Consider the following 57671-nt stretch of genomic DNA (forward strand, 5'->3'; position numbering starts at 1 on the left):
GCCAGGGTTCGCCGTAGCGCCAGGAGCTTCCCGTTCGATCGTCAAGGAGACGACATGCATTCACCCGCACCGCGCCGCCGCTGGCTGGCCTGGGCCCTGCTGCTGGCCGCGCCGATGGCCGCCGCACAGTCACCACAATGCGGCCTGTTCAAGGCCGACGAAGGCAGCGGCACGCTGCGCATCAGCTCACCGAACCGCGGCGAGCAGAAGCACTTCGGCAGTGCGCCGTCTCCGGTCGCGTTCCAGCAGATCGACGGAAAGCTGCAGCTGGTGAACCTGGAGTACGGCCTGCCCAGTGCGCTGCAGGTGCGCGATCGTGGCCGCACGGTCGAGGTGGATGGCACGGTCTACCTCCTGCAGGCCCCCGCACAGTGCGCCGCAGCCGCCACGCCGGCTGATGGCAGCTGCCTGGCCGATGCGGCCGCGTGCCTGGACAACCGTCGCGAAGCGACCCCGGCCGCGCTGGAAGCAGGGTGCCGGGAAGGCGTGCCCGGCATGTGCCTGCAACTGGCCGATCGTTGGCACGAGGAAGCCAAACCCACGGTCGAGGCCGATCCCGCCCTGGCAAAGGCAGCGCTCGACGCCGCCTTGTCCGGCATCAAACTCCCCGCCGCCTGTGACAACGGTGGCTTCGAAGAGGGAACCCCGGCGTGTGCCGCCGCACTCGAGGCCGACCCGGCAGTGCAGGAGCAGCTGGTCAAGGCCGCGATGACGGCCGCCATGACCGAAGCCATGGTGACGATGACGGCGCCGACCGTGCCGGTGATCATTCCAGCTGAGCGGCGGCAACAGTTGTTGCGGTTGTGCCGCGAGGTAGCGCACGGCGGCTTCTGCACCCGCGTGGCTGAGCTGTCCTGGGACGCGGGAGATCCCCAGCAGGCGGTGCAGGCCCTGGCTGCAGCCTGCACCCCCGGCAATGACACCGCCACCTGCGAGCGCCTGCCGGCGTTGCAGGCGGTGGGCGCATCGCTGCGACCGCAGCCCGCAACTGCATTACCCTGCGGCAACTACCGGTCCGACGGCGGCCTGATGGACACGCTGGACTTCGGCGATGCCGGCCTGGTTGGCGTTGGCTGGAGCAGCCATCTTCGCGCACGCGTCGAAGCGGGCGACATCCGCATCCACCACGACCGGGACGGCGACTTCGTGCTGCGCCCGCTGCCGGGCGGGCAGTTGCTGGGGCTGGATAACTGGACCCGCTTCCAGGTGTTCGTCCCCACCGGCGAGGGCCCGACACGCTGCAGTGCACCGAAGCAGTTCAAGGTGCTGCCACTGCCACAGGATTGCCCGCTGGCACTGGCCAACGAGGGCGGCGCCGAAGCCTGCTGCGCGCAGGGCAAGCTGCAGGGCTGCAACATTCTCGGCAACCGCCTTGCGCTGTCCGGGAACTGGCTGCAGGCCGCCGAGCACTACACCACGGTCTGCCGCGCCGGCGTGCGCGAAGGGTGCGAGAACCTGGTCACCGCGCAGGGCAACGGCGCGGAACTGGACGCACGGGCAACCCTGGAGCAGCTGTGCAAGGCCGACCGCAGCGGCCTGCATGTGGCCTGCGACGTGCTCGGCACCCAGAACTGGGAGCTGATCACGCTGGGTGGTGCTCTGCAGAAGGCGGTTGACGAGGCGGCCGTGGACGACGCTCCGGCGCCGCGCAACTCCAACCGCAAGCGCTGAGCCGGCCAGGGCCTGCCCACAGCTTCGGGCGGGCCCTGCGGTAAAGTACGCGCCATGAACGAATTCGAGCGCGTGCGCGCCTATCTCACCGACCTGCAGGACCGCATCTGTGCGGCGATCGAGGCCGTCGATGGCCAGGCCCGCTTCCAGGAAGACCTGTGGCAGCGTGCCGAGGGCGGTGGCGGGCGTACCCGCGTGCTGCGCGACGGTGCGGTGTTCGAGCAGGCCGGCATCGGCTTCTCCGACGTGGCCGGCAGCCGCCTGCCGCCATCGGCCTCGGCCAACCGTCCGGAACTGGCTGGCGCCTCCTGGCGTGCCACTGGCGTGTCGCTGGTGTTCCACCCGCTCAACCCCTACGTGCCGACCACGCATGCCAACGTGCGCTTCTTCCAGGCGCAGCGCGACGGCGAAGTGGTGGCCAGCTGGTTCGGCGGCGGCTTCGACCTGACCCCGTTCTATCCGTTCGACGAGGACGTGCAGCACTGGCACCAGGTGGCACGCGATCTGTGTGCGCCGTTCGGCGACGAACGCTATGCCGCGCACAAGCGCTGGTGTGATGAGTACTTCTTCCTGCGCCACCGCAATGAAACGCGCGGCGTCGGCGGGCTGTTCTTCGACGACCTGCACGGCGACTTCGAGCGCGACTTCGCTTATCTGCGTGCGGTCGGCGATGGTTTCCTCGACGCCTACCTGCCGATCGTGCAGCAGCGCAAGGACACACCCCATGGCGAACGCGAACGCGAGTTCCAGCTGTACCGCCGCAGCCGCTACGTGGAATTCAACCTGGTCTACGACCGCGGCACCCTGTTCGGGCTGCAGAGCGGTGGCCGCAGCGAGAGCATCCTGATGAGCCTGCCGCCCCGGGTGCGCTGGGAGTACGGCTTCTCGCCTGAACCCGGCAGCGCAGAATCGCGACTGGCCGACTACCTGGTCCCGCGCGACTGGCTGTGAGGGGCAGCCTGGTCGCGCCGGGCCTGGGCTCGGTGCTACAAGTCAGGTGCCCTTCTGCGTGATGATCGTGATGTGTCCGGTCGTCTCCAGCAGCGCGATCTGCACGTCCTCGATCCGCAGGCCGCCCTGCTGGCGCAGCGCGGCATCGAAATCGGCCCGGCTGATCAGTTCGCGGCGGAGAACGCCCTCCAACAGCCGGCCATCACGCGCGATCACGGTGGGCTCTCCTTCGATCATCCGCTCCATGCGCCGATTCCGGGTGGTCAACCAGCCCACCCCATAGTTCAGCACGATCAGGGTGGCCGCCAGCAGCAGGCCACCGCCCAGCGAGGTGTCGGTGCCCAACAGCGCGTTCTGCACCGCGTTGCCCAGCAGCACGATCAGCAGCACGTCGAAGGGCGTGATCTGCCCCAGAGCCCGCTTGCCACCCAGCCGGACCATGCCCAGCACCACGACATACACCACCACCGCGCGCAGGATGAACTCCCACCACGGCATGGCCAGTGCGAACAGATCGGGCATTGTCTTCCCCTGCGGAGCGGTGGCCCAGCGTGGCGCAGGCCACGGCATCTGGCAACGGCACAAATAAAAAGCCCCGCTGACCAGGGGGAGGTCAACGGGGCCGGGGAACGGGCACTTGGGGAGGAGTCCCCGTTCCGAGATCTGCTCCAGGGGATGGGAGAGATCCACAACAGGCGTTGCGCCTGTCGAGAGTTATAGAAGCACTCCGAACACTAACGGTTCGTGAAGGGGCCCAATTTAATGAACCTCCATCAGGGCAACATTCATGATCGAGTCAGAAACCTCTGACGAATGAACGAATTCACGTCGTTTTCGGCCTGAAACACCCTCAGTGTGCTTCGTCCCAGTTGTTGCCGATGCCGGTATCGACCACCAGCGGCACCCGCAGTTTGGCCGCTTGCGACATGCGCTCGACCACCTGCAAACGCAACTCCTCGACGAAACTGCTTTCGGTTTCGAACACCAGTTCATCGTGCACCTGCAGGATCATCCGTGCCGGTGCGCCGCTGTCACGCAGCCACTGGTCCACGTCCACCATCGCGCGCTTGATGATGTCTGCGGCGGTGCCCTGCATCGGCGCGTTGATCGCGGCGCGCTCGGCACCGGCGCGCAGGCCCTGGTTACGTGCATGAATGTCGTTCAGGTACAGGCGGCGGCCGAACAGGGTTTCCACATAGCCCTGGTCGCGGGCCTGCTGGCGCATCCGCTCCATGAAATCACGTACGCCCGGGTAGCGGCTGAAGTACAGCGCCACGTAGTCCTGCGCCTGGCCACGGTCGATGCCCAGGTTGCGGGCCAAGCCGAAGGCGCTCATGCCGTACATCAGGCCGAAGTTGATCGCCTTGGCCGCGCGGCGCTCGTTCGGGGTCACTTCCTCCAGCGTGCGCCCGAACACCTCGGCGGCGGTGGCGCGGTGCACGTCGGCGCCCTGCTCGAAGGCACGCACCAGGCCCGGGTCCTCGGACAGATGGGCCATGATCCGCAGCTCGATCTGCGAATAGTCGGCCGCCAGCAGCTGGAAGCCCTCCGGCGCGATGAACGCGCGGCGGATACGGCGGCCATCCTCGGTGCGGATCGGGATGTTCTGCAGGTTCGGATCCGACGAGGACAGGCGGCCGGTGGCGGCACCGGACTGGTGGTAGCTGGTATGCACGCGGCCGGTGTCCGGGTTGACCATCTCCGGCAGCTTGTCGGTGTAGGTGCTGCGCAGCTTGGCCAGCCCGCGGTACTCCAGGATCACGCGCGGCAGCTCGTGCTGGTCGGCAATCGCCTCCAGCGCCTCTTCATTGGTGCTGGGCTGGCCCTTGGGGGTCTTCACCACCGCCGGCAGCTTCAACTCGTCGAACAGCACCGCCTGCAGCTGCTTGGGCGAATCCAGGTTGAAGCTGCGCCCGGCCAGCTCGGTGGCTTTCTGCTGCGCGGCCAGCATGCGCGAAGACAGGTCCTGGCTCTGCCGGCGCAGTTCGTCGGTGTCGACCCGCACGCCGTTGGCTTCGATGCTCGTCAGCACCGGCACCAGCGGCATCTCGATGCCGCGGTAAACGCTGTCCAGCGCCGGCTCGGCCAGCAGCTGCGGCTGCAGCGCGTGATGCAGGCGCAGGGTGATGTCGGCGTCCTCGGCGGCGTAGCGGCTGGCCTCGTCGATGCCCACCTGCGAGAACGGAATCTGCTTGGCGCCCTTGCCGGCCACGTCCTCGAACTTGATGGTGCTGTAGCCCAGGTAGCGCAGCGCCAGCGAATCCATGTCGTGGCGGGTGGCGGTGGAATTGAGCACGAAGCTCTCGAGCATGGTGTCGTCGTGGTAGCTCTGCACCTGCACGCCGTGGCGGCGCAGCACGTGCAGGTCGTACTTGCCGTGCTGGCCCAGCTTCTTCTTCGCCGGGTCCTGCAGCACCGGGCGCAGTGCGTCCAGCACCTGCTGCATCGGCAGCTGGGCCGGCGCACCCGGGTAATCGTGGCCGACCGGAATGTACGCCGCCCTGCCCGGCTCGACGGCCAGGCTGATGCCCACCAGCCGCGCACGCATCGCGTCCAGCGCATCGGTTTCGGTATCGAAGCTGATCAGGTCGGCCTGCTGCAGGCGTTCGACCCAGGCCTGCAGCTGCTCGGCGCTCAGCACGGTCTCGTATTCACCCGGCGCGGACAGTGCCGGATCCAGCGTGCCGGCGGCGGGCGCCTCGACGCTGCCACGCGCGAAGCCGGCCGCAGTGCCGCGCAGGCTCGGGGTCGCCTCGCTGGCGGCCACCGGTGCCGGCACCGGCGCACCCAGCTCCTTCAGCGCCTGGGTGAAGCCGTAGCGCGCATACAGCTCGGTCAGCTCCGGCACGTCCTGCTCGCGCAGGGCCAACGTGGTCGGGCTGGCGTCCAGCGCCAGGTCGGTGCGGATGGTCACCAGCTCGCGGTTCAGCGGCAGACGCTCCAGCGCCGCGCGCAGGTTTTCGCCGATCTTGCCCTTCATGGTGGGCGCGGCCGCCATCACCCCATCCAGGTGCTGGTACTCGGCCAGCCACTTGGCAGCGGTCTTCGGCCCGCACTTCTCGACGCCCGGCACGTTGTCGACCGCGTCGCCCATCAGCGCCAGCAGGTCGATGATCTGGTCGGCGCGCACGCCGAATTTCTCCATCACCGCCGCGTCCGAATCCATGCGGCTGCCGGTCATGGTGTTGACCAGCTCGATGCCCGGGCGCACCAGCTGGGCGAAGTCCTTGTCGCCGGTGGAAATGGTCACCTTCAGGTCCTGCGCCAGGCCCTGGAGGGCCAGCGTGCCGATCACATCGTCGGCTTCCACGCCGGGGACGCGCAGAATGCTGATGCCCAGCGCCTCGACGATGCGACACATCGGCTCGACCTGGCTGCGCAGCTCGTCGGGCATCGGCGGGCGGTTGGCCTTGTACTGGTCGTACAGGTCATCACGGAAGGTCTTGCCCGGCGCATCGACCACGAACGCCACGTAGGCCGGGCGCTCCTTCAGTGTCGAGCGCAGCATGTTGACCACGCCGAACAGCGCGCCGGTGGGTTCGCCCTGTGCATTGGACAGGGGCGGCAGCGCGTGGAACGCGCGGTACAGGTAACTGGACCCGTCGATCAGGACTAATCTGCTCATGGGTCGATTCTACGCGCCCGTGCCTGCACTGCGACGACACGGCACAGCCGCGGCGATGGGGCATAATCAAGGCTCTTTCCAGGCAAAGGCCCCCGCCGATGAAGACCCTGATGCTGGCTCCCCTGCTCCTGCTCGCTGGCTGCGCCAGCATGGGTGGCGCGGGCGCTCCCCCGGTGGACGTCAAGGGCGCGGATGTGTCCAAGCGCACCATGGACAACGGCGATGTCATCGAGGAATACCGCGTGTCCGGCCAGCTGCGCATGGTCAAGGTGACCCCGTCGCGCGGTGCCCCGTTCTACATGTACGACAAGAACGGCGATGGCCGTTTCGACAACGACAAGGACGGCGTGTCGCCGGTGTACTGGAAGCTGTACAGCTGGTGATGTGACCGGGGTCGGATCCCTGCGATTCAGTAGATCCACGCCATGCGTGGATGGGCCCCTGCCGGCCCTACAAAAGATGACGCCGGCGCGCATCCTGCGGCCGGCGTCGGGTCCCCTCCCCGGGAACGCTTGTATCAGCGGATGACCAGCACCGGCAGCGTGCTGCGTGCCAGCACTTCAGCGGTCTGGCTGCCCAGCAGCACACGGGTCACACCACGGCGGCCATGCGAGGTCATCACGATCAGGTCGCTGTTGCGCTCACCCGCCGTCTCAATGATGCCGTCGGCCGCGTAGCGGTCCAGTACGTGCACCGGGTTGGCGGTAATGCCCTGCTCGGCGGCCTTGGCCAGCGCCGGCTGCAGCACCTTCTGCGCGCCTTCCTCGCGGTCGGCCTTGTACTCAGGGCTGTTCATGTAGCCCACGCTCCAGCCCATGGCGTCGTACATGCCGACGGCCCACGGCTCGGAAACGGTCACGATATCGACCTCTGCATTGAGGTCCTTGGCCAGCTCCAAGCCCTTCGCCAGGCCCTTGTCGGCCAGCTCGGATCCGTCGGTGGCAATCAGGATGCGCTTGTACATGATGGGGCTCCGTGGCGGTCTGCCAGATGGGAACAACACCATTGCACACCGGATGTGCAGGGCGCGCCTTGAGCAGGATCAATCCGGCGCCGCGCAGCGGCGTGTGCGCACCGCCGGCTTGCGTACCCGGACACCGCAGCGCAAGCTGGGTGGGCGGCGCGCCGCCGCCTTGGGAGAACCCGCATGCAGGACCGCAAGCCGACATCACGAAGCCCCCTCAGGATCATCCTGTGGAGCCTCATTGCCGCCTTCGTGCTGTTCTGCGGCGGCTATTACCTGGGCAAGGATCTGGCCCAGCGCGACAACGCCAGGCAGTCAGCCGGCCGATAGCCTGCTGCCGTAGAGTCGAGCTTGCTCGACTGCGTCTGCTCACAAAAGGCAGTCGAGCAAGCTCGACTCTACAGCGCCCCCATCTTCAGGCGATCTGCACCACGCGCGCGTTCTGGCACAGCGGATAGCTGGCCACGAATTCAGCGATCGCATCACGCATCGCCTCGAACGATTCGCCATACATGTACAGCGCGGTCTCGGTCGGGCCCTGCCACCAGCTGCAGATCTCGCCCAGGCCATCGATGTTCTCCGACAGCTGCTCGAACACGTGGTTGGAATCGCACTGTTCGTAGACCTCGTCCGGCAGGTTCAGGCCATCCAGGTAGATGCCCAGGCCTTCGGTCACGCCGAAGCTGCGGTCGGCCTCGCCCGCACCCTGCAGCTGCGAACCCTTCGGCGCACCCAGCTGCTCCAGCAGATCGATCAGCTTCGGCACGCCGGCCGCATCGACCAGCGCCACTTCGATATCGCCGTATTCGACCTCGCCGAGGTCGGACATCGCGGTGCCGCCGCCAGTCAGCTCACCCACCTGCGCCGCCTGCAGCAGCGCATCGAGCGGATCCTCGAACAGTTCATGACGATGCTCGGGCTGCAGCTTGGCGTTCAACTTCACGGTGACGTGCAACGTGGGTTCGGTCATCGGGGCGTTCCTGGAAGATGTGGCTTCTATTGTAGAGCCGAGCCCATGCTCGGCTGTTCTTTCCCGACAGAAGCAGCCGAGCATGGGCTCGGCTCTACAACAGCCCGTCAACGCAGGAACGGCGCCACCTTGCGCTTGAGCAGCTCCACCAGCACCGGGTCCATGTAGTCGTAGTCGTCGGGGATTTCCAGGCAGATCACCCGCTTGCCATTCAACCAGGCCTTGTAACGGCTGGACAGACGGTTGCGGTGCGCCCTTTCCATCACGAAGACCAGGTCGGCCCACTGCAGCAACTCGGGGCTGAGTACTTCCTCGGCGTCGGCCAGCAACCCGGCTGAGGCGGTCTCGATGCCCGGCCAATCGGCAAATACCTGCTCGGCGGTGGGGCTGCGCAGGCGGTTCTGACTGCAGAGGAAGAGCACGTTGCGGGTCATGGATACTCGCTTTTGTAGAGTCGAGCCGTGCTCGACTGACTTTTCCCGCTGCAAGCAGCCGAGCATGGCTATGCCGGTCGTCCTGACCGGCACCCTTCGGGCCGTCGCAAGCGACGTTGGCAGCGGCTCCTGCCGCTACCTTCGGCTCTACAGGAATTCCCGCCCCCCCGACGGTGATCAGATCACCGTCAGGTTGGCGTAGGCCATCACCAGCCACTTGCTGCCGGCATCGGCAAACTCGACCTGCACGCGGGCGTGGGCACCGTTGCCTTCGTAGTCGGTCACCATGCCTTCGCCGAACTTGGGATGGGTGACCAGCGCGCCGAGCTTCAGCGGCGGCGCCTCGATCGAGGCGTGGCCCATCACCCGGCTGGCGCCCATCGAGGCCGGGCGCGAGACCTGCACCTTCGGGCGCACTTCGTGCAGCAGCTCGCGCGGAATCTCGCGCAGGAAGCGCGACGGCAGGCTGTAGTTGTCCTGGCCATGGATGCGGCGCGATTCGGCGTAGCTCAGCACCAGTTTCTGGCGTGCGCGGGTGATGCCCACGTAGGCCAGGCGGCGCTCTTCTTCCAGCCGCCCGCTTTCCTCCAGCGAACGTGCGCTGGGGAACAGGCCTTCTTCCAGGCCGGCCAGGAACACCAGCGGAAACTCCAGGCCCTTGGCCGAGTGCAGGGTCATCAGCTGCACGCCGTCCTCGCCCGCCTGCGCCTGGCCCTCACCGGCCTCCAGCGCGGCATAGGCCAGGAACGCGACCAGCTCGTCCATGTTCTCGCCCACTTCCTCGATGTCGTCGGCGCGGCGCACGAAGCGCGAGGCCACCGAGACCAGTTCGTCGAGGTTGTCGGTACGCGATTCCGAGTCCAGCGCGTTGCGGCTTTCCTTGCTCCAGTGCTCGCGCAGCTGCGAGCGGGCCAGCACGTGGTCCACGCGTTCGGCCAGGGTCATGTGCAGGGTCTGCGCCTGCAGCTCGTTGACCAGCACCAGGAAGCCGGCCAGCGCATTGCGCGCACGTGCAGCCAGCGCGCTGCCCTGGGTGACCAGCATGGTCGCTTCCCACAGCGAAATACCCTGCGCGCGCGCCTCGCGGCGCACTTCGTCCAGCGTGCGATCGCCGATGCCACGCGTCGGCGTGTTGACCGCGCGCTCGAACGCCGCGTCATCGTTGCGGTTGGACAGCAGGCGCAGGTAGGCCAGCGCGTCCTTGATTTCGGCGCGCTCGAAGAAACGCATGCCGCCGTACACGCGGTACGGCACCTGTTCGCTCAGCAGGGCCTCTTCCAGCGCGCGCGACTGCGCGTTGCTGCGGTAGAGCACGGCCACTTCGGTATAGCTGCCACCGTCTCGCACCCACTGGCGCGCGCGCTCGACGATGTAGCGCGCCTCGTCCATCTCGTTGTACGCCGCGTACAAGTCGATCGGCTCGCCGTCGCCGCTGTCGGTCCACAGTTCCTTGCCGATGCGGTCCGGGTTGTGCGCGATGACCGCGTTGGCGGCGCCGAGGATGTTGGCCGTGGAGCGGTAGTTCTGTTCCAGGCGGATGGTCTGCGCACCCGGGAAGTCGCGCAGGAAGCCCTGCACGTTCTCGACCTTGGCACCGCGCCAGCCGTAGATGGCCTGGTCATCGTCACCGACCACGAACACGTGGCCGGAATCGCCGGCCAGCACGCGCACGAAGGCGTACTGGATGGCGTTGGTGTCCTGGAACTCGTCTACCAGGATCTCGCGGAAGCGCGCGCGGTAGTGCGACAGCAGCGCCGGGTTGTCGCGCAGCAGTTCGTGCGCGCGCAGCAGCAGTTCGGCGAAGTCGACCAGGCCGGCGCGGTCGCAGCGTGCCTGGTACTCGATGTAGGCCTGGCGCATGGTTTCAAGCCACGCGTCGTGCGGTTCGGGCTGGATGTGCTGTGGGCGGCGGCCCTCGTCCTTCTGCGCGTTGATCCACCACGCGATCTGCTTGGCCGGGTACTTGCCGTCGTCCAGTTCCAGCGCCTGCACCACGCGCTTGACCAGCCGCAGCTGGTCGTCCGAATCCATCACCTGGAAGCCTTCGGGCAGCTTCGCATCCTGCCAGTGCAGGCGCAGCAGGCGGTTGGCCAGGCCGTGGAAGGTGCCGATCCACATGCCACGGCTGCCATTGGGCAGCTGTGCGTCGATGCGGTGGCGCATTTCGCCGGCCGCCTTGTTGGTGAAGGTCACCGCGAAAATGCCGTGGGTCGGCACGCCATCGACTTCATGCAGCCAGGCGATGCGGTGGGTAAGTACGCGGGTCTTGCCGGAACCGGCACCGGCCAGCACCAGGTGGTGGCCGGGGGGAGCGGAGACGGCTTCGCGCTGGGCCGGGTTCAGGCCATCAAGCAGGTGGGAGACATCCATGCCCCCATTTTACGGCATCGCCGTCGCGGCTCCTGCGACCACCTGGGTTGCCAGTGCCTGCGCCTGCTGACGCAGTTCAGGCACCGCCAGGCTTTCCCACAGGCTGCCGATGCGCAGGCTGCCGAGCACGCCCAGCCGTGCCTGCGGCTGGCCACCGGCGGCACGCAGGCGATCGCCCGGCACCGTGCTGTCCAACCCCAGTCCATGCGGGCCGGGGCGTGCCAGCCCATCGGCCTGCAGCTGCTGCAGCAACGGATTGCGCAGTGCGCTGGCGCGGGTCTCCACGCCGGTGGCGTTGATCACCCCGCCGATCATCCACTGCTGTTCATTGCCCGAGGCATCGCGGCCCGACAGCTGCAGCGCATCGCCGTCGCGCCAGACACGTTGCAGGCGGGACCGGTGAATACGCAGCTGGCCGCTGTCCTGCAGCGTCTGCAACTGCGCATCCACTTCTTCGGCGATGCGGTGGCGATGCACGTCCCAATAGCGCACCACATGGCGCAGGAAGCGACGCTGGTCGGCCTCTTCGAGGCTGCACCACAGCGCCTGCCCGTGCGGACGGATGCGGTCCATCACGCCCTGCCACGGCAGGCCGTCGGCCTGTGACTGGCGTGCGAACCCGCGCAACGCGCGCAGGCGCTGGCGCAGGTTCATCGGCAGCAGTAAAGCCGGATCGAACGTGGGCAGCCCCCCGTGCGCATGCGGCAACGGCAGCAGGCCGTGGCGCGAGATCACATGCAGCGGGCCGGTGTGGCCGGCGGCGACCAATGCCAACACGGTGTCGGCCATGCTCAGGCCGGACCCGACGATGGCCACGGCCTGCTCGCCGGCCAGGGTGCGCACGCCGTCGTAGTCCCAGGCCTCGATCACGTCATCGGCGGGCAGTGCCTCGGCACCGGCTACCGGCAGCGGTCGCATGCTGTTGCCGGTGGTCAGCACCGCCTGCGCGGCGTGCAGCGTGCTGCCATCGCCGAGTGTCAGCTGGTAACCGTGGTCATCCGGCTGCAGGCCCAGCACCGGCTGCGCGATCACCTGCAGCTGTGCCGGGCTGGTCGCAGCGGCCTCCTGCAGGCGCTGCTGCAGGTAGGCAGCAAAGTAGTGGCGGCACACATAGCGCTCGCCCAGCACCTCGCGCGCCTCGCCCGGGTAGGCATTGGCGGCCATCAGGTAGTCGAGGAAATCGCCGGGCTGGTTGGCAAACGCACTCATCTTCGCCGCCGGCACGTTCAGCAGATGCTCCGGCCATGGCGTGGCATAGGCGATGCCCTGCGCCAGCTGCGAGGCGGGTTCGAAAATGGCCAGCGCCAGCGGCGCCTTGGCCTGGCGCAATACCTGGATCGCCACCAGCACGCCAGCCGCACCACCACCGATGATCGCCAGGTCCAGTTCGCCATTACGCGGTGAATCAGTCATGCGCCGATTGTAGGCCATCGGCGATGACAGGCCGGATTGCCGAAATGGGCGGTTGCCGCCGCCTCACATCAACGCATCGGCCAGCCGTGCAATACCTTCGCGGCTGCGCCGCCACGTAGGGCGGCTGCGCCACTGCTGCAGGTCCAGCTGCCGCGCTTCACGCAGGTAGCCATCCTCGATCGCGCACAGCTGCTGCACCAGCGCGCGGTCGTAGCAGATCAGGCCGATTTCGGCATTCAGCGCGAACGAGCGGATATCCATGTTGATCGAGCCGAGCACAGCGATGTCCTCATCCACGCTCATGTGCTTGGCGTGCAGGAACTGCGGCTCGTACAGCGCGATGCGCACGCCACAGCGCAGCAGCTCGTCGTAGTAGGCCTCCTGTGCCCACGAGGTCAGCCGCTGGTTGTTGCTGGCCGACAGGATCAGCTGCACTTCCACGCCGGACAACGCCGCGATGCGCAGCGCGCTGAGCGTGGCTTCGTCAGGCACGAAATACGGGGTGACCATCACCAGCCGGCGCCGTGCGAGGTGGATCAGCGCCGCAACCGCGTCGCGCGCGTTGCTGTACGGGTAGGCCGGGCCGCTGGGCAGCAGCTGGGTGGCGATGTCGTCGCCGCATTCGGGCACATCGGTGATCACATCCAGGCGCTGGCCGGTCTCCATGTACCAGTCGCTGGCGAATACGGCTTCCAGATGCGCCACCGCCGGGCCGCGCACGCGCGCCACCAGCTCGCGGTTCGGGTGGCCCGGCACGAACCGCGGGCCCGCCAGATTCTGCGAACCGACATAGGCCACTTCGTTGTCGATCACCGCGATCTTGCGGTGGTTGCGCAGGTCCATGCGCCCGCTGCGGCGCCAGCGCAGGCCACCGGGCAGCATCGCGCGCACTTCGATGTCGCGCGCCTGCAGGCGCTTGCGATAGGCGCGCAGGCCACGCTTGGCGCCCACCGCATCGAGCAGCACGCGGCACTGCACGCCACGCGCGGCGGCACGCTGCAAGGCCTCGACAATGGCCTCGCCGACCGCGTCATCGAACATCAGGTAGTACAGCAGGTGCACGCGGTCTTCGGCCTGGTCGATGTCGGCGATCAGCGTGTGCAGCGACTCGTCGTAGTCGGTCAGCAGATCGACGGCGTTGCCGTGCACCGGCATGAAATCGCCCTGGCGCTGCACCAGCGGCACGATCTCGGCGCTGGCGGTGTCGGGCTGTGGGGTCCAGCGCAGGCGATGCTGCAGTGCCTGTTCCTCGCGGATGACCTGCGAGGCCTCGGCCTGGCGGCGGATGCGCTCGCGCGACAGCCACGGGTGGCCGAAGAGCAGATACAGCGGCAGGCCCAGCAGCGGTACGAAGCCGACCAGCAGCAGCCAGCTGCGCGCCGCGCCAGGCGTGGTGCGGGTGGGAATCCAGCACAGCGCGACCAGCCGGATCAGCCAGTCGATCAGCAGCAGGTAGGAACCCAGCAACCACTCGAACAGCATCGCGTCGCCCGTCGGGAGGTGATGGGCCATTCTGCCCAGCGGGGTGTGTAGAGTCGAGCCGCGCTCGACTGCTTTGAAGCCGTGTGCCAACCAAGGTTGGCACCTACCGGGTGAGGGGACAGCGTGTCGACCAAGGTCGACACCTACCGGGGGAGTGTGCCGACCAACGGTCGGCACCCACAGGCACCCACCGGCCCCACCGTCGGGCATGAAAAAACCCGCCACAAGGGCGGGTTTCTTCGCGGGGATCAGCAATCCTTGCGGATTACTTGATCTTGCCTTCCTTGTACGGGACGTGCTTGCGCACGACCGGATCGTACTTGGAGAATTCCATCTTCCCCGGGGTGTTCTTCTTGTTCTTGTCGGTCGTGTAGAAGTGACCGGTACCAGCGGTCGAAATCATACGGACCTTATCGCGCTTGCCTGCCATGATCGTCTACTCCTCAGACCTTTTCGCCGCGCGCACGCAGCTCAGCCAGAACGGAATCGATACCGTTCTTGTCGATGGTGCGCAGTGCATGCGCGGAAACACGAAGCTTCACCCAGCGGTTTTCGCTGGCAACCCAGAAGCGGCGCTCGTGCAGATTCGGCAGGAAACGACGACGGGTCTTGTTGTTGGCGTGCGAGACGTTGTTACCCGTCTGCACTCGCTTGCCGGAAACCTGGCATACGCGGGACATTGCGCACCTCGATAGTAAGTTGTGTCAGCCCGTAGCCCGGGAGACGGCGGCCTCGATGGTTGCCCACCACACGTCAAGAGAATCAAAGGGTTACGCTGGCGTTGGGCGGCCGGGGACGTGCTCCCGGGGGCGCCGCCCGGTAGAAAACCGGACACAGCGAGCCGCGCATTATGCACGGGTTCAAGCACTTGCGCAAGTTACCCACAGGCCGGGACTGAACCGGGAGGGTCGGGAGCCCACCAACCGGCATACTGGCCCGGTTCACTGCGGAGCTTTCCATGCGGCTGCTGGCCCTGACCTACGGAACCGAAGGCGATACGCGTCCGCTGGCCATGCTCTGCCATGGGCTGATTGGCGCAGGCCACGAGGTGACACTGCTGGCCGATGGCGGCACGCTGGGCAGCGCGCAGGCGCTGAATGTGCCCCATGCGTCCCTGGAAGGTGACATCCATGACGAAGTGGTCGCGCTGGTCTCGCGTGGCAACGGTGTTGCCGCCGCCAGTAGCGGACTGGCACGGATGGCGCTGCAGCATGTCACTGGCTGGATGCGGCAGGCGGACGCGGCGGCCGAGGGTTGCGACGCGATCCTGACGGGTGGGCTGGCGGCCTTTGTCGGCATGAGTGTGGGCGAACGCCGGGGTCTGCCGGTGATCGGGACCGGCATGATTCCGCTGACCCCGACGCGTGCCTTCCGCTCCCCGTTCCTGCCGCCGGGACGCTCGCCGGGCTGGTTGAACCGGGCCAGCTATGGGCTGGTCAACGGCCTGATCTGGCGCCAGTTCCGCCAGCCGATCAACGAGGCCCGCAAGCAGCTGGGGCAATCGCCGCGCCGCTCGCTGTGGTCCGGCCTGCCGATGCTCTATGGCATCTCGCCGCAGCTGCTGCCGCCACCGACGGACTGGCCGGCCGACCACATCGTCTGTGGCCAATGGCGGTTTCCTGATGCGCCCTGGACGCCGCCGGCCGATCTGCAGGCCTTCCTCGACGCCGGACCGCCGCCGGTCTATCTGGGCTTCGGCAGCATGACCGGCTTTGATCGCGAACGCGTGTTGCCGGCCCTGCTGCAGGCGTTGGCACCGCGCCGTGTCCTGCTGTTTCCCGGCTGGGTGGGACTGCCTGCGATGCGCTTGCCCGATTCTGTCTTCGTCCTGGGCCCGACCCCACACGAAGCGCTGTTCCCGCGTTGCGCATTCGCCATCCACCACGGTGGCAGCGGCACCACGCATTCGGCCTGCCGCGCCGGCATTCCTTCACTGGTGATGCCGTTCGCCGCAGATCAGTTCTTCTGGGCCGATCGCCTGTATCGGTTGGGCGTAGCACCGGCACCGTTGTCACCGAAGCGACTGGATGCAGCAGCGCTGGCAGCAGCCATCACCTTCGCTGCAACCGAAGCAACACGCGCACGCGCGGCGGCCTTGGGCGTGGCGATGAGCAGTGAGGACGGGGTGGCATGTGGCGTGGCAATGATCGAGCGCTGGTTGCGGCCGATGTAACGGCGACCAGGCCTCAGCGCAGATGCGGAATCACCTGGGCCAGTAGATGGGCATCCTTCAACGCGCCGTGCAGGCCGCGCTGGCTGGGAATGCGCAGGCGCTGCAACACGTCGTCCAGTTTATTGCCCTGGCCTGGCCAGCGCCCGCGCGCCAGCTTCAGGCTGCAGGTGATGCGGCAATGCTGGGCCAGCGTGCCGGGGATGCCAGCCAGGCGCAGCTCGTTGTCCAGGAAGCCCACATCGAAGGTGGCGTTGTGCGCGACCATCTCGCTGCCACGCAGGAACTCCAGCAGTTCGGCAGCCTTGCTGGAGAACAGCGGCTTGCCTACCAGCATCGCGTCGCTGATGCCGTGCACGCGCTGCGCGCCCCAGTCCACCTTGCGCTGCGGCTGCAGGTAGGTGTGGAACTGGCGGCCGGTGAGCTGGCCATCGATCAGTTCGACGGCACCGATTTCGATCACCCGGTGCCCCAGGCGGTGGGAGATGCCGGTGGTTTCGGTATCCAGTGCGACGATGCGGCTCATCAGGGTGTGCGTTCTCCAGTACGTGCAGCCGGATTTTCGCACGCGACCGATGCACTCACCCCAACGCTTCCACCACCCAATCGATGAACACCCGCAGCCGCTGGCTCATGTGCCGGTTGGGCGGGAACATCACATGCATCGGCATCGGTGGCAGCTGCCAGTCCCGCAGCAGCGGCAGCAGCTCACCACGCGCCACGTGCGGTTCGGCCATGTAGCTGGGCAGCGCCACCACGCCGAGCCCCGCCAACGCAGCCGCCAGATAGGCGTTGCCGTCGTCGAAGCCGACCGTATAGCGGCCCTGCACCTCGACGCGCTCATCGCCACGCTGTGCAGTGAACACGCGGGCGCGGCCACTGCGCGGGCTGAGGAAGCCGACCATGTGGTGATCGGGCCCTTCCAGCGCGCGCGGGTCGGTCGGCACGCCGAAGCACTGCACATAGCCCGGGCTGGCGTGGAAGCCGATCGGCAGCGCAGCAAGCGGCCGCGCCACCAGCGCCGGGTCGGCTGGAGTGCCACCACGGATCACGCAATCGACGTTGTCGGCGATGACGTCGACCTCGCGGTCACTCACGCCGATGTCCAGCTGGATCTCCGGGTAGCGCGCCTGGAAATCCGGCAGCGCCGGTACCAGCCGCAGCCGCGCGTAGGGCCCCGGCACATCCACGCGCAGTCGCCCGCGTGGCTGGGTGGCCGCGTCGCCCAGCCCGCCCTCCACTTCTTCCAGCTCGGCCAGCAGGCGGGCGATGCGCGGGTAGTAGGCCGCGCCGTCGGCGGTGACGCTGACCCGGCGCGTTGTGCGGTTGAGCAGGCGCAGCCGCAGGTGTGCCTCCAGCTGCTGCACCAGCTGGGTGACCGTGGTTCGGCTGATCTGCAGGGTCTGCGCGGCGCGGGTGAAGCTGCCGGTTTCCACTACTCGGGCAAAGGCGCGCATCGCCTCGAAACGGTCCATGGCTGGCGATAATTGTTTGGAATTGGCAATCAATCTAGGCCGATCATCGCGGTTTATCCAGACAGCGCTGGCGGGGAGGATGGCGTTCTTTCCCACGGGTTCCTTCCCATGTCACAGCGCGATGTCGTTTTCCCCGCCGGCCGCCAGGCCCTGTACGAGCGCAACCGCTACTCGCCAGCGATCCGATCCAACGGCTTCCTGTTCGTTTCCGGCCAGGTCGGCAGCCGCGAGGATGGTTCGCCTGAGCCGGACTTCGAAGCGCAGGTGCGCCGCGCCTTCGAAAATCTCAATGCGGTACTGGCTGCCGCCGGCTGCAGCTTCGATGACGTGGTCGACGTGACCGTGTTCCTGGTCGACCCCGAGAAGAACTTCGAGAAGGCCTGGGCGATCGTGCCCGAGTACTGGGGCGAGGCGCCGCACCCGACCCTGACCGGCATCGGCGTGACCTGGCTGTACGGGTTCCAGTTCGAGATCAAGGTGATCGCGAAGCTGCCGTGATACGGGTAGTGCCGGCCGCTGGCCGGCAATGTGTCGGGGGTCGAAAAGCGTGTCGACCAAGGTCGACACCCACCAGGGCAGGAGGTCGGCACCTGCCAGAGCTGGCGTGCCCGGCCCACCTGAACGGGAGGTTCCGACGAATTCCCGAGGTGGTCATTGATATTGTATCCGGCGAAAACCGCTTGCTAGCCTCCCCTCCATGCGCCGGATCACCCGCCAACTGCGTACGTACCTGATGATGCTGCTGATGGCGGCATTCGTGGTCGTGCCGGTGGCCGACGCACTGGTGTGTGCGGTGGAACCGCATGCCAGCAGCGCCCATGTCGAATCCCTCGCGGACGACGCAGGCGGTGACAGCGACAGCGACAGCAAGCACACGGGTGCCTGCACGCATAACCACTGCCACCACTCCACGCTGAGCCTGCCGGCGAACGATTTCGCCGCCTTCGGTACGCCGGTGCCGGCGCGCTGGATGAATACCGGCGACGTGGCGACCTATGCGGTCGCCCAGGATGAATTGACGCGTCCCCCCCGGGCGTGAGTTGAGCGCGTCCCGCAATCGCGGGCTCCCGTTTCACTCACAACCGGAATCCCCCTATGTCGATCCTGACACCTCGGTCGCCGCGCGCGGCCGGGCTGGTCGTCGCCGTGTTGCTGGGCCTGGCCCCGGCGGCATCGGTGATGGCGCAAGCCGCCCCCTCCTACGACACCCTGCTTGAACGCCTGGACCAGCTGCCCGGTACCCGTGTGGGTACGGCACTGGCCGAGGCCGCCGATGCGCGTGCCGACCAGGCCCGTGCGTTGCCCAATCCTTCCCTCTCCTACTCCGCCGAAAACGCCTGGGGCACCGGCTCCTATGGCGGCATGGGCAAGGCCGATACCGTGCTCACCCTGTCCCAGCCGCTGGAGGTCTGGGGCCAGCGTGGCGCGCGTGTCCGTGCCGCCCGCGCCGAGGCACAGGCCGCCAACCTGCGTGGTGCCCAAAGCCGCAGCGACGTGGCCAGCCAGCTGGCGGTGGTCTACGCACAGGCGGAAAGTGCACTGCGCCGCTACTCCCTGGCCGAAGAGGCGCTGACCCTCACCCGCGATGACGCCAATGCGGTCAACGCGATGGTCAAGCAGGGCCGCGAGCCACAGCTGCGCGCGGTGCAGGCGCAGAGCGAAGTGGCCAATGCCAGCGCTGCGCTGGATGAAGCGCAGGCCTTCCGCGATGCCGCGCTGGCCCGCCTGGCCGGTGCCGCGCTGCTGGATGCACCAGTGCAGTCGATTGACGACAGCCTGCTCGACCGGGCCCCGCCGCTGCCGCGTGGCGCCACCGACGTGGCACTGGCGGTGCGCATCGCCGAAGCCGAAGCCGATGCGGCCGGCAAGCTGGTCGACGTGGAGCGCAAGCGCGCCCTGCCCGACCTCAGTGTCACCGCCGCACAGACCCGCTTCCGCGAAGGCGGCGAGCGTGCCTACAACCTCGGGGTCAGCCTCAGCATCCCGCTGTTCGACCGCAACCGCGGGGGCATCCGCGCCGCCAATGCCGACCAGCGCGCGGCCGAGGCCCGCCTGGACCAGCAGCGCCGCGACAGCGAGGCGGCACGTCTCTCCGCCGTAGCCGGACTGAAAGCCGCCGGAAGCCGGACCCGCGCCGCCGATGAAAGCGTGGTCGCCGCCGAAGAGGCGTATCGCCTGGCCCGCGTCGGCTTCGACGCCGGACGCATCTCGCAGCTGGAACTGCGCAGCACGCGCAGCGCCCTCATCGCCGCCCGCGGCACCGCCGTGGATGCGCGCCTGTCGCGCGTCGGCGCCGAAATCGATCTTGCCCGCCTTGAGGGGCGCGCACCTTTTGTGGAGGCCAAATGACTCTCTCCCGTACTTTCCCGCTGATCGGCGGCGTGCTGCTGACCGTCCTGCTTGCCGGCTGCGCCGGCAACGCGCAGACGCCTGCCAATGAAGACCCCGCTGCGGCCAAGGCCGGCACCGACGATGGCCACGGCCATGCCGCCGACAGCAAGGAGGCCAAGGCGGAAACCGTCAAAGCCCCCGCCGACGCCGATGAAGGCGTGGTGCAGCTGACCCAGGAACAGATCAAGGCCTCCGGTATCGAAGTGGTCGCGATCGGTCGCGGTGGCGGTGGCTCGACCCGGCTGTCCGGCAGGGTCGAGCCCACCGTGGGCGCCCGTGCTTCGGTGGCCTCCACGGTGACCGGCCGCGTCGAGCGCGTGCTGGTCGCGCCGGGCACGGCGGTGAAGAAGAACCAGGCACTGGCCATCGTGGTCAGTGGCGAGGCCGCGGTGTTCCGCGCCAATGCGCTGGCCGCCTCGGCCGAAGCAGAAGCCGCGCGCCTGGCCTATGGCCGCGACAAGGCGCTGGTCGACCAGGGCGTGGTCGCCCGCCAGGAAATGGAAACCTCGCGCGCACGTTCGCTGGCGGCACAGGCCCAGGCCGCCGCCGCGCAGGCCCAAGCCGCCGCCAACGGTTCGCCGGACAGCAGCGGTCGCGTGCGCATCACCAGCCCGGTAGCCGGCATCGTCGGCAACGTGCAGGTCACCCCGGGCGGCGTGGTCGCTGCCGGCAGCGCGGTGGCCGATGTCGCCGATCCGGCGATGAACGAACTGGTGTTCACCGCGCCGCCCGCGCTGGCCGCACAGGTCACGCCCGGCATGAAGCTGGAAGTGAGCGTGCCGGGTGGCAGCTTCACCGCCACCGTTACCGGATCGGCCGCCGATGTGCGCCAGCAGGGCGGCGTCGCGGTGATCCGCGCCACGCCGGTGGACGCTTCGCTGCCGCCGGCCGGTTCGCCGGTTTCGGCGGTGGTGGTCACCGAAGGCCAGGACGGTTCGCTCAGCGTGCCCGCCGATGCGGTGCAGAACGTTGATGGCGGCAGCGCGGTGTTCGTCGCCGTCGACGGCGGCTTCAAGGCGCAGCCGGTGCTGGCCGGGCGCCGTGCCGGCGACCGCATCGAGATCCTCGGTGGACTGACCGGCAACGAGCGCATCGTCGGTGCCAACGCCTTCCTGCTCAAGGCCGAACTGGCCAAGGGCGAAGCCGAGCACGGCCACTGAGGAGGCGACCATGTTCAAGCTGATCATTGAAACAGCGGTGCGCCACCGCTGGCTGGTGGTGTTCATGGCGGCGCTGATCGCTGCCGTGGGCCTGTTCCAGCTGGGCAAGCTGCCGATCGACGCGGTGCCGGACATCACCAACCGCCAGGTGCAGATCAACACGGTGGCACCTGCACTGACCCCGGAGCAGATCGAACGGCAGGTGACCTACCCGCTGGAAACCGCGCTGGCCGGCATTCCCGGCCTGACCACCACGCGTTCGCTGTCGCGCAATGGCTTCTCGCAGGTCACCGCGATCTTCACCGATGCGACCGACATCTACTTCGCGCGCCAGCAGGTGGCCGAACGCATGCGCGAGGCATCCGAAGACCTGCCCGATGGCGCGTCGCCGATGCTGTCGCCGGTCACCACCGGCCTCGGCGAAGTGCTGATGTGGACCGTGGACTTCACCATGTTCGATCCGGCCAGGCTGGCCAAGCCCGGTGAAGCCGGCTGGCAGGCCGGTGAGGTCTACCGCACGCCGGAAGGCAACCTGCTGCGCACGCCGGAAGAACGTGCCACCTACCTGCGCACCGTGCAGGACTGGATCATCGCGCCGCAGATGCGTTCCAGCCCGGGGCTGGCCGGCGTCGATACGGTCGGCGGCTACGTCAAGGAATACGGCGTGCATCCGGACAGCGCCCGGCTGGCCGCGCACGCCCTCGGCCTGGCCGATCTGGTCACTGCCCTGCAGCGCTCCAACGTGCAGGCCGGTGCCGGTTTCGTGCAGCGTGCCGGCGAAGGCCTGGTGGTACGTGCTGACGGCCTGGCGCTGACCACCGAGGATCTGGCACAGGCCCCGGTGGCCACCCGCAATGGCGTGGTGGTGCGCGTGGCCGATGTGGCCGAAGTCGAGCTGAGCCGCGCGCCGCGCCTGGGTGCGGCCAGCCGCAACGGCCATGAAGCCGTGCTGGGTACCGCGCTGATGATCGCCGGCGGCAACAGCCGCACCGTGGCCCAGGCCGCAGCCGCGCGCCTGGAACAGGTGAACAAATCGCTGCCGGCCGACATCGTGGCGGCACCGGTGCTGGACCGCAGCGTGCTGGTCAATTCCACCATCAAGACCGTGGCCAAGAACCTCACCGAGGGCGCGCTGCTGGTGGTGGTGGTGCTGTTCCTGCTGCTGGGCAACCTGCGTGCGGCAACGATCACCGCGCTGGTGATTCCGCTGTCGTTCCTGTTCGCAGTAATCGGCATGAACCGCTTCGGCATCAGCGGCAACCTGATGAGCCTGGGTGCGCTGGACTTCGGCATCCTGGTGGACGGTGCGGTGATCGTGGTCGAGTCGACCCTGCTGATGCTGGGCCAGCGCCGCGCCGAACTGGGCCGTGCGTTGACCGCGATGGAACGCCTGCGCGTGGCCGCCGATTCGGCGATGAAGATGGCGCGCCCTGCGGCCTTCGGGCAGCTGATCATCCTGCTGGTGTTCGCGCCGATCCTTACCCTGGAAGGCGTGGAGGGCAAGACGTTCCACCCGATGGCGGCCACGTTCATGCTGGCCCTGATCGGTGCCTTCATCTTCTCCTTCACCTTCGTGCCGGCGATGGCCGCACTGCTGGTGCGCGAGCCGAAGGTGAAGGACGGCGATGCACATGCTGACGATGGCGAGCACGAAACCAAGCTGATCCGCGTGCTGCGTGCGCGCATCGAACCGGTGGTGCGCAAGGCCGTGGCGCATCCGCGCACGGTGCTGGCCGGTGCGGTGATGATGATGGTGGTGGGTATCGGTTCGTTCTCGCTGCTGGGCCGCGAGTTCATGCCGACGCTGGACGAAGGCAACGTGGCGATGCAGGCCCTGCGCGTGCCGTCGACCTCGCTGGAGCAGTCGCTGGCGATGCAGCTGGCACTGGAAAAGGCGATTGCCAAGCAGCCGGAAGTAGAAACCGTGTTCTCGCGCACCGGTACCGCCGAGGCAGCGATCGACCCGATGCCGACCAACATCTCCGACAGCGTGATCGTGCTGAAGCCACGCAAGGACTGGCCGGATCCGAAGCTGGGCAAGGACGCGCTGGTGGCACGCTTCGAAAAGCTGGCCGGGCAGCAGCTGGGCAACAGTTTCGAGTTCAGCCAGCCGATCGAACTGCGCTTCAACGAACTGATCTCCGGCGTGCGTACCGACCTGGCGGTAATGATCTTCGGCGATGACTTCAGCCAGCTGCAGAAAGTGGCCGACCAGGTGGCGTTGAAGCTGCGTGCGGTGAACGGTGCGGCCGACGTGCGGGTGGAACAGATCTCCGGCCTGCCCACGCTCAATGTGGCCATCGACCACGTGGCGGCGGCGCAGTACGGCCTGACTGCCGCGGACGTGAGTGATGCGCTGTCCACCGGCATTGGTGGCACGGCGGCCGGCAAGATCTTCGAAGGTGATCGCCGCTTCAACGTGGTGGTGCGCCTGGACGATGCCTCGCGCAACGATCCGGACCAGCTCGCCTCACTGCCGATCGCTACACCGTCGGGGCTGGTGATTCCGCTGTCGTCGGTCGCGCGCATCACGGTCAGCGAAGGGCCGAACCAGATCAGCCGCAACAACGGCAGCCGCCGCGTGGTGGTGCAGGCCAACGTGCGTGGCCGCGATCTGGGCGGCTTTGTCGGCGAGGCGCAGGCGGCGGTGGCTGATGTTGCATTGCCGCCGGGCGCCTACCTGACCTGGGGTGGCCAGTTCGAGAACCTGCAGCGCGCGGAGAAGCGGCTGGCAACGGTGGTGCCGGTGGTGTTCCTGCTGATCGGCAGCCTGCTGTTCATGGCCCTGCGCAGCGGCAAGGAAGCCATTCTGGTGTTCAGCTGCGTGCCGTTGGCGCTGGTCGGCGGCATTCTCGCGCTGCTGCTGCGTGGCATGCCGTTTTCGGTGTCGGCGGCGGTTGGTTTCATCGCCGTGTCCGGCGTGGCCACCTTGAACGGCCTGGTGCTGATGCAGGCGATCCGCGAGCGCCTGGATGCCGGTGACCTGCCGCTGCAGGCGGCGATCAACGGTGCGTCGAGCCGCATCCGCGCGGTGCTGACCACGGCGCTGGTGGCGATCGTCGGCTTCATTCCGATGGCGATCGCCAGCGGTTCCGGTGCGGAAGTGCAGAAGCCGCTGGCGACGGTGGTGATCGGTGGCCTGATCACCGCCACCGTGCTGACCCTGCTGGTGCTGCCGACGTTTGCGGCACGCGTGGCCAAGCCAAGGGCGATGGGCTGAAAGACCACGGGGTCGGATCGTGCGATCCGACCCCGTTTTCCGATCCCTGGTAGTGCCGGCCGCTGGCCGGCAATGTCGAACAATTGCGGTGCATGCGGGTTGCCGGCCAGCGGCCGGCACTACCTTGGAACGGTCAGGCCTTCTTGCGTTCGGCGATGTAGGCCTGGATCTGCTGTTCCAGCACCGGCAGCGGCACCGAGCCCTGCTTGAGCAGGGTGTCGTGGAAACCCTTGATGTCGAACTTGTCGCCCAGCTCCTTCTCGGCCTGCGCACGCAGGCGCACGATGGCGATCTCGCCCAGCTTGTAGCTCAGGGCCTGGCCCGGCCAGGAAATGTAGCGGTCCACTTCGGTGGTCACTTCATGCTCGCTCAGCGCGGTGTGGTCACGCAGGTAGGCCAAGGCCTGCTCGCGGCTCCAGCCCTTGCTGTGCACACCGGTGTCGATCACCAGGCGCGCGGCGCGCCACATTTCGTAGGTCAGGCGGCCGAAGTCCTCATACGGGGTTTCGTAGATGCCCATTTCCACGCCCAGCTTCTCGCAGTACAGCGCCCAGCCTTCGCCGTAGGCGGAGATGTAGGCGTTGCGGCGGAACTCGGGCAGGTTCTTCTGCTCAGCGGCAATGGCACCCTGCAGCGCGTGGCCCGGATCGGATTCATGCAGGGTCAGCGCCGGCAGGTTGTACAGCGGGCGCGACGGCAGGTTGTAGGTGTTGAGCCAGTAGGTGCCCATGCCACCGCGGCCGGCGGTCCAGAACGGCGCGATGTCCGGCGGCACCGGCACAATGGTGAAGCGCGCGCGCGGCAGGGTCATGTACTTGCCGAGCTGACCGTCTGCCCGCTTGGAGATCCATGCGGCGCGCGACAGCAGCTCTTCCGGCGTCCTGGCATAGAACTGCGGATCGGTGCGCAGGAAGGTCAGGAATTCGGCGAAGCTGCCCTTGAACTTCACCTGCTTGATGATGTCGTTCATTTCCTTCTGGATGCGTGCGACTTCATCCAGACCGATGCGATGGATCTCGTCCGGCGACAGGTCCAGCGTGGTGTATTCGTGGATCTGCTGCTTGTAGTACGCCTTGCCGCCCGGCATCGCTTCGGCGGCCAGCGTGGTGCGCGCCTGCGGCACGTATTCGTTGACGAAGAAGGTGCGCAGCTGCTGGAACGCCGGCACGACCTTGCTACTGATTGCTTCGCGCGCCTGCGCCTGCAGCCTGGCCTGCTCTGCGGCCGGAATGCTGTTGGGCAGCTTCTTGAACGGCGCGTACAGCGGCGACTCGGTGGGATCCATCAGCTCGGCGACGGTGGCGATGGACACTTCGCGGCCATCGAGCACCGCGCGCGGCACGCTGAAACCTCGCTTCAGGCCGGCGCGCATGTTTTCGGTCTGCTGGCCGAAGTAACGCGGTACATCGTTCAGGCGTGCGATGTAGTTCTGGTAGTCCTGCACGGTCTTCATCTCGCGCCGGGCCATGAAGGACAGGTTGGACCAGAACGAGGAGTCGGCGTTGAACGGCATCTCGTAGCCACGCAGGCGCACTTCTTCGGCCAGGTTGAACACCTGGTCACGGTAGATCGCGTAGTTGATCTGGTTGTCGGGCGAGAGCGTCTTCGGGTCGATCTTCTTCAGTGCAGCCAGGGTCTCGTCCCACACCTTCAGGCGCGCCTGCTGCGCGGCCGGGCCGACATCGGGCATGCGAGTGGCGTTGGCTGGCGCGTCCTCGTCCTCGCTGGCCTCGCCGCCGCCCTCCTGGCGCCACTTCCATTCCTTCTCGTACAGCGCGCGGAAGGCGGCATCGGCGGGCGATTCGGTGGCCACGCTGGCCGGTGCGGCGGCGGCGGGCGGTGCGGCCAGGGCTACGGCAGGGGCGGACAGGGCGATCAGCAGGGCAACGGCAAGACGGGTTTTCACGAGCACAGGTTCCCGGGAAGGCAGACCCCGATGATGGCACCGCCCACGGCCCGTGGCATGGGACGAAGGTCCTGCCTGCGCAGCAGGCCGGGGCCCCGGTAGCGGCCAACCTTGGTTGGCCCCCCAAACCCAGCGCCGACCAAGGTCGGCATCTACCGTAGCGTGGCAGACCGGGGCTCCGGTAGCGGCCAACCTTGGTTGGCCCCCAAACCCAGCGCCGACCAAGGTCAGCAGCTACCGGATGAGGCCCCGAAGACCTAGTGGCTGGCTTTGTCCCGCTTCCAGCCCCGGTGCTTGATGTCGAGCTGCAGGCTGTACAGCGCGGTGAACGCCGGGAACAGGTTCTGCAGCACGCCTACCGAGTCCTGCTTGGCCGAGAACAGGAAGTAGCTCAGCGTCATCAGGCTGCCGACCACGCTCATGTACCAGAACAGGCGCGGAATCACCGGCTTGCCGGCGCGTTTGGAGGCGATGAACTGAACCAGCCAGCGGCCCCCGAACATCAGCGCGCCGGTATAGCCGATCAGCTTCCAGCCGGTCACATGCAGGCCGGTCCAGTACAGCCAGGTGAGCGGCTGGTCGAGCCAGTGCAGCTCCAGATCCATCAACGCTCCTCCACCGCGGTGCGCTTGCTGCGGGTGATCAGCCAGGCCACGCCACGCAGGTCACGGATGCCAACCAGGGCGCGGCCGAGGTTGTTGTACTTGGAGACACCGGCGGTACGGTGGCGGTGGTTGACCGGCACGCTGGTGGTCTTCCAGCCGGCGCGCTGCATCAGCGCCGGCAGGTAGCGGTGCATGTGGTCAAAATACGGCAGGTCGAGGAACGCGCTGCGCTCGAACAGCTTGATGCCGCAGCCGGTATCGGGCGTATCGTCGCGCAGCATGCGTGCACGGATGGCATTGGCCCACTTGCTGGCCCAGCGCTTGCTGCCGCTGTCCTGACGGTTGACGCGCCACCCGGCAAACAGCTTCACCTGCGCCTCGGCCGCATCGCGCGCCGCCAGCAGCTTGGGAATGTCGGCCGGATCATTCTGCCCGTCGCCATCCAGGGTCGCGATCCACGGCGCACGTGCGTGCTTGACGCCGGTGCGCACGGCGGTGCTCTGCCCGCTCTGGTTCACATGGTGCAGCACCCGCAGTTCCGGGGTGGTCGCCTTCAGGCCCTGCAGCACCGCCAGGGTGTCATCGCGCGAGTGATCGTCGATGTAGACGATCTCGAACGGAAGCCGCCCACGCAGTGCGGCGGTGATTTCGGCAACCAGCGGGGCGACATTGTCGCGTTCGTTGAACACCGGGACGACAACGGAAAGCTCGGGTTGGCTCATAAGGCACTCGGCCAAAGGGGGACAAAGACCGCGCATTCTCCGAAGCCGAGGTTATCCGAAGATGAATCCGGCTGTGTGAGGATCCCTCCTCAGGCGCGGTCGCCAAAATACTCGCGGCACCACTGCACGACGGGGGGCAACCCTGCTTCGATCGGGGTCACCGCGTCGAAGCCGAATGCGTCATGGGCGCGCCGGGTATCGGCCATCGTGCGCACCATGTCGCCCGGCTGCATCGGCTTGTAGACCTTCTGCGCGGGGCGACCGGCGGCCTGCTCGATCACGCTGATGAAGCGCTCCAGCTCGACCGGCGTATGGTTGCCGAGGTTGAACACCCGGTGCGGTACCGGACCATCGGCCGGATGCGCGAGCGCGCCGAGAATACCGGACACGATGTCGGAGACATGTGTGAAGTCGCGCTGCATGCGGCCTTCGTTGAACACGTCGATCGGCCGCCCGGCCAGCACCGCGCGCGAGAAGAGCAACGGTGCCATGTCCGGCCGGCCCCACGGGCCATACACGGTGAAGAAGCGCAGGCCGGTGGCATGCAGGCCGTACAGCTGCGCGTAGGTGTAGGCCATCAGCTCGTTGGCCGCCTTGGTGGCCGCATACAGCGAGCGCGGCTGGTCCACGCGCTGGTCCTCGGAGAACGGCGGCGTGGCCGAATCACCGTAGACCGAGCTGCTCGACGCATACACCAGATGCTGCACGCCACGGTGGCGGCACAGCTCGAGCATGTTGACGAAGCCGACCAGATTGCTGTCGACGTAGGCCTGCGGGTTTTCCAGCGAATAGCGCACGCCCGCCTGTGCAGCCAGATGGATCACCGCGGTCGGCTTCACCTCGTCGAACAGCGCAGCCAGGCCCTGCTGGTCGGTCAGGTCGAGCGTGCGCAGGTCCAGCGCCGGGCACAGCGCGGCCACGCGGTCGCGCTTGATCTGCGGGTCGTAGTAGTCGTTGAAGTTGTCCAGGCCGACCACCGGCTGGCCCGCCTCCAGCAGCGCGCGGGCGGTGTAGGCACCGATGAAGCCGGCAGCGCCGGTAAGCAGGATGGTCATGGCAGGGGCCCGGAAGCAGAAATTCAGGCCCCTGATGTTACCGGTCTCAGAACAAACCGAAACGCTTCCTGGCGACGTTGACCCGGCCCGGCTCGATCACATCGTTGATCTGCTTCGCATCGAAGCGGTCGAGCAGGGCGTCGGCGCCCTTCTTCAGCTTCAGGTCCATCTCTTCCGGATACAGCGGAACCAGGCTCATGAAGCTGATGGTCCTGCCATCCTCCAGCTCCAGCGTGGCGAAGTCCTCCGGAGCAGTCACCGGCATCAGCACGATGGCACCGTCGAAGCCTGCTCCGGGCGCATAAGGCTCGCTGGGATGGCCGTTGGGAATGGTGTGGCCGAAGCCCAGCCACGTGTCGTACTCGTGCGGCAGCCGCGCCATGCCCTTCAGCAGGCGCACCGGCCAGTAATTGCGCTCGTCCTCGAAGGCGTCCTGGGACATCGGCCAGTCGGCCGGCAGGGTCACCATCAGCTCCATGTAGCGCGGCACATCCGCGTCCACGTCGGCGGGCACGGTCATCGGCAGGTCGCTCATGCCGGAGGTGACCAGGCGCAGGTACGGGCAGTGGTCATTGGCCGGCACCACGTGCACGTCAATGTGCACCAGGTCGGAAATGAGTTCGTGCAGGACCGTGGCGATCGGTCCGAGATGGCGCTCGATATGGCCGCTGATCGCTTCGATGTGCTGCTCTTCGCCGATGGCGAGCACAAAGTCCTTTTCGCGCCGGTGCCTCAGTATCTGGGTACCGTCCGGGCTGACGTCCTCGTACTCGTATTCGTTGCTCATGTCCTGCTCCCTGGATGGGCCACGGGCCGGAGAGCAGTGCATCCCCCGGCGCGCGCGGCGGTGCGTTCCCTGTCATCTGCAGGACGCGGCAGGAACAGGCCGCATCCCCTGGCGCTGCGCCGGGCTCAGCCCTGGCGCGTACGCAGTTTTTCCAGCACGCCGTCCAGGGTATCCAGATCGGTGTAGTGGATGATCAGCTTGCCCTTGCCACCGCGGCCGTGGTTGATCGCCACCTTGGCACCCAGTGCTTCGGACAGTTCGGTTTCCAGCGAGGCGATGTCGGCCTGCTGCACCTTCGGCGTCGCCACCGGGCGGTTGCTCGGCACCTTGCCGGCGGCGAAGGCCTGCGCACGGCGCTCGACCTCGCGCACCGACCAGCCTTCATCGGCCGCTTCCTGCGCCAGCTTGCCGGCCAGCTCGGGAGCCAGGGTCAGCAGCGCGCGGGCATGGCCCATTTCCAGGCGGCGGGTTTCCAGCAGCAGCCGGATCGCCACCGGCAGCTCCAGCAGGCGCAGCAGGTTGGACACCGCCGCGCGCGAGCGGCCGACGGCCTCGGCCGCCTCGGCATGGGTCAGGGTGAACTCGCTGATCAGGCGCTGCAGCGCCTCGGCTTCTTCCAGCGGGTTGAGGTCTTCGCGCTGGATGTTCTCGATCAGCGCCATCGCGATGACGGTGCGGTCTTCCAGCTCGCGCACCACCACCGGCACTTCGTCCAGGCCGGCCAGCTGCGATGCGCGCCAGCGGCGCTCACCGGCGACGATTTCGTAGTTGCCTGCCGGCAGCTGGCGCACCAGGATCGGTTGGATCACGCCCTGCGACTTGATCGAGTCGGCCAGCTCGGAGAGCTTGCCCTCGTCCATCTCGCGGCGCGGCTGGTACTTGCCCGGCTGCAGCTGGCCGACCGGCAACTTGCGCAGCACTTCACCCGGCAGCGGTTCGATCACCGCAGTGGTGGCCTGCACCTGGCTGACCGCGCCTTTCGGGCCCAGCAGCGCATCCAGGCCACGGCCGAGGCCTCGCTTCTTGGCTGCCGGCTTGCTGCTGGTCATCAGACGGTCTCCACGGCCTTGGCGGCCTTGTTGCGTTCGTTGTTGCGGCGGATGATCTCGCCGGCCAGGCCCAGGTAGGCCACGCCACCGCGCGAGGCGCGGTCGTAGCCGACGATGCTCTGGCCATGGCTGGGCGCCTCGGCCAGGCGCACGTTGCGCGGCACGATGGTGCGGAACACGCGGTCGCCGAAGTGCTCGGTGAGCTCGGCCGACACTGCGTTGGCCAGGTTGTTGCGCACGTCGAACATGGTGCGCAGCACGCCTTCGATCTCCAGCGCCGGGTTCAGGCTGGTGCGCAGCGCTTCGATGGTTTCCACCAGCGCGCTCAGGCCTTCCAGTGCGTAGTACTCGCACTGCATCGGCACGATCACCGAATCGGCGGCGGCCAGCGCGTTGAGCGTCAGCAGCGACAACGCCGGCGGGCAATCGATCAGGATGTAGTCGTACTCGTCGCGGATCGGCGCCAGTGCGCGCTTCAGGCGCTGCTCGCGCTCGCTCTGGCCCATCAGCTGGATCTCGGCGGCGGTCAGGTCGATGTTGCCCGGCAGCAGGTCGTAGCCTTCGGCGGTCTGCACGCGCACATCGGCGGCGCTGTTCTCGCCCAGCAGCAGATCGCAGGTGGAGGCCGCCAGCTCACGCTTGTCCACGCCGCTGCCCATGGTCGCGTTGCCCTGCGAGTCCAGGTCGACCAACAGCACGCGCTTGGGTGCGTTGGCCAGGGAAGCGGCCAGGTTGACGGCGGTCGTGGTCTTGCCGACGCCACCCTTCTGGTTGGCGATGGCGATGATGCGGGCCATGCGGGTGTGCCTCGTCGACGGATGGTTGGGACCGGTCATTATGCGTACAACCGGCCCCTTGCGGAAATCGTGGATCGCCAACCCGTTGTTCCACAAAGGGCTGGCGGCGGGAATCAGGGACCTGTAACGGTGACCAGGTGGCGTTCGCCGGCCAGGCCGGGCACGCTCAACGGGGTCACCTCGCGCACCTGCCAGCCAGCCGGCAGCTCCGCGATCTCTTCATGCGGATAGACGCCCTTCATGGCCAACAGCACGCCGCCGGGGCGCAACAGATGGCCACCGACGCGGACGATGCCGGCCAGGGTGTCCATCGCACGCGCGGTCAGCTGGTCGTAGTGGCCAGCTTCGTCCAGCGCCTCGGCGCGCGATTCGGCCACGCGGGCATTGCCCAGACCGAGCTGGCGCACGGCCTCGCGCATGAAGCGCGCCTTCTTGCCGTTGCTCTCCACCAGGGTGACCTGCAGGCCCGGGCAGGCGATCGCCAGCGGGATGCCGGGCAAGCCGGGGCCGGTGCCGAGGTCGGCCAGGCTGCCATCGGCCACGAACGGCTGCATCGCCAGTGAATCGAGCAGGTGGCGGGTGACCATCTCCTGCGGATCGCGGATGGCGGTGAGGTTGTAGGTGCCGTTCCAGCGGTGCAGCAGGGCCAGGTAACGCAGCAGCGGCGGCGCCAGCGCGGCGTCCAGGCCCATGCTGGCCAGGCCCTGTTCCAGCGTGGCAGCCACGCTGGCGGGAAGTGGGTGTTCGCTCATGCCGCCATTATCGCCGGTTTTGCGCGCTGATTCCCCGCTTCAGTGTGGATACCAGGCCAATGCCGCACGGAACTGGCCGGTGGCCTGCCATTCGTGCAGGTGCCAGCGCGCGGCCTCGCCCAGTTCCGGGTCGCACCAGCGCAGGTGCAGGGCGCCATCGGCCCCCGGTGCCAGCTGCAGGCGGTGCAGGCCGAACGAGATGCCCTGCCCGTGCGCCTTCAGGATGGCCTCCTTGACGCACCACACGCGGAAGAACCAGTGCTCGCGCCCGGCCTCGTCCAGGCTTTCCAGCCAGGCCACTTCCTCGGGGTGGAAGAAGCGCTGCACGATTTCCAGAAGACGCGGCCGCGGGCGCAGCAGTTCCAGGTCCACGCCCAACCGCACGCCCTCGCCCAGCGCCACCAGCAGCACCTCGCCGCTGTGGCTCCAGCCGGTGCCGTAGTGGGCCAACGCGCCGCTCAGCTCCGGCCGGCCCTTGTCATCGCGGACCAGCGGCAGCGTGTCCGGGTCGGCGCCCAGCGCCTGCGCCAGCACCTGCCGCGCCTGCGGTTCGCCGCGGTGGCCCGGCACGTGCGGGCGCCGCCAGACCGTCACCGGACCGAAGCGCCACGGGCCGTCAAGGGTGGCTGGCAGGCTCATCCGCACGCGCCCATCACGCAATTCCACGACGGGTTCACGGCCGTGCGCGTCAACTGGTCACAGTTCCCCACCGGAGGTTCGATCATGGGCATCATCATCTGGCTGATCGTCGGCGGCATCGTAGGCTGGCTGGCCAGCATCATCATGAAGCGCGATGCCCAGCAGGGCATCATCCTCAACATCGTGGTCGGCATCGTCGGCGCGCTGATTTCCGGCTGGCTGTTCGGCGGCGGCATCAACGAAGCGATCACCCTCCGCACCTTCCTGTTCTCGCTGATCGGTGCGGTGATCCTGCTGGCGATCGTCAACCTGTTCACCCGCAAGAGCATACGGTGATCCGAGGGTAGTGCCGGCCACTGGCCGGCAGATGTTCCAGAACGGACCCGGCAATCGTCGGGCCCCGTTCTGTAGAGTCGAGCTTGCTCGACTGCATGGGAGATCAGTCGAGCAAGCTCGACTCTACTTCCACCCACGCCGGCGCATGGTCACTCGGGCGTTCCCAGGTGCGCGGCTCGCGGTCGATGCCCGAGGCCACCGCGCTGCCCTTCAGCGCATCGGAGACCAGGGTCAGGTCGATGCGCAGGCCCAGGTTGCGGCGGAAGCCGGCGGCACGGTAATCCCACCAGCTGAAGGTGCCCGCCTCGTCGTTGTGCAGGCGGAAGCCATCGTGCAGGCCCAGCTGCAGCAGCTTGTTGAGCGCGCCGCGCTCGGCGGTGGAGGTCAGGATGTGGTTGTCGTTCCACACCTCCGGGTCGTGCACATCGCGCGCGTCCGGGGCGATGTTGAAGTCACCCATCACGATCAGCTTCGGATGCCGCTGCAGTTCCTCGGCGATCCAGGCATGCACCGCTTCCAGCCAGCGCAGCTTGTAGTCGTACTTGTCGGTGCCGATGTCCTGGCCATTGACCACGTACAGGTTGATTACCCGCAGGTCGCCGAAGGTACCGGCAATGACGCGCTTCTGTTCGTCCTCGAAGCCGGGAATGCCGATCTGCACGTCCTGCGCCGGCTCACGCGACAGCAGCGCCACGCCGTTGTAGGTCTTCTGGCCGGCGAACACGCTGCGGTAGCCGGCGGCGATCAGCGCCGAATCGGGGAACTTGTGGTCCTCCAGCTTGGTTTCCTGGATACCGACGATGTCCGGGCCGAAGTCCTTGAGCCACTGCTCCAGGTGCGGCAGACGGACATTGAGCGAATTGACGTTCCACGAGGCGATCTTCATGGGGGCATTCTACCCGGCCCAGGTTTGGTAGACGCCAACCTTGGTTGGCGCATGGGGTTCACGCGTGCCAACCAAGGTTGGCACCCACCGGAAGGGGCCGCGCTGGTTGGCACCTACCGGTAGTGCCGGCCGCTGGCCGGCAACCCCATGAACCCCAGCGACGTCACCGAAGCAGCAGCTTCAACAACCCCGCAATCTTCGAATACGGCGGTCGCAGCCGGTCGCTGGCGGCCCAGCGCGACTGCCACAGTACCGGCAGCCGCTTGCTCATCGCATCGAACCCGGCCCGGCCGTGGTACGCGCCCATGCCGCTGGCCCCTACCCCGCCAAACGGCAGACCATCGGCGGCGAAGTGCAGCAGCGTGTCATTCACTGTCACCCCGCCGGCCACCACCTGGCCGAGGATGCGCTCCACCGTGGCCCGGTCATGGCTGAAGGGATACAGCGCCAGCGGCCGGTCGCGGGACAGTACGTCGGCCAGCGCAGCATCCAGATCCGGGTAAGCCCGCACCGGCAGGATCGGCCCGAAGATCTCCTCGCGCATCAGGTCCAGGTCGTCCGGCGGGTCCAGCACCACGGTCGGCACCAGCAGGCGCTCGCGGTCGGCGCGCGCCTCATCCACCTGCGCCAACGGAATCACCGGCACGCCACGTTCGCGCGCCTGCGCCAGATAGCCCTGCAGGCGCCGGTACTGGCCTTCGTTGATGATGCGCGTGTAATCGTCGGCATCGCTGAAGTCGCCGTAGCGCTCGCGTACCTGCTGCTGCAGCGCCTGCACGAACTCACGCTGACGCACAGTATCGATCAGCACGTAATCCGGCGCGATGCAGGTCTGCCCGGCGTTGAACCACTTGCCGGTAGCCAGCCGCGCGGCGGCTTTGTCCAGCGGGAAATCGCGGCAGACGATGGCCGGCGACTTGCCGCCCAGTTCCAGCGTGACCGGCACCAGATGCTCGGCGGCGGCCGCCATCACCTTGCGGCCAACCGCCGTCGAGCCGGTGAACAGCAGATGGTCCAGCGGCAGCGAGGACACCGCCGCCGCCACATCCGCCCCACCCTGCACCACCGCCACCCGATCGGGCGGGAACACGCTGGCCAGGAGATCGGCCAGGAACGCGCTGGTGCACGGCGTGTGTTCGGAGGGCTTGAGCAACACGTGATTGCCGGCGGCAATGGCGGTGGCCAGCGGCACCAATGCCAGCGTGACCGGGTAGTTCCAGGGCGAGATCACCCCGACCACGCCCAACGGCGTCGGCCGCAGCTGCGCGCGCGCCGGCCACAATCGCCAACCGGCGCCCACCCGCTGCGGCTTCGACCAGCGGCGCAGGTGGCGGCGCAGGTGGTCGATGGCCGACAGCACGCTCATGCCATCGGCCAGCTTCGATTCGACGTGGGCGCGATGGCCAAAGTCCTCGGCGATGGCCTGGGCCATTTCGTCCAGACGCGGCTTCAACGCCTCGCGCAGGCGGCGCAGGTCGGCTTCGCGCTGGTCGAGCGAAGGGCGCTGGGCCTGCCAGGCGCTGCGCAGGGTGTGCAGGAGGGCGGGAAGGTCGGCGGGGGCGGTGGTGGTCATGGGCCGATTGTAGGGTCGAGCCGTGCTCGACTCGCATGCCAACCTTCACGCCTTCGCACGGGGTCTCATTCGGGAACCTCGCCACCAACGTGCATGCGCTCACCCTCGCATGCAATCCCGTCCCTCACTACGCCTTCTGCTGCTCGGTACGCTCTGCCGGGCATGACGGCGGTTCTGGCAACTCAAGCGGAATCTTGATCGGATACTCAGGGCTGCCGTAGGCGTAACAGGAGGTGGTGACCTGAATCTCATCGCAGGGCAGGAAATGCACGGTGATGCCGCAGACTTTCTGGTTGGTGTAATCCGGGACGGGGACGACTTTGCTGTGCCTGCGCTTTTGTGCCTCGATTTGTTGCAGCCAAGCGTCGTACTTCGCCTCATCTGCAAACCCAGGGAATCCCGCTGTACTCCCTGTCCCGGTTTCCCAATCGACCCGTACCATCATCCCTGGCTGCCACTGATCTGGAGCCATGTAACAGCACCCTCCACCGCCCCCTTGATACGGACCAATGCTGTCAACGGCCGAACGGCCATCGACACTGAACCGGTTGATCGCCCAATGGGTGTGGTTGACGCCGTAGATCGCACTGGCATCCACCGCGTAAGAAGATAAGAGCAGAGGTGGGCCAGCAAGAAATGCCAGCACCACGCGCTTCAAAACAAGCATCACTGAAACTCCATGATGTATAGCCCTCATTTCTTGTCCGAGGGCACCAATGCCCTACTCAGGCGCAAACTCCCGCCTCCAGTCACGCAGCATCTCGACCTCCCGCGCGATCAGTGCTGATTCTGCTGCGGGCGCGTCGGAGAACTGTTCGCCCGACATTGGAATCCTATTCAGGGGGACATTCCGATCACCTACGAAGAAGTGGGGCGTAAAGCAGTAAGGCTCATCGCCCGATTCCGTGGGCTGCTTCACCAACGTCGCAAACACGGCATTCGTCGGCATGCTCGGTTTGGCGCCTGAACACCACGGATGCGACGAGACGATGTCCTGAATCCGCACGCCCGCCCGACGGAGCTCCGTGGGACTGGAGACCTTTCCGAGAGAGACGCGATGTACCCGATAGGTGCCGACTTCCGGTTGCGCCTCGACAAGCCATCCTGAGTTGTCATGCGATGTGCAACTGCAGTCGCAGGTCACCAATGTTGCGCTTGGTACGGCGTTGTTCCAGGACAGCCAGACCTTCTCTGTCTTGCATAGTTGTTTGATCACGGGCGATCTTTCCTCGACTCGCAGGCTTCCCTGCGGTGCCGCACCGTCGGCAGCTACATGCGTTTCTGCGTCGGGCGATGACGCTGAGACAGTGATGATCGCTGCCAGAAGTACGCTGCGCATGCCCCGATCCGATTCGATGAATCACCCATGCTATGGGACGCACTGGCGAACAAAGGGAATTCGGGTCATTTGCGTCATAAGTTGGCAGTTCTTGCTAGAAGTCCCAGTGTTCCGTGTGGCTGGATACGTCACCTCGCATCGGTACGATTGAGTACTGGGCTGATATGTAGATTCGTACTTGTTTCATTGCTTCACGACGTTAGCGTGCTGAAGGTGGTGTCCCACCTCCAAAAACATGCGTAGATGCGACGCGTATTTGCATTTCTGACCGGATGTCTTCTCATGCCCGGAGTTTCCGATGCCAGCGAGCAGTCCATTGATGTCGCGGCAATCGACCTGAACGCCGAGCACGAACACATCCCATTGCTGGGCGACACCCTGGCCGCCGTCGTCGGCGAGCTCGAGGGCGATGCCACACCCGGTGCCAGTATTGGCAGGGTGCTCGAGGCGCTTGCAGAGAGGCTTGAGCGTACGACCTGCCGTGTACAGACCCCTGTCAATGACAGCTCACGGTCGTCCGGCGTGATCTGCAGCGGACCCGATGTAGACAGCCTCTTCCCGTATTACACAGCATTGCGGCAGGCGAAGACACCTGCAGAGCACGATAGTCGGGGCCGTCGCTTTCTGGAAGCCTATGCCACCTTGCTCAGGGATGCACCGGATGTCGCCCTCACGCGACCGAGCGAAGACGAGGCCGCAGATGGCTTGTTACATGTGCTCTTTCCGTTCGCGGCCTGGGACGAGAAGCTGAACACTCCACGCCATGACGTCGACTTCCCGTTTGTTCCTGTGTGCAACCTCGTTGTCGCTCGCGCTGCGCGTTGCCCGGGAGCCGACCAGTTGCGCAGGCAGATCCGCCAGGCAGGCGATGAGAGCGCGCAGCGTCGGTTCTGCATCGAAGCGTTTTCAAGGCGGCAGTTTGAGCCCAGCCATGGATGCCCGGAGTAGCGCGTCCTGCGGTTGGGGTCGGAGCCCATTCGCGCGCGAAAGGGATCCGACCCCAGTCGCCACCCCACAAACAGAAAGGCCACGGTCTGCACCGCGGCCCCTGAAACCCGGTGGGTGCCGACCGTTGGTCGGCGCGCCGGTTACTTGGTGATATCCACGTTTTTGGTCTCGCGCAGGAACAGGCCGCCGATCACCACCGACATCAGCGCGATGATGATGGGGTACCACAGGCCGTAGTACAGGTTGCCGGTACCGGCCACCAGTGCGAACGAGATCGCCGGCAGGAAGCCACCGAACCAGCCGTTGCCGATGTGGTACGGCAGCGACATCGAGGTGTAGCGGATGCGGGTCGGGAACAGTTCGACCAGGTAGGCGGCGATCGGGCCGTAGACCATGGTCACGTACAGCACCAGCAGCCACAGCATGAAGATCGTGCCGGCGATGTTGATGCGTGCGCCATCGGCCTTGGCCGGGTAACCAGCGGTGGTCAGGGCGGTCTTCAGCTCCGCACCGAAGGCATCAGCCTTGGCCTTGCCGTCTTCCTTGGTCAGGCCAGCGGCTTCATACGAAGTGACGCTGGCACTGCCCACGTTCACCATCGCCAGCGAACCGGCGGCGGCGGGCTGCACGTCGTACGGCACGCCGGCCTTGGTCAGCGCGGCGGTGGCCACGTCGCAGGAGCTGGTGAACTTGCGCAGGCCCACCGGATCGAACTGGAACGAGCAGGTGGCCGGATCGGCGACGACCAGCGCCGGCGAACTGCTGCGGGCTTCTTCGATGGCCGGGTTGGCGAAGTGGGTCAGGCCCTTGAAGATCGGGATGTAGGTGATGGCCGCCAGCAGGCAGCCGGCCAGGATGATCTTCTTGCGGCCGATGCGGTCGGACAGCCAGCCGAAGAAGATGAAGAACGGCGTGCCCAGTGCCAGCGCTGCGGCGATCAGCAGGTAGGAGGTGGTGGCATCGACCTTCAGCATGCTGCTGAGGAAGAACAGCGCGTAGAACTGTCCGCCGTACCAGACCACGGCCTGGCCAGCCGCCGCACCGAGCAGGACCAGCAACATCAGCTTCAGGTTGCCGCCCTTCAGGCTGTCGCGGAACGGGGTCTTGGAGCCCTTGCCTTCAGCCTTCATCTGCTGGAACAGCGGCGATTCGCTCAGCTGCAGGCGGATCCATACCGAAATGCCCAGCAGCAGGATCGACACCAGGAACGGAATGCGCCAGCCCCAGGCTTCGAAGGCCTCGTTGCCCAGTGTCATGCGGCAGGCCAGGATGATCAGCAGCGACAGGAACAGGCCGAGCGTGGCGGTGCACTGGATGAAGCTGGTGTACAGGCCACGCTTGTCGTCCGGCGCGTGCTCGGCCACGTAGGTGGCGGCACCGCCGTACTCGCCGCCCATCGCCAGGCCCTGGGCCAGCCGCAGGATGATCAGGATCACCGGCGCGGCGAAACCGATCGAAGCGTAGTTGGGCAGCACGCCGACCAGGAAGGTCGAGATGCCCATGATCAGGATGGTGACCAGGAAGGTGTACTTGCGGCCGATGCGGTCGCCGAGGCTGCCGAAGAAGGCCGCGCCGAACGGGCGTACGAAGAAGCCGGCGGCGAACGCCAGCAGGGCGAAGATCATGCCCGTGGTTTCATTGACGCCACTGAAGAACTGCTTGGCGATGATGGCCGCGAGCGAGCCGTACAGGAAGAAGTCATACCACTCGAACACCGTGCCGAGGCTCGATGCGAAGATGACCTTCTTGTGGCCCTTGGTCAGGGTGCCCGCTTTATGGGCGGTGCTGGGTGTACTGGACATGGGACGCTTCCCCTCCGAAGCAATCGTTGTTGGTGGGTGCCGACCGTTGATCGGCACACAATTCGGTAGGTGCCGACCGTGACCGGCACCCCATCTCGGTAGATGCCGACCTTGGCCGGCACCCCATCTCGGTAGGTGCCGGCCGCTGGCCGGCACGCTCTTAGAAGCTGTACTTCGTGGTGAACTGCAACCGGGTGATGTCACCCTTGTTGCCGTTCTCCACTTCGCGACGGCCGTACATCAGCTCTGCACCGATATCGACCTTGGGCAGCGGCGAGTAGAAGATGTTGCCGCGGATGCTCTGCACGCTCTTGGTCACCAGCGGGCCGAGGATGCTGTCGTTGTCGTAGTCGCTGCGCGCATAGATCAGGTTGGTGCGCAGCTTCGGCGAGAACGCATGCCGCCAGCCCACGTAACCGGCCAGCACGCCGGTGGGGTTGAGCTCGTCGCGGGCCACGTCGTAGGCGCTGTCGGCGGTGATGCCCAGGCCGATGTAGCGGGCGATGCCTTCGCCGCCGGTCAGCTGGTAGTGCAGCGAATCGCTGTCGCCCATCACCCACTTGCCGCCCAGTGTCAGGCCGCCGGCCACCTTGTCGGCCTTGGTGCCGGTGGCCTGGTTGTCGACCTTCAGCTGGCGGACGATGCCGCCGACACCGAAGGTGCCCCAGTCGCCCTTCCAGCCATAGCGCATGGTCAGATCAGGCAGGCTGCCACGATCGGAGTTGGCGCTGGCGTTGGTCCAGGCGCCGGTGACCGGGTTGCGGGTACCGGTGAGGGTGGTGGTTTCCGGGTTTTCCAGCGCGACGCTGAAGCCACCCTGGGTGTAGCGCACCTGCGCCTGGCGCACGAAGATCACGCCGTCGGTGGGACCGACGAAGTCGACCGCTTCCGGCAGTGCGGCCGCGTCCATGAAGTTGGACCAGGTCTGGCCGGCCATCCAGTTGTTCCAGTACATGTAGGCGTGGCGCAGGGTCACACCGTAGGTATTGGTCGCGGTCTGGTTGCCCAGCGAGTTGCCGAAGAAGTCCATCTCGAAGAACGCACCGGCCTTGTTGCCCGATTCGCTCACGTTGTCGATGCCCAGGTTGAAGCGCGAGAACTTGGCGTGGGCGTTGAAATCGGTGCCCGAACGCTTGCCGCTGCCGCCGGCGCCTTCCACCGGGGTCTGGCCCGGCAGGTACAGCGAGCGGCCGGTGGCGTCGTCGGCCAGCTGGCCATCGCTGGTCTGGGTGGCGAGGAAATCGGCCTTGATGAAGCCGCCGATCTTGACCGTGGTGCCCGGCGCGGCGCCCGGGGTGATGGTGGTGACCTGGATCGGCTGCTTGTCCGCCGGCACCGAGGCGACCGGCTTCTGCTCGGCCTGCACCGTGCGGACTTCGGTCACCGCCTGCTGGGTCTGGCTGATCTGGGTCTGTTGTTGTTGCTGCGAAGACAGCAGCAGCTGGACCTGGCGTTCCAGTTCGGCAACGCGTGCTTCCAGCGCTTTCTCTTTGGCGGTCTCAGCGAACGCCATGCCCGGTGCGACCAGGGCGACCAACAGGCAGGCCGCCAAAGGTTTGCGCACGGCTTTCAACGTACGGTGGCTCATGTTGCCCTCTCTCCCAAGTGGCAAGGTGATGCCGCGCGTGGGGCACGGTCGAGCCGAGACTGCGGGGCGATTATGTATAGCGGCTATTCGCCATTGGTCGAACCCGGCCCTGCTGGGCGCTCACTTTCGACCATGGTCTAACCAGACTGGTGACGCGGCCGGGGGTGGATGGGGCAAACTGAAGGGGATCGGTCGCTGCGATGCTGCGACCGCACATACAAAGTCAACGTGCAAGTGAGGGTGCCATGGCTGATATCTACCCCGTCGATCCGCAGTTCGCCGCCAAGGCACGCATCGACAAGACGTCGTACGAACAGCAGTACCAGGCTTCGGTGACCGACCCGGATGGTTTCTGGGGCAAGGCCGCCGAGCGCCTGGAGTGGATGCGCAAGCCGACGAAGATCAAGAACGTCAGCTACGACCTGTCCGATTTCCACATCAAGTGGTTCGAAGATGGCGAGCTCAATGCCAGCGTGAACTGCCTGGACCGCCAGCTGGAGAAGCGTGGCGACAAGACCGCCCTGCTGTTCGAGCCGGACGGCCCGGACGCACCGGCGCAGCACGTGACCTATCGCGAGCTGTACGAGCGCACCTGCCGCCTCGGCAACGCGCTGCGCAACCTCGGCGTCAAGAAGGGCGATCGGGTCACCATCTACCTGCCGATGATCGTCGACGCCGCCGTGGCCATGCTGGCCTGCGCGCGCATCGGTGCGATCCACTCGGTGGTGTTCGGTGGCTTCGCGCCGAACTCGATCGCCGACCGCGTCAGCGACTGCCAGAGCAAGCTGATCATCACCGCCGACGAGGGCCTGCGCGGTGGCCGCAGGATTCCGCTCAAGGCCAACGTCGATGCCGCGCTGAAGCTGCCGGGCACCAATACCGTGGAAACCGTGCTGGTGGTGCGCCACACCGGCGGTGCGGTGGACATGCAGGCCCCGCGCGACCGCTGGTTCCACGATGTGGTGGACAGTCAGCCGGCCACCTGCGAACCGGAACGCATGAACGCGGAAGACCCGCTGTTCATCCTCTACACCTCCGGTTCCACCGGCAAGCCGAAGGGCGTGCTGCACACCACCGGCGGCTACCTGCTGTACGCGGCCTACACCCATGAAGCGGTGTTCGACCTGCGCGAGGACGACATCTACTGGTGCACCGCCGACGTCGGCTGGGTCACCGGCCACAGCTACATCGTGTACGGCCCGTTGGCCAACGGCGCGACCTCACTGATGTTCGAAGGCGTGCCGAACTACCCGGACACCTCGCGCTTCTGGAACGTCATCGACAAGCACAAGGTGAGCATTTTCTACACCGCCCCGACCGCCATCCGCGCACTGATGCGCGAAGGCGAGGAGCCGGTGAAGAAGACCTCGCGCGCGTCGCTGCGCCTGCTCGGCAGCGTCGGCGAACCGATCAACCCGGAAGCCTGGCGCTGGTACTACGAGGTGGTCGGCGACAGTCGCTGCCCGATCGTCGATACCTGGTGGCAGACCGAGACCGGCGGCATCCTGATCTCGCCGCTGGCCGGCGCGATGGACCTCAAGCCGGGCTCGGCCACCCTGCCCTTCTTCGGCGTGCAGCCGGCGCTGGTCAATGCCGATGGCGAGATCCAGGACGGCCCGACCGAGGGCAACCTGATCATCCGCGATTCCTGGCCGGGCCAGATGCGCACGGTGTACGGCGACCATCAGCGCTTCATCGATACCTATTTCCGCACCTACCCGGGCAGCTACTTCACCGGCGACGGTTGCCGCCGCGACGAAGACGGCTACTACTGGATCACCGGCCGCGTGGACGATGTGATCAACGTGTCCGGCCACCGCATCGGCACCGCCGAAGTGGAAAGCGCTCTGGTCTCGCACCCGAAGGTGGCCGAAGCGGCCGTGGTCGGCTTCCCGCACGACGTGAAGGGCCAGGGCATCTACGCCTACGTCACCCTGGTGGCCGAAGAGGCTCCGAGCGACGAGCTGCAGAAGGAACTGGTCGCCTGGGTACGCAAGGAGATCGGCCCGATCGCCACGCCGGACCACCTGCAGTGGGCGCCGGGCCTGCCGAAGACCCGCTCGGGCAAGATCATGCGCCGCATCCTGCGCAAGATCGCCGAGAACGCACCGGACCAGCTTGGCGACACCTCGACCCTGGCCGATCCGTCGGTGGTGGCGTCGCTGGTGGACGAGCGCAAGGTGCGCTGATGGCGTGACCGCAGGCGCAGGACGCGCCAGGGACGTGGCCGGGAGGAGGGACCCGGCCGTGTCCGACCCGTCCTGCACCTGCCATCACGTCGCTCTTTTTCCTGATCGATAAGCTCGACCCATGACCACCCTCCTGATTGCCGATGACCACCCGCTGTTCCGCGAAGCCCTGCGTGGGGCGGTACAGCGGGTCATCCCCGGCGTGCAGCTGTTCGAAGCCGACAGCGTGGAAGCGCTGTACGCGCTGGCCGACCAGCACAACGACGCCGACCTGGTCCTGATGGATCTCAACATGCCCGGTGCGCAGGGTTTCAACGCGCTGGTGCACATGCGCTCGCTGCATCCGCAGCTGCCGGTGGTCGTGGTGTCCGCGCGCGAAGAAGCCACGGTGATGCGCCGCGCGCTCGACCACGGCGCGCTGGGCTTCATTCCGAAGTCTGCGGATTCGGACACCATCGGCCACGCACTGGGCACCATCCTCGATGGTGAGACCTGGGCACCGCCGGAAGCGCACAACGCGCCGCCCACCGGCAGCGAGGAACGCGAAGTCGGCCAGCGCCTGCGTGAGCTGACCCCGCAGCAGTTCCGCGTGCTGCAGATGCTCGGCGCCGGCCGCTTGAACAAGCAGATCGCCTACGACCTCAACGTCTCCGAAGCGACGATCAAGGCCCACGTCACCGCCATCCTGCGCAAGCTGGGCGTCACCAACCGCACCCAGGCCGTGCTGATGGCCGGCAAGCTGGCGATCGACGACGACGCCATCGTGCTGCCGCCGGAAGAAGACTGAAGGTAGTGCCGGCCGCTGGCCGGCAATCCCCTGAAACGCGCGACATCATCTGAACCCGCATTGGTAGGTGCCAAGCTTGCTTGGCACGCTTTTGATGGTGCACCTGCCGGCCAGCGGCCGGCACTACCAGGCACGGCTGCGCTCTCGATATAGCAATCGCTATACAAACCAGCCCTGCCTGCGCGTTTCTCTGGAAATGCGCCGCACGTGAATCGCGATGCTAAGCTGCGCGTCCCCTTGGGGAGTAGCCGGATTCCTTCGCAGGAATCGTCCACGTCAACATACTCGGCCAGTGCGCCGTGGCGTGGACAACCATGATGGTTGGCGAGACCAGCGGCCCGCGCGCGCAACGTCAGGTTGGGCGCGAGCGCAGGCCGTGCGTCCGTCCTAGCCCGACCTCAGCCGCCGCCCATGTCCCCCATTTCGATCCTCCTGATCGGCTTTGCCATGTCCACCGATGCCTTCGCCGCTGCAATCGGCAAGGGCGCGGCCATGCGCAAGCCGGTGTTCCGCGACGCACTGCGTGCCGGCATCATCTTCGGCGTCATCGAGGCGATCACGCCCATCATCGGTTGGCTGCTCGGCCGCGCCGCCCTGCAGTACGTCGAAGCCTTCGACCACTGGATCGCCTTCGGCCTGCTCGGCGCACTGGGCATCCACATGATCTACAACGGCCTGCGCCCGGACAGTGCCGACGAAGACGAAGACCCCTCGCAGCACCACGGCTTCTGGAAGCTGGCGCTGACCGGTTTCGCCACCAGCATCGACGCGATGGCGGTGGGTATCGGCCTGGCTTTCATGGACGTGCATATCGGCGTGATGGCAGTGGTGATCGGCCTGTGCACGCTGACCATGGTCACCGTCGGCATCATGCTCGGCCGCGTGCTGGGCAGCATGGTCGGCAAGCGTGCCGAGATCATCGGCGGCGTGATCCTGGTGATCATCGGCGCGACGATCCTGTACGAACACCTGCACGGCCTGGGGTAACGCTTCCGCGATTACGTGGTTGCCGGCCAGCGGCCGGCACTACCTGACGTCACATCCACGCATGGCGTGGATCTACTGCGCATCGCGCAGCGCGCCCAGGAAGGCGCGCAGCGAGGCCGGCTTGATCGGCTTGGTCAGCACGCGGTAGCCGCGTTCGCGCGCCATCCGCTTCAGCTCGTCGCGACCATCGGCGGTCAGCAGTGCGCCCGGCAGCGGGTAACCGGCCGCCTCGCGCAGCGCTACCAGCGCATCCAGGCCGTCCATGCGGTCGTGCAGGTGGTAATCCACCAGCATCACCTGCGGGCGCTCGGCGATCTTCTCCAGCGCCTGGTCGACGGTGGCCGCGGTGATCACCTGCACCTGCCAACGGCCCAGCAGCGCGCGCATGCCGTCAAGGATCTCCTCGTCGTTGTCCACGCACAGCACGCGCAGGCCCGCCAGCGAATCGCTGCGTACCGGTGCGGCCACCGCCTGTACCGGCGTGGCCAGCTCGGTGTAACCCGGCAGCGGCGCCACCCGCGGCAGGATGATCGAGAACATCGAGCCCTTGCCGACCCGGCTGCGTGCGTTCAACCGATGGTCGAGCAGGCGCGAGATGCGCTGGCAGATCGACAGGCCCAGGCCCAGGCCCTGTTCGCCCCAGTCGAATGGTTGCTGGTAGCGGTGGAACTCGTCGAAGATCTGACGCATATGGTGCTCGGGAATGCCGGGGCCGGTATCCCACACCTGCAGTTCCACTTCATCGCCGCGCTGGCGCACGGCCAGCACGATGCGACCCTGGCGGGTGTAGCGCAACGCATTGGCCAGGAAGTTCTGCAGCACGCGGCGCAGCAGGCGGCGGTCACTGCGCACCCACGCAGGGCGTGCGAACAGGTCCAGGCGCAGGCCGCGGCCAGCCGCGACCGGGGTGTACTGCGCGGCCAGCTCACGCATCAACGCGCTCACGTCGAACTCGCCGATCACCGGATGCAGGCCGCCGGCATCCAGCCGCGACACATCCAGCAGGCCATCGAGCAGCTCTTCGGCCGCACGCAACGAAGCGTCCACACGCTCGGCCAGATGCTTCTGCTCGTCGCTCACGTGATCACTGTCGCGCAGTGCCGAGGCAAACAGGCGCGCCGCGTTCAACGGCTGCAGCACGTCGTGGCTGATCGCCGCCAGGAAACGGGTCTTCGACTGCTGCGCGACCTCGGCCTCATGCGAGCGCTCGGCCACGCGCTGCTCCAGCGTCTCGTTGGCCTCCAACAGTGCTCTTTCCGCGTGCTTGTAGTCGGTGATGTCGTTGTAGCTGGTCACGTAGCCGCCACCGGGCAGTGCCTGGCCGCGCATCTCGATCACCTTGCCGTCGCTGCGGGTGCGCTCGAACACGTGCGGTGAGCCGGCGCGCATGTAGCCGATGCGGCGATTGATCTGCACTTCGATATCGCCCTCGCCCAGCTCGCCGCGCTCGGCGTTGTAGCGGATCAGGTCGGCCACCGGGCGGCCCACGTAGAGCATGCCGTCGGGGTAGCCGAACATGTCCTGGTAGCGGCGATTCCATGCGGTCAGCCGCATGTCCGGATCGACCACGCTGACCCCGGCGCTGATGTTCTCCAGCGTGGTCGACAGGATCTCGCGGTTGAAGCGCAGCTCCTGCCCCGCTTCGTCCAGCACCGCCACCACTTCGCCCAGGTCCATGCCCGAGCCACGCAGCAGGCTGGTCAGCAGCAGGCGCGCCGATGCCGCACCGATCGAGGCGGCCAGCAGGCGCTCAGTGAACTGCACCCACGGACGGTCGGCAGGTGCCGAGGATTGCAGCTCACGGCCCAGTGACTGCGCCTGTTCGAAGAACGAACGCCGCGCATGGCGTTCACCCACTACGCGCGAAGCCAGCGCCAGCAGATCGCCCACATGCACGTGACCCGGCCAACCACCCGCCACCGACGGGCGCTCGGCATATGGATCGAGGAACGGCGCGGCGCGAAGCCGCTCGTCGACACCGGGCCGCCAGCGCGCGGACACCAGCATCATCGTCGCCGCGTTGACCAGCAGCGACCAGAACGTGCCGTGGGTCAGCGGGTCCCAGCCGGTCATGCCGAACAGCTGCTGCGGGCGCAGCCACTCGATGCCGAACGGGCCGTGCTGCACCCAGCCAGCATCGACCCAGCCGGCCATGGTCATCGCCGGCAGCAGCAGGGTGTACAGCCAGGTGGCGAAGCCGAGCAGCATGCCCACCTCGACGCCGCGCCGGCTGGCACCGCGCCAGTACAGGCCGCCGATCAGGCCGGGCGCGAACTGCGCCACCGCCGCGAACGCCATCAGGCCGTACGAGGCCAGCGTGCTGTCGTTGCTGCTGGTGCGGTAGTAGCTGTAGGCCATCAGCGCCAGCAGCAGGATCGCCAGGCGGCGGATCCACAGCACGCGCGAGGCGACGTCGGCGGCCTCCTGGTGGTCACCGCTCCGGCGCAGCAGCACCGGCATCACCAGATCGTTGCTGACCATGGTGGCCAGCGCGATCGACGACACGATCACCATGCCGGTGGCCGCCGAGAAGCCGCCCACATAGGCGATCAGCGCCAGCGCGTTGCGGCCCTCGGCCAGCGGCAGGGCCAGCACCATCGAGTCGTCGGCGACGCTGCCACCGGTGCCGAACAGGGTCACGCCGGCGGTGGCGATCGGCAGCACCATGCCCGAGATCAGTACCAGGTAGCCGCCGAACATCCAGCGCGCGCGGCGCACATCGCGCACATCGCCGCACTCGACCACGGCCACGTGGAACTGGCGCGGCAGGCAGATGATGGCGAGGAAGCTGAGCAGGGTCTGCGAGATGAAGCCCACCGGCGGCAGGCCGGTGAACAGCGTATGCACCGATTCGACCACCGCGTCGGTGCGGTTGCTCAGCCACAGGTAGGCGAACACGCCCACGGCCAGCATCGCCAGCAGCTTGATCACCGATTCGAAGGCGATCGCCAGCATCATGCCGTGGTGGTGTTCGGTGGCATCGACCTGGCGGGTACCGAACAGGGTGGCGAACAACGCCATCAGCAGCGCCACGTACAGCGCGGGATCGGTGAAGAAGCCAGTGGGGCCGGTGTTGCCGGTCAGTACCTGCAGGCTCATCGCCACTGCTTTGTACTGCAGGGCCAGGTACGGAATGATGCCGATCAGCGCGATGATCGCCACCAGCGCCGCCAGCCGCCGCGAGCGACCGAAGCGCGAAGAAATGAAGTCGGCGATGGACACCACGTTCTGGCTGCGTGCGATCAGCGCCAGGCGCTCGATGATGCGCCAGCCGAACAACAGCAGCAGCAACGGACCGATATAGATCGGCAGGTAGCCCACGCCGTTGCGCACGGCGGTACCGACCGCACCGTAGAACGTCCACGACGAGCAGTACACGGCCAGCGCCAGGCTGTAGACCACCGGCCGCAGCCACGGCCGGTCGGGGTACATCGGCCGACGGTCACCCCACCACGCCACGCCGAACAGCAGCGCGGCATAGGCAACCGAGACCAGCAGCAGGATCCAGCTGGAGACCACGCGCGCGTTTCCGTCGGAAGAACCCGCAGTGTAGGCCAGGCGTGGCCGGGGGTGCGGGCTCGTTGGGGGCAACCACCCCCACCAAGGTGGGGGCCTACGCGGTGCGGGCCACGACCATTGGTCGTGGCCGGCTTCTTACTGGGCCGGAACGCCCATTTCCTTCAGCAGTTCCGGCGCCGGGTAGACCTTGGCCAGCAGCCAGCGCAGGTAGCGCATGTCCACGTGCACGGCGCGCTTGTAGCGCGGGTCGAACCACCAGCTGGCGCTGACCGATTCCCAGTTGCTGTCGAAGTTCAGGCCGATCAGTTCGCCCTTGGCGTTGAGCACCGGCGAGCCGGAGTTGCCGCCGGTGGTATCCAGGTTGGTCAGGAAGTTGACCGTCTGGGTCTTCAGCGCCGGGTCGGCGGTGCTGCCGAAGTCACCCTTGGCGATCGCGGCCAGCAGCGGCTTGGGCGCATCGAACGGATAGGCGTTGGTGTTCTTCTCGACGATGCCGGCCACGGTGGTCACCGGCGAGTAGGTCACGCCGTCGCGCGGATGCAGCGCTTCGACCTTGCCGTAGCTGATGCGCAGGGTGCGGTTGGCATCCGGGTACACCGCGCGGCCCTGCTTGGCACGCCAGGCGAACAGCGCCTGCATGTAGGCCGGGCGCAGGCGCAGCTGCTCGCCTTCGCGGGTCTTGCTTTCGTTCTCGATGCGCAGCTGCGCGGCCACCAGCGGGGCGGCCACGGTGATCAGCGGATCGGCAGCCAGCGCCTTGCCTTCGCGCGCAGCAGCGAAACGGGACAGGCGCTGTGCCTCTTCACCCAGCTGGGTGCCGGCGTACAGGGTGTCCAGTGCCTTCGCCAGCTGCTCCGGGGTACGGCCGAAGGCCGTATCGAACTCGGCCACGCGCTGCGCGTCCGGCAGCTGCTGGTAACGGGTCAGCAGGGTGGTCAGCAGCGCCTTCTCGACCTCCGGCGCGTAGCGGCGCTGGACCTGCTTGAGCACGCCTTCGATCATCGCCTGGTCGCGCTGCTGGAAACCACTCTCGCGCTGCGCGTCCGGCTTGGCCGATTCGATGCGCAGGCGTTCCAGCAGCAGCGCCGAGCGCAGCAGCTGGCTCTGTGCGGCCATCTGGTCCAGCAGCAGGTCACGCTCGCCCACCGCCGCACCCTGCGACAGGTTGGTCAGCAGCGCCTTGATGTCGCCCTGGTACTTGCGGTCGGTGGCAGCCAGCATCGCCGTCTCGTCGGCGGCACGCTGGGCCTTGGCGTCGCTGCGCAACAGGCCTTCCAGCTCACCGGCGGCGCGCTTGCGGTTGTTCTTCAGCGACTGCAGCTGTGAGGCGTAGCGGGTGCGCGCCTGCGCGTCCTTGGCGCTGGCGGCCTCGATGGTGTCGATCATCTGCTGGAACACCGATACGCGGCGCGGCAGCACGGTATCGATCTGGCCAGCGAATTCGGCCGCGGTACGGTGGCGATAGGTGATGCCCGGGTAACCGGCCAGCATCGCGTAGTCACCTTCCTTCGGACCTTCCACCGACATCTGCAGGTGCGCCGGCGCCTGGTAGGGCACGTTGTCCTTGCTGTACGCGGCCGGCTTGCCGTCCTTGCCGACATAGGCGCGCAGCAGGGTGAAGTCGCCGGTGTGGCGCGGCCACATGAAGTTGTCGATCTCGTCGCCGTAGTTGCCGATCGCACGCGGCGGCGCATACACCAGGCGCACGTCGCTCAGCTCCAGCTGGGCAATGCGGTAGAAATCGGTGCCGTAGTACATGTTGGCCACCGAGCAGCGCACGCTGCCGTCCTTCTCGCACTCGGCCACGATCTGCTTGCTGGCCGCATCCACCGCATCGAAGTAGGCACGGCCGGTCTTGCCACGCGCCTGCGCCAGCACCTGGTCGGTCACCTTGTCGAAGCCGACGGTGACCAGCACGCGGAAGTCCGGGTTGGCCGGGCGCTCGTCGGCGCGGTCCCTGGCGATGAAGCCACCATTGATCAGGTCATGCTCGGGCGAGCTGTTGTACTGGATCACGCCCATCGCCACGTGGTGGTTGGTCAGCAGCAGGCCGTCCGACGATACGAACGAGCCGGTGCCGCCACCGGCACGCACCACCGCGCTCAGCGGCGGTGCGGTGACATTGGCCAGGTCGGCCGGATTGCCCTTGAAGCCTGCGGCCTGCAGCGGCTTGGCCAGCTCCGGCAGCTGGGTCGGCATCCACATGCCTTCATCGGCGTGGGCGCCGGCGGCGAGGGTCAGGCCCAGGGCCAGGGCGGTGGGAAGGGCTTTGCGTGGTGACATGGGGCAATCCGGTACGACAGAACAGCCCGGGACCATAGCCGCTGGGGCCGGAAGGGGCAACGGCCGATGGTTGGGGGCGTCGTGCACGGTAGTGCCGGCCGCTGGCCGGCAACCCACGCAACTCGGGAGATACGGTGCAGTTGCCGGCCAGCGGCCGGCACTACCGCATCGTTACTTCTCCCGCCGCCAGTTGATCGACCCACGGTTTTCCACCGTGCTCGATTCCACTTCCACATCGAAGCCGCGGCGCAGCAGGTACTTCAGCGTGATCACCGAACCGGCACCGACCAGCGATACGCCGTAACCGACGTACAGCTTGGGCGAGATGTACTTGCCGACGCCGATCACCGAGCCACCCAGCGCGCGCGACTGGCTCACGCCGGCATCGTCCAGGCCCAGCTTGGCACCCAACTGCGAGGCCAGCAGGCCGCTGCCGGCCGACAATGCCGCCGAGGCCGCATTGACCTGCTGCGTCTGGTCGCTGCTGGCGCCGGTCAGGCTGCGTCCCAGCACCAGATAAGCCAGGGCTTCGGACTGCGACATCGCCGGATCGGACCACACGTCCGCACGCGGCTGCTGCGCACGCCCGGTCACGTCGATACCCGCGGTGACATCACCGATCCGGCGCTCGGCACGGATGTTGATGCGCGGGTCGGACACCGCGTTGTAGTTCCAGGTGAGGTTGCCGCGGGTGATGGTCAGGTCCTGCCCGTACGCCTTGTAGCGGCCACTCACTTCCAGCCCACCATTGGCGGTCATTTCGCGGCCAGGCTTGGCCCAGACCTGCATCTTGCCGGTCAGCGCGCCCTTCAGGCCGAAGCCGGTCATCTTCACCTTGTCACCGAGGCTGACCGTCAGCTCCATGTCCAGCGGCGAGGTACGCGACTCTTCCGGATCGGCCGGGTCGAGCACCACCACGTCTTCGGACACCGAGGTGCCGCGGTCCAGGCGCTCCAGATCGATGTCGGCCTCGGGCACGTGCACGGTGCCACGCAGCTCCATCGCGGCCTTGGCCAGGGTGAAGTCGAGGTTGGGATTGGCGACGATGCGCAGCTCGCTGGTGTTGGACAGCAGCACGTTGTCGCCGTGGATCTTCAACTGCAGCGGCTGTGCATCGCCGAACCACGACAGGCCACCATCCACGTACAGCGTGCCCTGGCCGGAGTTGGCCTGCGCGGTGATCTTGGCCGAACCATCGGGCTGGGCCACGAAGCTGCCCTTGCCCTGGTCGAAGGTCAGGCCGAGTGCCGGGAATTCACCCTTGAAGTTGCTCAGCTGCGCGTCACCGCCCAGCGAGGGCTGGCCACGCGTGCCGCGCAGGCTGACGTGGCCTTCGATCAGGCCGGTCGGTCGCACGATGTCCGGCGAGAACAGCTCCAGCCAGTACAGCCGCGACATGTTGAGATAGAGCTCGCCGTTCAACGGTGCGCTGGCTTCCCAGCCGGTCTGCATCCTGGCGTCGACGAAGCCGTTGCCCTGGAAGCCCATGCCCAGGTAGCCCTTGATGCTGGCCGGGGTCATGTCGAGCTTGAGCGAGAACTGGTCGTAGCGCACCAGCTCGCCACGGGTGGTGTCCCCCACGGCATTGCGGTTCTCACCCAGGCGCACGCCGCCTTCCTTCGAGCGCACTTCCACATGGCCTTCCCAGGCGTTGCCGCGCGGGCGGATCTGCGCGTCCAGGCTGACATCGCCACGCAGGTAGATGCGACGGCCGGACTGCGGCGGCAACCACGGCTGCACCAGCGCCAGTGGCAGCGCATCACTGCGCACCACCAGGCCCTCGCGTGGCCAGTTGGCCTGTGCGCACAGTGTGCCGCTGCTGGCAGCGGCCAGGCAGGCTTCGCCCAGCGTGTAGTTGCTGCCGTTGATCGCGAACGCCGCCGGTGCACGCAGCGACCAGGCATCGCCCTTCACCGGTGCGATGCGCAGCGCGGCCAGCTCGCCGCGCCACTGCGCGCCCTGCTGGCGCACGCTGCCCTGCAGCTCGATCGCGCCCATCTCGTTGCGGGTCTGCGCGGCCAGGCGCAGGTTGGAGACACTGCCCTGCGCATCCACATTCAAGCGTTCCAGCAGCATGCCGGCATTGACCTGCTGGCCCTGGATCGCCAGCGTGCCGCTGTCGCCGCGCCACGGCAGGTGGCCCTTGATGCTCACGCTCTCGGCGCCGTAGCCGTCCCAGTTGAGGTTGTTGCCGACCAGGTCGGCGGTGATGTCCGGCGCATCGCGCGGGCCCTTCACCTGTACCTGGCCACGCAGGCCGCCATCGGCGCCCGGCAGCAGGTCACTCAGCTGCAGCGGTTCGAAACGCGCATCGATGTCGAGGCGGTCACCGACCTTGCCCGAAGCGGTCACCCGGCTGCTGCCCAGCGACAGCTTCAGGTCACCCTGGCCCTGCGCGCCCTGCAGCGCGAACTTGCCCTGTGCGTCCAGGTTGCGCTGACGCAGCACGCCCTTCAACGACGGCAGATCGACCGTGGCTTCCAACGTGCCGGCGGTACCCGGCGGTGCGTTTGCCGGCGGCGGCAGCTGGCGGCCCTTGGAGGCCAGGTTGCCGGACAGGCGGCCATTCCAGCCCGGCACGAAATAGCCGGGGTCGAAGTCCTTCAGCGTGGCCTTGGCATCCCAGTCCAGCTGCGGTGCCCACGCCACCTGGCCTTCCACCTGCAGCTGGCCACCTGGGGTCTGCGCCTGCAGCTGGTGGATCGACGCGGCCTGATCGTTGCCGCGCACATCGAAGTGCAGCTGTGCCTTCTGCGCGTCGCGCTCGACCTCGGCGCGGCCGATCGCCGCCCAGGCCTTCAGGGTACCGGCCAGGCCGAAGCGTGCTTCCTTCAAGGTGACCGGCACCGGGGCGCTGCCGGCGGTGTTCGGGTCCGCCGCTGGCACGTAGGTCAGGTCATGTGCGACCACCGAGAAGTTGAGCTTCTGCTGGTCTTCCTGGCTGAAATCGGCGGTGCCTTCCAGCCGCGCCTCACCGCCAAGACCCTTCACCAGCAGCGGTGAGACTTTCAGCACCTGGTCCTTCAGCGATACCACCGACGGTGCCAGTTCCAGTTCCTGATCGCCCTGTTTCACCTTGCCACGCAGGTTGGCGTTGCCGCCCTTGCCGGCGGCGGTGAAGTCCAGTGCCAGCGGCGCGATCGCCGAGCTGGCCAGTGCCGGCGACAGCAGCGCCAGATCCAGCTCGTCACTGCGGATGCTGGCGCTCCAGCTCGGATCGGTGCGGCCATCGAACACCAGCATCGCGTGCAGCGGCTTCGGCGCGCGCCCGGCTACGGCCACTTCCATGTGCGACAGGTCACCGCGGGCGACCAGGCCGACGGTGGCGGCCGTGCGGCCACGCGGCGCCGGCAGCACCGCGGTGACGGTTACATCGGTGTCGTAGTCCTTGGCCGGGATGTAACGACCCTGGGCGGTGAAATTGCCCATGTCGCTGTCCACCACCAGTTTGTGTGCCTGGAACTCGCCATTGGCGATCTCGATGCCGCCGCGCACGCGACTGATGTCGATCACCGGCTCGTTGGCCTGGCTGATGCGGAAGCCGTCGATGACGATGGCATCGGCCTGGATCGCCAACGGCATTTCAATCTGCGGCAGCGAATCCGGCCACGACGGCAGCTTGAACGGCTCGTCACTCTTGGCCAGGTTCAGCGTCGCGTTGGTCAGTTCCAGCTTGTCCAGCAGCAGCTTGCGGCCCAGCAGCGGGCGCAGGTCCGGCTCCAGATGGGCGCGCTCGGCGTGGAAATGGATGTCGTCGTAGCGGAAGTCGACGTTGTACAGGGTCAGCGGACCGGCCACCGGGCCGTCCACCTTGTCCCAGGTGAAGCTGGCGCCCACCGGCAGCCGTGCCACCACCTGCGCCAGCAGCACGTCACGCCCGGCCACGGTCTGCAGCAACCAGTACACCGCCAGCAGGGCCAGCAGCACCAGGCCCAGCACGCCCACACCGGACCAGGCCCAGAAGCGGCGGCGGCGGTAGAAGCGCACGCGCGGCGGCGTGGTCGGGTTCGGAGTGGGTGCGGGCGTACTCACAGGTCCGCTCCGATGTTGAGGTACAGCTGGAACTGCGAATCCGGGTTGTTCAGGCCATGCGCGATATCCACGCGCACCGGGCCCACCGGCGATTTCCAGCGCACGCCGAAGCCGACGCCGGTATGCAGATCGATGGTGTTGTCGAAGGCGCTGCCGGTATCGACGAACACCGCCGCACCCCAGGGGCCACCATTGAAATAGTGCTCGTACTCGGCCGAGCCGATCACCAGGTTCTTGGCGCCCAGCGCGTACTTGTCCGGTGCCGGGGTCCGCGGGCCCACCTCGCGATAGGCATAGCCGCGGATGCTGCGGTCACCACCGGCGAAGTAGCGCAGGCTGGGCGGCATCGCCACCAGATCACTGGTCCAGGTGGTGCCACCTTCGCCGCGCAGGATCAGGCGGTTGCTTTCGCCCACCGGGATGTACCAGCGCAGCACGGCATTGGCCTGCACGAAGCTGGTGTCCGAACCGGCACCTTCAACGCCGGCACGCATCGTCGCAGTACCGCTGATGCCCTTGCGCGGGAACAGTTCGTCATCGACGTTGACGTAGTCGGCGACCATCTGCGGGTACACCAGCGTCGACGTGTTGTAGACCGCGTCGGTGAATTCGGTGCCGGAGGCATAGCGCCAGCGCTCGCGCAGCGCGTTGACGGAGGCGATCGCGGTCCAGTGTTCGTTGATCTCGCCGCTGCGGCTGGCGATCAGCTTGAAGTTGCGCAGGTCGATGTAGTCGGTCTGCTCGTCGTAGGCGCTGGCAGCGAAGGTGTACCAGCCATCAAGCCAGTTGAAGGCCGGAATGCGGTAGCTGGTGACCAGGCTCTTGCGCTTCTGCGCATAGTCCAGCTGCGTGTTCATCTTGTGGCCGCGGTTGTTCAGCCACCGCCGTTCGATGCCACCGCGCACACCCGGGCCACTTTCGCTGCCGTAGCTCAGACCCGCGGTGTAGATGGTGCGCTTGGCACGGGTCAGCTTCACATCCACCGGCACTTCGCCGTTCGCATCGGCCTGGTCGGGCCGCGGCTGGATGTCGATCACGCTGAAGTAGTCCAGCTTGGTCAGCGACTCGCGCAGCCGGTCCAGCTTGCCCTCGTGGAAGTAGCTGCCCTGTTCCCAGTACACCAGCGGATCGAACAGCTTGTCGACGAAGTAGTCCTGCTCGAAACGCACCGGGCCCATGTTGTAGCGGCGGCCGCTGTCCCAGGTCAGGTCGATGTCGGCGGCGTTGTCGGCACGGGTGATCTGCACCTGACGCTGGGTGTAGTCGGCATCGAAATAGCCACGTTCGGCCAGGCGACGGGTGACGGTGATCTTGCTGGCTTCGTACTGCGTGTGTTCGAAACGCTGGCCCTTGCGCGGCTTGAACGCGGCCAGATCGTCCTGCAGGTACTGGTCGTACATCGCCGGCCCGGTGATGTCGATGTGCTCGCGGCGGACGGTCACCGGGGTGCCCTTGTCGACATGGATCAGCACGCGCACGTGCTCGTCCTCGCGCGGCGCCTCGACCTTGATCACCGGGTTGTAGTACCCGAACGGTTCCAGTGCCTGGCGGGTCTGCCGCTCGGCCTGTGACAGCAGGTACTCCAGGCGCGATTCGCCCTGTTCCTTGCCGATCGTGTCGTACAGCGACAGCGATTCCTGGATGTTCTCGATGATTGCGGCGTCGTCGCCCTTGTCCAATCCCTTGATGTCCACCTTGTCGATGGTGCCGCGCGCGTGGGCCACGGAGGTGGCGGCCAGCGACAGGACCATCAGCGGCAGGGCGTATTTCTTTGGCTGCATGCGGCACAGCATACCGACCGAAGGTGACGATGCGAAATGCATCACGTCATTGGGGATCGGTTGTTAAGTGGCGGTCAAAATACGCGCCTTTGTGGCGATCGTCGTGATCGCAGCCGAGGATGCCGGCATCGTGCGCGATGCCGGCAATGACCCCGATGGACATCCGCCAGCGGTGATCCGGTAGTGCCGGCCGCTGGCCGGCAACCCACAGACCGATCCGATGCGCGGTGGCAATGCCGGCCAGCGGCCGGCACTACCGATACGGGCGTCAGCTCGACAGATGCTCGATCGCTGCCACCTTGCCCAGGCGCTCGCCCAGCATCGTCAGCAGCGCCAGGCGGTTGCCACGCAGCGCCGGATCTTCCGCATTGACCATCACGCCATCGAAGAACGCGTCGACCTGCGGGCGCAGGCAGGCCAGGCGCGCCAGCACAGCCACGTAATCCTTGTGCTGCAGGCTGGCGCCGGTGTCGTCGATGGCCGCGGTGACCGCTTCAGCCAGCGCGCGCTCGGCGTCTTCCTGCAGCAGCGCCGGGTCGATCTGGGCCGGAATGTCGCCTTCAGCCTTGCGGAGGATGTTGCGGATGCGCTTGTTGGCCGCAGCCAGCGCCTCGGCTTCCGGCAGCGCGGCGAAGGTGCCGATCGCGTCCAGGCGGCGGTCGAAGTCATACAGCGAGACAGGCTTCAGTTCGGCCACCGCATTGAAGTGCGTGGCTGGCACGTTCTTGTCGCCGTAGTAACCCTTCAGGCGGTCGAGGATGAAGTCGTACAGCTCGCCAACGTCGGCCTGCACGTTGCGTGCGGCCAGGCCGGCGTTGGCGCTGGCCAGCAGCGCGCGCAGGTCCAGCTCGAAGCCGCTTTCGATGATCGTGCGGGCCAGGCCCAGCGCGTTGCGGCGCAGCGCGAACGGGTCCTTGTTGCCGGTCGGCTTCAGGCCTGCGGCGAAGCCACCGGCCAGCGTGTCGACGCGCTCGGCGATGGCCAGCACCTTGCCCAGCGGCGACAGCGCGATG

General features: G+C 67.0%; 48 protein-coding genes and 1 riboswitch (2 of these 49 cut by a window edge). Of the genes, 16 read left to right on the top strand and 32 right to left on the bottom strand.

Translation table 11 applies throughout. The features are described from left to right. The 3 genes in view from ACSYAO_RS21495 to hemF are tightly spaced (at most 54 nt apart) and all read left to right on the top strand, a layout consistent with a single transcriptional unit that may run on beyond the window. On the top strand, positions 1-17 hold the final stretch of the coding sequence (locus tag ACSYAO_RS21495; RefSeq protein ID WP_049462281.1) for a hypothetical protein. Its footprint begins 1105 nt before the window's first position; 17 of the gene's 1122 nt are visible here — the last part of the coding sequence; its start codon lies beyond the left edge, outside the window; it ends in the stop codon at positions 15-17. A 37-nt stretch (positions 18-54) separates the two neighbouring features. Beyond that, positions 55-1671, top strand: a complete 1617-nt coding sequence (locus ACSYAO_RS21500; RefSeq protein WP_049462280.1) for a hypothetical protein — start codon at positions 55-57, stop codon at positions 1669-1671. Between the two features lie 54 nt (positions 1672-1725). After that, a complete protein-coding gene (hemF, locus tag ACSYAO_RS21505; protein ID WP_049462279.1) occupies positions 1726-2622 on the top strand; it encodes an oxygen-dependent coproporphyrinogen oxidase in 897 nt (298 codons plus the stop codon). A gap of 42 nt (positions 2623-2664) precedes the next feature. On the opposite strand, the gene ACSYAO_RS21510 is transcribed toward hemF, so the two are convergent. Next, positions 2665-3144, bottom strand: coding sequence for a DUF421 domain-containing protein (locus ACSYAO_RS21510; RefSeq protein ID WP_049462278.1), 480 nt, complete (start codon positions 3142-3144; stop codon positions 2665-2667). A 328-nt stretch (positions 3145-3472) separates the two neighbouring features. Continuing rightward, positions 3473-6247, bottom strand: a complete 2775-nt coding sequence (polA, locus tag ACSYAO_RS21515) for a DNA polymerase I (RefSeq protein ID WP_049462277.1) — start codon at positions 6245-6247, stop codon at positions 3473-3475. 98 nt (positions 6248-6345) lie between these two features. On the opposite strand from polA, the gene ACSYAO_RS21520 reads away from it, so the two are divergent. Continuing rightward, a complete protein-coding gene (locus ACSYAO_RS21520; RefSeq protein ID WP_049462276.1) occupies positions 6346-6630 on the top strand; it encodes a DUF2782 domain-containing protein in 285 nt (94 codons plus the stop codon). 134 nt (positions 6631-6764) lie between these two features. On the opposite strand, the gene ACSYAO_RS21525 is transcribed toward ACSYAO_RS21520, so the two are convergent. Continuing rightward, positions 6765-7211, bottom strand: a complete 447-nt coding sequence (locus ACSYAO_RS21525; RefSeq protein ID WP_005411629.1) for a universal stress protein — start codon at positions 7209-7211, stop codon at positions 6765-6767. A gap of 183 nt (positions 7212-7394) precedes the next feature. Between ACSYAO_RS21525 and ACSYAO_RS21530 the strand changes: the two genes are divergently transcribed. Then, positions 7395-7541 carry a hypothetical protein gene (locus ACSYAO_RS21530; protein WP_180862753.1) on the top strand — a complete coding sequence of 49 codons (147 nt, stop codon included), beginning with the start codon at positions 7395-7397 and terminating at the stop codon, positions 7539-7541. Between the two features lie 85 nt (positions 7542-7626). Here the strand turns inward: ACSYAO_RS21530 and ACSYAO_RS21535 are convergent, their stop codons facing one another. From ACSYAO_RS21535 to rpmB, 7 genes are all read right to left on the bottom strand, one after another. Continuing rightward, positions 7627-8181: a hypothetical protein gene (locus ACSYAO_RS21535; RefSeq protein WP_049462275.1), complete on the bottom strand. Its 555-nt coding sequence runs from the start codon at positions 8179-8181 to the stop codon at positions 7627-7629. A 107-nt stretch (positions 8182-8288) separates the two neighbouring features. Continuing rightward, a complete protein-coding gene (locus ACSYAO_RS21540; RefSeq protein ID WP_049462274.1) occupies positions 8289-8615 on the bottom strand; it encodes a low molecular weight protein tyrosine phosphatase family protein in 327 nt (108 codons plus the stop codon). Between the two features lie 177 nt (positions 8616-8792). Further along, positions 8793-10985: a DNA helicase II gene (uvrD, locus tag ACSYAO_RS21545; RefSeq protein ID WP_049462273.1), complete on the bottom strand. Its 2193-nt coding sequence runs from the start codon at positions 10983-10985 to the stop codon at positions 8793-8795. 9 nt (positions 10986-10994) lie between these two features. Further along, complete coding sequence (locus ACSYAO_RS21550; RefSeq protein ID WP_049462272.1) at positions 10995-12416, bottom strand: FAD/NAD(P)-binding protein; 1422 nt, start codon at positions 12414-12416, stop codon at positions 10995-10997. 45 nt (positions 12417-12461) lie between these two features. Next, complete coding sequence (gene cls / locus ACSYAO_RS21555; RefSeq protein WP_049462271.1) at positions 12462-13880, bottom strand: cardiolipin synthase; 1419 nt, start codon at positions 13878-13880, stop codon at positions 12462-12464. A 265-nt stretch (positions 13881-14145) separates the two neighbouring features. Continuing rightward, on the bottom strand, positions 14146-14313 hold the full coding sequence (gene rpmG / locus ACSYAO_RS21560; protein WP_170272460.1) for a 50S ribosomal protein L33: 168 nt from the start codon (positions 14311-14313) through the stop codon (positions 14146-14148). A 10-nt stretch (positions 14314-14323) separates the two neighbouring features. Beyond that, complete coding sequence (rpmB, locus tag ACSYAO_RS21565) at positions 14324-14560, bottom strand: 50S ribosomal protein L28 (protein ID WP_005411638.1); 237 nt, start codon at positions 14558-14560, stop codon at positions 14324-14326. A gap of 278 nt (positions 14561-14838) precedes the next feature. Here rpmB and ACSYAO_RS21570 point away from each other — a divergent pair, with 278 nt between their 5' ends. Next, positions 14839-16053, top strand: coding sequence for a glycosyltransferase (locus tag ACSYAO_RS21570; RefSeq protein ID WP_049462270.1), 1215 nt, complete (start codon positions 14839-14841; stop codon positions 16051-16053). A gap of 13 nt (positions 16054-16066) precedes the next feature. Here the strand turns inward: ACSYAO_RS21570 and dnaQ are convergent, their stop codons facing one another. Beyond that, positions 16067-16576: a DNA polymerase III subunit epsilon gene (gene dnaQ, locus ACSYAO_RS21575; RefSeq protein WP_049462269.1), complete on the bottom strand. Its 510-nt coding sequence runs from the start codon at positions 16574-16576 to the stop codon at positions 16067-16069. Positions 16577-16631: 55 nt separating this feature from the next. Beyond that, positions 16632-17525, bottom strand: coding sequence for a LysR family transcriptional regulator (locus ACSYAO_RS21580; protein WP_049462268.1), 894 nt, complete (start codon positions 17523-17525; stop codon positions 16632-16634). 108 nt (positions 17526-17633) lie between these two features. On the opposite strand from ACSYAO_RS21580, the gene ACSYAO_RS21585 reads away from it, so the two are divergent. The 5 genes from ACSYAO_RS21585 to ACSYAO_RS21605 all read left to right on the top strand — a co-directional run bounded on the left by ACSYAO_RS21585 (position 17634) and on the right by ACSYAO_RS21605 (position 24296). Further along, on the top strand, positions 17634-18023 hold the full coding sequence (locus ACSYAO_RS21585; protein WP_012512496.1) for a RidA family protein: 390 nt from the start codon (positions 17634-17636) through the stop codon (positions 18021-18023). A gap of 199 nt (positions 18024-18222) precedes the next feature. Further along, the gene (locus ACSYAO_RS21590; protein WP_049462267.1) at positions 18223-18564 is read left to right on the top strand and encodes a hypothetical protein; all 342 of its coding nucleotides are present in this window, start codon (positions 18223-18225) and stop codon (positions 18562-18564) included. 56 nt (positions 18565-18620) lie between these two features. Continuing rightward, entirely contained in the window at positions 18621-19874 is a 1254-nt protein-coding gene (locus ACSYAO_RS21595; RefSeq protein ID WP_049462266.1) for a TolC family protein, read from the top strand. Further along, positions 19871-21076, top strand: a complete 1206-nt coding sequence (locus ACSYAO_RS21600; protein WP_049462265.1) for an efflux RND transporter periplasmic adaptor subunit — start codon at positions 19871-19873, stop codon at positions 21074-21076. Before ACSYAO_RS21595 ends, ACSYAO_RS21600 begins: the two co-directional genes overlap by 4 nt. Before the next feature lie 10 nt (positions 21077-21086). Then, entirely contained in the window at positions 21087-24296 is a 3210-nt protein-coding gene (locus ACSYAO_RS21605; RefSeq protein ID WP_049462264.1) for an efflux RND transporter permease subunit, read from the top strand. A 133-nt stretch (positions 24297-24429) separates the two neighbouring features. Here ACSYAO_RS21605 and ACSYAO_RS21610 read toward each other — a convergent pair whose 3' ends face one another. From ACSYAO_RS21610 to ACSYAO_RS21650, 9 genes are all read right to left on the bottom strand, one after another. After that, positions 24430-26202, bottom strand: coding sequence for a DUF885 domain-containing protein (locus ACSYAO_RS21610; protein ID WP_049462263.1), 1773 nt, complete (start codon positions 26200-26202; stop codon positions 24430-24432). Between the two features lie 257 nt (positions 26203-26459). Beyond that, positions 26460-26807: a lipid-A-disaccharide synthase N-terminal domain-containing protein gene (locus ACSYAO_RS21615; protein WP_005414908.1), complete on the bottom strand. Its 348-nt coding sequence runs from the start codon at positions 26805-26807 to the stop codon at positions 26460-26462. Continuing rightward, complete coding sequence (locus ACSYAO_RS21620) at positions 26807-27529, bottom strand: glycosyltransferase family 2 protein (RefSeq protein WP_005420380.1); 723 nt, start codon at positions 27527-27529, stop codon at positions 26807-26809. Before ACSYAO_RS21620 ends, ACSYAO_RS21615 begins: the two co-directional genes overlap by 1 nt. An 89-nt stretch (positions 27530-27618) precedes the next feature. Continuing rightward, a complete protein-coding gene (locus ACSYAO_RS21625; protein WP_049462262.1) occupies positions 27619-28584 on the bottom strand; it encodes an NAD-dependent epimerase/dehydratase family protein in 966 nt (321 codons plus the stop codon). Between the two features lie 46 nt (positions 28585-28630). Beyond that, entirely contained in the window at positions 28631-29371 is a 741-nt protein-coding gene (locus tag ACSYAO_RS21630; RefSeq protein WP_032128474.1) for a suppressor of fused domain protein, read from the bottom strand. 125 nt (positions 29372-29496) lie between these two features. Next, the gene (locus ACSYAO_RS21635; protein ID WP_005411652.1) at positions 29497-30420 is read right to left on the bottom strand and encodes a ParB/RepB/Spo0J family partition protein; all 924 of its coding nucleotides are present in this window, start codon (positions 30418-30420) and stop codon (positions 29497-29499) included. Continuing rightward, positions 30420-31217 carry a ParA family protein gene (locus ACSYAO_RS21640; RefSeq protein ID WP_005411653.1) on the bottom strand — a complete coding sequence of 266 codons (798 nt, stop codon included), beginning with the start codon at positions 31215-31217 and terminating at the stop codon, positions 30420-30422. The genes ACSYAO_RS21635 and ACSYAO_RS21640 overlap by 1 nt, the downstream gene beginning before the upstream one ends. 113 nt (positions 31218-31330) lie before the next feature. Beyond that, positions 31331-31969, bottom strand: coding sequence for a 16S rRNA (guanine(527)-N(7))-methyltransferase RsmG (gene rsmG, locus ACSYAO_RS21645; RefSeq protein WP_012512505.1), 639 nt, complete (start codon positions 31967-31969; stop codon positions 31331-31333). 39 nt (positions 31970-32008) lie between these two features. Then, a complete protein-coding gene (locus ACSYAO_RS21650) occupies positions 32009-32608 on the bottom strand; it encodes a 4'-phosphopantetheinyl transferase family protein (RefSeq protein WP_049399162.1) in 600 nt (199 codons plus the stop codon). A gap of 84 nt (positions 32609-32692) precedes the next feature. On the opposite strand from ACSYAO_RS21650, the gene ACSYAO_RS21655 reads away from it, so the two are divergent. Continuing rightward, a complete protein-coding gene (locus ACSYAO_RS21655) occupies positions 32693-32944 on the top strand; it encodes a GlsB/YeaQ/YmgE family stress response membrane protein (RefSeq protein WP_014648887.1) in 252 nt (83 codons plus the stop codon). A 103-nt stretch (positions 32945-33047) separates the two neighbouring features. On the opposite strand, the gene xth is transcribed toward ACSYAO_RS21655, so the two are convergent. The 4 genes from xth to ACSYAO_RS21675 all read right to left on the bottom strand — a co-directional run bounded on the left by xth (position 33048) and on the right by ACSYAO_RS21675 (position 36742). Continuing rightward, positions 33048-33830, bottom strand: a complete 783-nt coding sequence (gene xth / locus ACSYAO_RS21660; RefSeq protein ID WP_049462261.1) for an exodeoxyribonuclease III — start codon at positions 33828-33830, stop codon at positions 33048-33050. 163 nt (positions 33831-33993) lie between these two features. Beyond that, positions 33994-35403 (bottom strand): coniferyl aldehyde dehydrogenase, encoded by a 1410-nt coding sequence (locus tag ACSYAO_RS21665; RefSeq protein WP_049462260.1) that lies wholly within the window; start codon positions 35401-35403, stop codon positions 33994-33996. Positions 35404-35530: 127 nt separating this feature from the next. After that, positions 35531-36070, bottom strand: a complete 540-nt coding sequence (locus tag ACSYAO_RS21670) for a DUF3304 domain-containing protein (RefSeq protein WP_049462259.1) — start codon at positions 36068-36070, stop codon at positions 35531-35533. A 54-nt stretch (positions 36071-36124) separates the two neighbouring features. After that, positions 36125-36742, bottom strand: a complete 618-nt coding sequence (locus ACSYAO_RS21675; RefSeq protein ID WP_149908942.1) for a hypothetical protein — start codon at positions 36740-36742, stop codon at positions 36125-36127. Positions 36743-37024: 282 nt separating this feature from the next. On the opposite strand from ACSYAO_RS21675, the gene ACSYAO_RS21680 reads away from it, so the two are divergent. After that, positions 37025-37690 (top strand): hypothetical protein, encoded by a 666-nt coding sequence (locus ACSYAO_RS21680; RefSeq protein ID WP_049462257.1) that lies wholly within the window; start codon positions 37025-37027, stop codon positions 37688-37690. Positions 37691-37830: 140 nt separating this feature from the next. On the opposite strand, the gene ACSYAO_RS21685 is transcribed toward ACSYAO_RS21680, so the two are convergent. Beyond that, a complete protein-coding gene (locus ACSYAO_RS21685) occupies positions 37831-39492 on the bottom strand; it encodes an MFS transporter (RefSeq protein WP_049462256.1) in 1662 nt (553 codons plus the stop codon). 160 nt (positions 39493-39652) lie between these two features. Next, a complete protein-coding gene (locus tag ACSYAO_RS21690; RefSeq protein WP_049462255.1) occupies positions 39653-41080 on the bottom strand; it encodes a DcaP family trimeric outer membrane transporter in 1428 nt (475 codons plus the stop codon). A 245-nt stretch (positions 41081-41325) separates the two neighbouring features. Here ACSYAO_RS21690 and acs point away from each other — a divergent pair, with 245 nt between their 5' ends. From acs to mntP, 3 genes are all read left to right on the top strand, one after another. Continuing rightward, positions 41326-43269, top strand: a complete 1944-nt coding sequence (acs, locus tag ACSYAO_RS21695) for an acetate--CoA ligase (protein WP_049462254.1) — start codon at positions 41326-41328, stop codon at positions 43267-43269. Between the two features lie 121 nt (positions 43270-43390). Then, complete coding sequence (locus ACSYAO_RS21700) at positions 43391-44056, top strand: response regulator transcription factor (RefSeq protein ID WP_049462253.1); 666 nt, start codon at positions 43391-43393, stop codon at positions 44054-44056. A gap of 233 nt (positions 44057-44289) precedes the next feature. Further along, positions 44290-44379: riboswitch (yybP-ykoY riboswitch) on the top strand. A gap of 88 nt (positions 44380-44467) precedes the next feature. Then, complete coding sequence (mntP, locus tag ACSYAO_RS21705; protein WP_049462252.1) at positions 44468-45043, top strand: manganese efflux pump MntP; 576 nt, start codon at positions 44468-44470, stop codon at positions 45041-45043. Between the two features lie 72 nt (positions 45044-45115). Here the strand turns inward: mntP and ACSYAO_RS21710 are convergent, their stop codons facing one another. The 5 genes from ACSYAO_RS21710 to glyS all read right to left on the bottom strand — a co-directional run. Further along, entirely contained in the window at positions 45116-48562 is a 3447-nt protein-coding gene (locus tag ACSYAO_RS21710; RefSeq protein WP_049462251.1) for a hybrid sensor histidine kinase/response regulator, read from the bottom strand. Positions 48563-48697: 135 nt separating this feature from the next. Further along, positions 48698-50845 (bottom strand): S46 family peptidase, encoded by a 2148-nt coding sequence (locus tag ACSYAO_RS21715; RefSeq protein WP_049462250.1) that lies wholly within the window; start codon positions 50843-50845, stop codon positions 48698-48700. Positions 50846-51016: 171 nt separating this feature from the next. Further along, the gene (locus tag ACSYAO_RS21720) at positions 51017-54877 is read right to left on the bottom strand and encodes a translocation/assembly module TamB domain-containing protein (RefSeq protein WP_049462249.1); all 3861 of its coding nucleotides are present in this window, start codon (positions 54875-54877) and stop codon (positions 51017-51019) included. Beyond that, positions 54874-56670 (bottom strand): autotransporter assembly complex protein TamA, encoded by a 1797-nt coding sequence (locus ACSYAO_RS21725; RefSeq protein ID WP_080356544.1) that lies wholly within the window; start codon positions 56668-56670, stop codon positions 54874-54876. The genes ACSYAO_RS21720 and ACSYAO_RS21725 overlap by 4 nt, the downstream gene beginning before the upstream one ends. 256 nt (positions 56671-56926) lie before the next feature. Continuing rightward, a protein-coding gene (gene glyS, locus ACSYAO_RS21730; RefSeq protein WP_049462248.1) for a glycine--tRNA ligase subunit beta crosses the window boundary here: on the bottom strand, positions 56927-57671 show its end. It continues 1331 nt past the right edge of the window; 745 of the gene's 2076 nt are visible here — the last part of the coding sequence; its start codon lies beyond the right edge, outside the window — the gene reads right to left on this strand; its stop codon occupies positions 56927-56929.

Origin of the sequence: Stenotrophomonas sp. STK16_22 (assembly GCF_051984505.1) — a bacterium.
In the GTDB taxonomy this organism is placed as follows: domain Bacteria; phylum Pseudomonadota; class Gammaproteobacteria; order Xanthomonadales; family Xanthomonadaceae; genus Stenotrophomonas; species Stenotrophomonas maltophilia_A.

Excerpts from the sequence above, each read along its gene's own strand:
- ACSYAO_RS21585 (WP_012512496.1), top strand. The coding sequence starts at position 17,634 with ATGTCACAGCGCGATGTCGTTTTCCCCGCCGGCCGCCAGGCCCTGTAC.
- ACSYAO_RS21500 (WP_049462280.1), top strand. The coding sequence starts at position 55 with ATGCATTCACCCGCACCGCGCCGCCGCTGGCTGGCCTGGGCCCTGCTG.
- ACSYAO_RS21670 (WP_049462259.1), bottom strand. The coding sequence starts at position 36,070 with ATGCTTGTTTTGAAGCGCGTGGTGCTGGCATTTCTTGCTGGCCCACCT.
- ACSYAO_RS21520 (WP_049462276.1), top strand. The coding sequence starts at position 6,346 with ATGAAGACCCTGATGCTGGCTCCCCTGCTCCTGCTCGCTGGCTGCGCC.
- ACSYAO_RS21595 (WP_049462266.1), top strand. The coding sequence starts at position 18,621 with ATGTCGATCCTGACACCTCGGTCGCCGCGCGCGGCCGGGCTGGTCGTC.
- ACSYAO_RS21510 (WP_049462278.1), bottom strand. The coding sequence starts at position 3,144 with ATGCCCGATCTGTTCGCACTGGCCATGCCGTGGTGGGAGTTCATCCTG.
- ACSYAO_RS21620 (WP_005420380.1), bottom strand. The coding sequence starts at position 27,529 with ATGAGCCAACCCGAGCTTTCCGTTGTCGTCCCGGTGTTCAACGAACGC.
- ACSYAO_RS21605 (WP_049462264.1), top strand. The coding sequence starts at position 21,087 with ATGTTCAAGCTGATCATTGAAACAGCGGTGCGCCACCGCTGGCTGGTG.
- ACSYAO_RS21590 (WP_049462267.1), top strand. The coding sequence starts at position 18,223 with ATGCGCCGGATCACCCGCCAACTGCGTACGTACCTGATGATGCTGCTG.
- ACSYAO_RS21685 (WP_049462256.1), bottom strand. The coding sequence starts at position 39,492 with ATGTCCAGTACACCCAGCACCGCCCATAAAGCGGGCACCCTGACCAAG.
- ACSYAO_RS21570 (WP_049462270.1), top strand. The coding sequence starts at position 14,839 with ATGCGGCTGCTGGCCCTGACCTACGGAACCGAAGGCGATACGCGTCCG.
- acs (WP_049462254.1), top strand. The coding sequence starts at position 41,326 with ATGGCTGATATCTACCCCGTCGATCCGCAGTTCGCCGCCAAGGCACGC.
- ACSYAO_RS21640 (WP_005411653.1), bottom strand. The coding sequence starts at position 31,217 with ATGGCCCGCATCATCGCCATCGCCAACCAGAAGGGTGGCGTCGGCAAG.
- ACSYAO_RS21635 (WP_005411652.1), bottom strand. The coding sequence starts at position 30,420 with ATGACCAGCAGCAAGCCGGCAGCCAAGAAGCGAGGCCTCGGCCGTGGC.
- ACSYAO_RS21715 (WP_049462250.1), bottom strand. The coding sequence starts at position 50,845 with ATGTCACCACGCAAAGCCCTTCCCACCGCCCTGGCCCTGGGCCTGACC.
- ACSYAO_RS21690 (WP_049462255.1), bottom strand. The coding sequence starts at position 41,080 with ATGAGCCACCGTACGTTGAAAGCCGTGCGCAAACCTTTGGCGGCCTGC.
- polA (WP_049462277.1), bottom strand. The coding sequence starts at position 6,247 with ATGAGCAGATTAGTCCTGATCGACGGGTCCAGTTACCTGTACCGCGCG.
- rsmG (WP_012512505.1), bottom strand. The coding sequence starts at position 31,969 with ATGAGCGAACACCCACTTCCCGCCAGCGTGGCTGCCACGCTGGAACAG.
- mntP (WP_049462252.1), top strand. The coding sequence starts at position 44,468 with ATGTCCCCCATTTCGATCCTCCTGATCGGCTTTGCCATGTCCACCGAT.
- xth (WP_049462261.1), bottom strand. The coding sequence starts at position 33,830 with ATGAAGATCGCCTCGTGGAACGTCAATTCGCTCAATGTCCGTCTGCCG.
- ACSYAO_RS21600 (WP_049462265.1), top strand. The coding sequence starts at position 19,871 with ATGACTCTCTCCCGTACTTTCCCGCTGATCGGCGGCGTGCTGCTGACC.
- ACSYAO_RS21725 (WP_080356544.1), bottom strand. The coding sequence starts at position 56,670 with ATGCTGTGCCGCATGCAGCCAAAGAAATACGCCCTGCCGCTGATGGTC.
- ACSYAO_RS21680 (WP_049462257.1), top strand. The coding sequence starts at position 37,025 with ATGCCCGGAGTTTCCGATGCCAGCGAGCAGTCCATTGATGTCGCGGCA.
- ACSYAO_RS21530 (WP_180862753.1), top strand. The coding sequence starts at position 7,395 with ATGCAGGACCGCAAGCCGACATCACGAAGCCCCCTCAGGATCATCCTG.
- ACSYAO_RS21540 (WP_049462274.1), bottom strand. The coding sequence starts at position 8,615 with ATGACCCGCAACGTGCTCTTCCTCTGCAGTCAGAACCGCCTGCGCAGC.
- rpmB (WP_005411638.1), bottom strand. The coding sequence starts at position 14,560 with ATGTCCCGCGTATGCCAGGTTTCCGGCAAGCGAGTGCAGACGGGTAAC.
- ACSYAO_RS21665 (WP_049462260.1), bottom strand. The coding sequence starts at position 35,403 with ATGACCACCACCGCCCCCGCCGACCTTCCCGCCCTCCTGCACACCCTG.
- ACSYAO_RS21580 (WP_049462268.1), bottom strand. The coding sequence starts at position 17,525 with ATGGACCGTTTCGAGGCGATGCGCGCCTTTGCCCGAGTAGTGGAAACC.
- ACSYAO_RS21675 (WP_149908942.1), bottom strand. The coding sequence starts at position 36,742 with ATGCGCAGCGTACTTCTGGCAGCGATCATCACTGTCTCAGCGTCATCG.
- ACSYAO_RS21615 (WP_005414908.1), bottom strand. The coding sequence starts at position 26,807 with ATGGATCTGGAGCTGCACTGGCTCGACCAGCCGCTCACCTGGCTGTAC.
- dnaQ (WP_049462269.1), bottom strand. The coding sequence starts at position 16,576 with ATGAGCCGCATCGTCGCACTGGATACCGAAACCACCGGCATCTCCCAC.
- ACSYAO_RS21625 (WP_049462262.1), bottom strand. The coding sequence starts at position 28,584 with ATGACCATCCTGCTTACCGGCGCTGCCGGCTTCATCGGTGCCTACACC.
- ACSYAO_RS21630 (WP_032128474.1), bottom strand. The coding sequence starts at position 29,371 with ATGAGCAACGAATACGAGTACGAGGACGTCAGCCCGGACGGTACCCAG.
- ACSYAO_RS21550 (WP_049462272.1), bottom strand. The coding sequence starts at position 12,416 with ATGGCCTACAATCGGCGCATGACTGATTCACCGCGTAATGGCGAACTG.
- ACSYAO_RS21655 (WP_014648887.1), top strand. The coding sequence starts at position 32,693 with ATGGGCATCATCATCTGGCTGATCGTCGGCGGCATCGTAGGCTGGCTG.
- ACSYAO_RS21535 (WP_049462275.1), bottom strand. The coding sequence starts at position 8,181 with ATGACCGAACCCACGTTGCACGTCACCGTGAAGTTGAACGCCAAGCTG.
- ACSYAO_RS21525 (WP_005411629.1), bottom strand. The coding sequence starts at position 7,211 with ATGTACAAGCGCATCCTGATTGCCACCGACGGATCCGAGCTGGCCGAC.
- ACSYAO_RS21700 (WP_049462253.1), top strand. The coding sequence starts at position 43,391 with ATGACCACCCTCCTGATTGCCGATGACCACCCGCTGTTCCGCGAAGCC.
- hemF (WP_049462279.1), top strand. The coding sequence starts at position 1,726 with ATGAACGAATTCGAGCGCGTGCGCGCCTATCTCACCGACCTGCAGGAC.
- ACSYAO_RS21650 (WP_049399162.1), bottom strand. The coding sequence starts at position 32,608 with ATGAGCCTGCCAGCCACCCTTGACGGCCCGTGGCGCTTCGGTCCGGTG.
- cls (WP_049462271.1), bottom strand. The coding sequence starts at position 13,880 with ATGCTGTTCGAGTGGTTGCTGGGTTCCTACCTGCTGCTGATCGACTGG.
- uvrD (WP_049462273.1), bottom strand. The coding sequence starts at position 10,985 with ATGGATGTCTCCCACCTGCTTGATGGCCTGAACCCGGCCCAGCGCGAA.